The 54,480-nt window shown below is 62.5% G+C and carries 54 protein-coding genes, 6 tRNA genes and 1 pseudogene (2 of these 61 cut by a window edge); 24 read left to right on the top strand and 37 right to left on the bottom strand.

The annotated features are described in order from the left end of the window. Positions 1–1,105 carry the final stretch of an acyl-CoA dehydrogenase gene (locus ACIOVF_RS18760; RefSeq protein ID WP_401291402.1) on the top strand. 1,343 nt of this gene lie to the left of the window's left edge, so only the last 1,105 of its 2,448 coding nucleotides appear in the window; its start codon lies off the left edge, out of view; it ends in the stop codon at positions 1,103–1,105. Between the two features lie 68 nt (positions 1,106–1,173). Then, positions 1,174–1,581 carry a PA2817 family protein gene (locus ACIOVF_RS18755; RefSeq protein ID WP_045195203.1) on the top strand — a complete coding sequence of 136 codons (408 nt, stop codon included), beginning with the start codon at positions 1,174–1,176 and terminating at the stop codon, positions 1,579–1,581. Between the two features lie 103 nt (positions 1,582–1,684). Here the strand turns inward: ACIOVF_RS18755 and ACIOVF_RS18750 are convergent. From ACIOVF_RS18750 to ACIOVF_RS18730, 5 genes are all read right to left on the bottom strand, one after another. Continuing rightward, positions 1,685–1,760: transfer RNA gene (locus ACIOVF_RS18750), tRNA-Gly, on the bottom strand. A 91-nt stretch (positions 1,761–1,851) separates the two neighbouring features. Continuing rightward, a tRNA-Gly gene (locus ACIOVF_RS18745) sits at positions 1,852–1,927 on the bottom strand. Positions 1,928–1,932: 5 nt separating this feature from the next. Then, positions 1,933–2,008: transfer RNA gene (locus ACIOVF_RS18740), tRNA-Glu, on the bottom strand. Positions 2,009–2,111: 103 nt separating this feature from the next. Beyond that, a tRNA-Gly gene (locus ACIOVF_RS18735) sits at positions 2,112–2,187 on the bottom strand. 2 nt (positions 2,188–2,189) lie between these two features. Then, a tRNA-Glu gene (locus ACIOVF_RS18730) sits at positions 2,190–2,265 on the bottom strand. A gap of 335 nt (positions 2,266–2,600) precedes the next feature. Between ACIOVF_RS18730 and ACIOVF_RS18725 the strand changes: the two genes are divergently transcribed. After that, the gene (locus ACIOVF_RS18725) at positions 2,601–3,368 is read left to right on the top strand and encodes a hypothetical protein (protein WP_045195204.1); all 768 of its coding nucleotides are present in this window, start codon (positions 2,601–2,603) and stop codon (positions 3,366–3,368) included. 103 nt (positions 3,369–3,471) lie between these two features. Here the strand turns inward: ACIOVF_RS18725 and ACIOVF_RS18720 are convergent, their stop codons facing one another. Together ACIOVF_RS18720 and ACIOVF_RS18715 are read right to left on the bottom strand one after the other, a co-directional pair. Continuing rightward, complete coding sequence (locus tag ACIOVF_RS18720) at positions 3,472–3,954, bottom strand: GAF domain-containing protein (RefSeq protein ID WP_401291398.1); 483 nt, start codon at positions 3,952–3,954, stop codon at positions 3,472–3,474. After that, positions 3,951–4,841 (bottom strand): ATP-binding protein, encoded by an 891-nt coding sequence (locus tag ACIOVF_RS18715; protein WP_045195206.1) that lies wholly within the window; start codon positions 4,839–4,841, stop codon positions 3,951–3,953. The genes ACIOVF_RS18720 and ACIOVF_RS18715 overlap by 4 nt, the downstream gene beginning before the upstream one ends. A gap of 82 nt (positions 4,842–4,923) precedes the next feature. Between ACIOVF_RS18715 and ACIOVF_RS18710 the strand changes: the two genes are divergently transcribed. Beyond that, on the top strand, positions 4,924–7,284 hold the full coding sequence (locus tag ACIOVF_RS18710; RefSeq protein WP_093380552.1) for a response regulator: 2,361 nt from the start codon (positions 4,924–4,926) through the stop codon (positions 7,282–7,284). Here the strand turns inward: ACIOVF_RS18710 and ACIOVF_RS18705 are convergent. Both ACIOVF_RS18705 and msrB read right to left on the bottom strand, forming a co-directional pair. Further along, a complete protein-coding gene (locus ACIOVF_RS18705) occupies positions 7,277–7,762 on the bottom strand; it encodes a glutathione peroxidase (RefSeq protein WP_123567231.1) in 486 nt (161 codons plus the stop codon). The two genes, ACIOVF_RS18710 and ACIOVF_RS18705, sit on opposite strands and share 8 nt — an antisense overlap. Positions 7,763–7,777: 15 nt before the next feature. Further along, a complete protein-coding gene (gene msrB / locus ACIOVF_RS18700) occupies positions 7,778–8,170 on the bottom strand; it encodes a peptide-methionine (R)-S-oxide reductase MsrB (protein ID WP_045195211.1) in 393 nt (130 codons plus the stop codon). A 167-nt stretch (positions 8,171–8,337) separates the two neighbouring features. Here msrB and ACIOVF_RS18695 point away from each other — a divergent pair, with 167 nt between their 5' ends. Both ACIOVF_RS18695 and htpX read left to right on the top strand, forming a co-directional pair. Then, complete coding sequence (locus ACIOVF_RS18695; protein WP_123567230.1) at positions 8,338–9,549, top strand: pyridoxal phosphate-dependent aminotransferase; 1,212 nt, start codon at positions 8,338–8,340, stop codon at positions 9,547–9,549. Between the two features lie 225 nt (positions 9,550–9,774). Next, positions 9,775–10,662 carry a protease HtpX gene (gene htpX, locus ACIOVF_RS18690; protein WP_045195215.1) on the top strand — a complete coding sequence of 296 codons (888 nt, stop codon included), beginning with the start codon at positions 9,775–9,777 and terminating at the stop codon, positions 10,660–10,662. A gap of 47 nt (positions 10,663–10,709) precedes the next feature. On the opposite strand, the gene ACIOVF_RS18685 is transcribed toward htpX, so the two are convergent. Next, positions 10,710–11,360, bottom strand: a complete 651-nt coding sequence (locus ACIOVF_RS18685; protein WP_401291391.1) for a thiopurine S-methyltransferase — start codon at positions 11,358–11,360, stop codon at positions 10,710–10,712. A gap of 104 nt (positions 11,361–11,464) precedes the next feature. On the opposite strand from ACIOVF_RS18685, the gene ACIOVF_RS18680 reads away from it, so the two are divergent. Further along, positions 11,465–12,232: a DODA-type extradiol aromatic ring-opening family dioxygenase gene (locus ACIOVF_RS18680; RefSeq protein ID WP_401291388.1), complete on the top strand. Its 768-nt coding sequence runs from the start codon at positions 11,465–11,467 to the stop codon at positions 12,230–12,232. Positions 12,233–12,348: 116 nt separating this feature from the next. On the opposite strand, the pseudogene ACIOVF_RS18675 reads toward ACIOVF_RS18680, so the two are convergent. Continuing rightward, positions 12,349–14,044 (bottom strand): annotated as a pseudogene (locus ACIOVF_RS18675) (DEAD/DEAH box helicase). A 321-nt stretch (positions 14,045–14,365) separates the two neighbouring features. Next, positions 14,366–15,121 (bottom strand): spermidine synthase, encoded by a 756-nt coding sequence (locus ACIOVF_RS18670; protein ID WP_045195222.1) that lies wholly within the window; start codon positions 15,119–15,121, stop codon positions 14,366–14,368. Between the two features lie 130 nt (positions 15,122–15,251). Between ACIOVF_RS18670 and ACIOVF_RS18665 the strand changes: the two genes are divergently transcribed. Next, positions 15,252–16,598, top strand: coding sequence for a class II 3-deoxy-7-phosphoheptulonate synthase (locus ACIOVF_RS18665; RefSeq protein ID WP_045195224.1), 1,347 nt, complete (start codon positions 15,252–15,254; stop codon positions 16,596–16,598). Here the strand turns inward: ACIOVF_RS18665 and ACIOVF_RS18660 are convergent. Further along, positions 16,579–17,820: a winged helix-turn-helix domain-containing protein gene (locus ACIOVF_RS18660; protein WP_045195226.1), complete on the bottom strand. Its 1,242-nt coding sequence runs from the start codon at positions 17,818–17,820 to the stop codon at positions 16,579–16,581. The genes ACIOVF_RS18665 and ACIOVF_RS18660 overlap by 20 nt on opposite strands. A gap of 58 nt (positions 17,821–17,878) precedes the next feature. Further along, a complete protein-coding gene (locus ACIOVF_RS18655) occupies positions 17,879–18,109 on the bottom strand; it encodes a DUF1127 domain-containing protein (RefSeq protein WP_045195228.1) in 231 nt (76 codons plus the stop codon). A gap of 97 nt (positions 18,110–18,206) precedes the next feature. Between ACIOVF_RS18655 and ACIOVF_RS18650 the strand changes: the two genes are divergently transcribed. Beyond that, entirely contained in the window at positions 18,207–19,061 is an 855-nt protein-coding gene (locus tag ACIOVF_RS18650; RefSeq protein ID WP_045195230.1) for a LysR family transcriptional regulator, read from the top strand. Here the strand turns inward: ACIOVF_RS18650 and ACIOVF_RS18645 are convergent. After that, on the bottom strand, positions 19,051–19,800 hold the full coding sequence (locus ACIOVF_RS18645) for a sulfite exporter TauE/SafE family protein (protein WP_045195232.1): 750 nt from the start codon (positions 19,798–19,800) through the stop codon (positions 19,051–19,053). The genes ACIOVF_RS18650 and ACIOVF_RS18645 overlap by 11 nt on opposite strands. A gap of 111 nt (positions 19,801–19,911) precedes the next feature. Here ACIOVF_RS18645 and ACIOVF_RS18640 point away from each other — a divergent pair, with 111 nt between their 5' ends. From ACIOVF_RS18640 to ACIOVF_RS18630, 3 genes are all read left to right on the top strand, one after another. After that, positions 19,912–20,868 carry a LysR family transcriptional regulator gene (locus ACIOVF_RS18640; protein WP_045195234.1) on the top strand — a complete coding sequence of 319 codons (957 nt, stop codon included), beginning with the start codon at positions 19,912–19,914 and terminating at the stop codon, positions 20,866–20,868. Positions 20,869–20,924: 56 nt separating this feature from the next. Further along, on the top strand, positions 20,925–21,386 hold the full coding sequence (locus tag ACIOVF_RS18635) for a MarR family winged helix-turn-helix transcriptional regulator (RefSeq protein ID WP_045195236.1): 462 nt from the start codon (positions 20,925–20,927) through the stop codon (positions 21,384–21,386). Between the two features lie 127 nt (positions 21,387–21,513). After that, complete coding sequence (locus ACIOVF_RS18630; protein WP_045195238.1) at positions 21,514–21,942, top strand: organic hydroperoxide resistance protein; 429 nt, start codon at positions 21,514–21,516, stop codon at positions 21,940–21,942. A gap of 69 nt (positions 21,943–22,011) precedes the next feature. Here the strand turns inward: ACIOVF_RS18630 and ACIOVF_RS18625 are convergent, their stop codons facing one another. Both ACIOVF_RS18625 and earP read right to left on the bottom strand, forming a co-directional pair. Next, on the bottom strand, positions 22,012–22,584 hold the full coding sequence (locus ACIOVF_RS18625) for an elongation factor P (protein WP_038994110.1): 573 nt from the start codon (positions 22,582–22,584) through the stop codon (positions 22,012–22,014). A 48-nt stretch (positions 22,585–22,632) separates the two neighbouring features. After that, the gene (gene earP / locus ACIOVF_RS18620) at positions 22,633–23,763 is read right to left on the bottom strand and encodes an elongation factor P maturation arginine rhamnosyltransferase EarP (protein ID WP_401291378.1); all 1,131 of its coding nucleotides are present in this window, start codon (positions 23,761–23,763) and stop codon (positions 22,633–22,635) included. Positions 23,764–23,885: 122 nt separating this feature from the next. On the opposite strand from earP, the gene ACIOVF_RS18615 reads away from it, so the two are divergent. Continuing rightward, positions 23,886–24,272, top strand: a complete 387-nt coding sequence (locus ACIOVF_RS18615; protein WP_401291375.1) for a hypothetical protein — start codon at positions 23,886–23,888, stop codon at positions 24,270–24,272. A gap of 4 nt (positions 24,273–24,276) precedes the next feature. Beyond that, the gene (locus ACIOVF_RS18610) at positions 24,277–24,759 is read left to right on the top strand and encodes a transcription elongation factor GreAB (protein ID WP_401291372.1); all 483 of its coding nucleotides are present in this window, start codon (positions 24,277–24,279) and stop codon (positions 24,757–24,759) included. 17 nt (positions 24,760–24,776) lie between these two features. Here the strand turns inward: ACIOVF_RS18610 and ACIOVF_RS18605 are convergent, their stop codons facing one another. Next, a complete protein-coding gene (locus tag ACIOVF_RS18605) occupies positions 24,777–25,709 on the bottom strand; it encodes a LysR family transcriptional regulator (RefSeq protein ID WP_093380520.1) in 933 nt (310 codons plus the stop codon). Between the two features lie 123 nt (positions 25,710–25,832). Between ACIOVF_RS18605 and ACIOVF_RS18600 the strand changes: the two genes are divergently transcribed. Further along, positions 25,833–26,582, top strand: coding sequence for a 3-oxoacyl-ACP reductase family protein (locus ACIOVF_RS18600; protein ID WP_258594480.1), 750 nt, complete (start codon positions 25,833–25,835; stop codon positions 26,580–26,582). A 6-nt stretch (positions 26,583–26,588) separates the two neighbouring features. Here the strand turns inward: ACIOVF_RS18600 and ACIOVF_RS18595 are convergent, their stop codons facing one another. Continuing rightward, positions 26,589–27,476, bottom strand: coding sequence for a LysR family transcriptional regulator (locus tag ACIOVF_RS18595; RefSeq protein WP_258594482.1), 888 nt, complete (start codon positions 27,474–27,476; stop codon positions 26,589–26,591). Between the two features lie 106 nt (positions 27,477–27,582). On the opposite strand from ACIOVF_RS18595, the gene ACIOVF_RS18590 reads away from it, so the two are divergent. After that, positions 27,583–28,776 (top strand): MFS transporter, encoded by a 1,194-nt coding sequence (locus ACIOVF_RS18590; RefSeq protein ID WP_401291367.1) that lies wholly within the window; start codon positions 27,583–27,585, stop codon positions 28,774–28,776. Here ACIOVF_RS18590 and ACIOVF_RS18585 read toward each other — a convergent pair. Genes ACIOVF_RS18585 through ACIOVF_RS18565 form a run of 5 tightly spaced genes read right to left on the bottom strand, consistent with a single transcriptional unit; the run spans position 28,773 to position 35,108 of the window. After that, positions 28,773–30,113 (bottom strand): TolC family outer membrane protein, encoded by a 1,341-nt coding sequence (locus tag ACIOVF_RS18585; RefSeq protein WP_371128639.1) that lies wholly within the window; start codon positions 30,111–30,113, stop codon positions 28,773–28,775. The genes ACIOVF_RS18590 and ACIOVF_RS18585 overlap by 4 nt on opposite strands. Before the next feature lie 12 nt (positions 30,114–30,125). Then, positions 30,126–31,424, bottom strand: a complete 1,299-nt coding sequence (locus tag ACIOVF_RS18580; protein WP_045195256.1) for an HlyD family type I secretion periplasmic adaptor subunit — start codon at positions 31,422–31,424, stop codon at positions 30,126–30,128. Next, complete coding sequence (locus ACIOVF_RS18575; protein ID WP_045195259.1) at positions 31,421–33,163, bottom strand: type I secretion system permease/ATPase; 1,743 nt, start codon at positions 33,161–33,163, stop codon at positions 31,421–31,423. The genes ACIOVF_RS18580 and ACIOVF_RS18575 overlap by 4 nt, the downstream gene beginning before the upstream one ends. A gap of 46 nt (positions 33,164–33,209) precedes the next feature. Beyond that, the gene (locus tag ACIOVF_RS18570; RefSeq protein WP_275559164.1) at positions 33,210–33,620 is read right to left on the bottom strand and encodes an AprI/Inh family metalloprotease inhibitor; all 411 of its coding nucleotides are present in this window, start codon (positions 33,618–33,620) and stop codon (positions 33,210–33,212) included. A 24-nt stretch (positions 33,621–33,644) separates the two neighbouring features. Beyond that, positions 33,645–35,108: a serralysin family metalloprotease gene (locus ACIOVF_RS18565; protein WP_093380511.1), complete on the bottom strand. Its 1,464-nt coding sequence runs from the start codon at positions 35,106–35,108 to the stop codon at positions 33,645–33,647. A gap of 459 nt (positions 35,109–35,567) precedes the next feature. Here ACIOVF_RS18565 and ACIOVF_RS18560 point away from each other — a divergent pair, with 459 nt between their 5' ends. Both ACIOVF_RS18560 and ACIOVF_RS18555 read left to right on the top strand, forming a co-directional pair. Then, positions 35,568–35,948, top strand: coding sequence for a hypothetical protein (locus ACIOVF_RS18560; protein WP_045195746.1), 381 nt, complete (start codon positions 35,568–35,570; stop codon positions 35,946–35,948). Between the two features lie 227 nt (positions 35,949–36,175). Continuing rightward, the gene (locus ACIOVF_RS18555; RefSeq protein ID WP_401291360.1) at positions 36,176–38,305 is read left to right on the top strand and encodes a TonB-dependent siderophore receptor; all 2,130 of its coding nucleotides are present in this window, start codon (positions 36,176–36,178) and stop codon (positions 38,303–38,305) included. Positions 38,306–38,479: 174 nt separating this feature from the next. Here ACIOVF_RS18555 and ACIOVF_RS18550 read toward each other — a convergent pair whose 3' ends face one another. Then, positions 38,480–38,995 carry a hypothetical protein gene (locus ACIOVF_RS18550; RefSeq protein ID WP_143013269.1) on the bottom strand — a complete coding sequence of 172 codons (516 nt, stop codon included), beginning with the start codon at positions 38,993–38,995 and terminating at the stop codon, positions 38,480–38,482. 71 nt (positions 38,996–39,066) lie between these two features. After that, a tRNA-Ser gene (locus ACIOVF_RS18545) sits at positions 39,067–39,156 on the bottom strand. A 290-nt stretch (positions 39,157–39,446) separates the two neighbouring features. Here ACIOVF_RS18545 and ACIOVF_RS18540 point away from each other — a divergent pair. From ACIOVF_RS18540 to ACIOVF_RS18530, 3 genes are all read left to right on the top strand, one after another. Continuing rightward, entirely contained in the window at positions 39,447–40,136 is a 690-nt protein-coding gene (locus ACIOVF_RS18540; RefSeq protein ID WP_045195264.1) for a crotonase/enoyl-CoA hydratase family protein, read from the top strand. Positions 40,137–40,258: 122 nt separating this feature from the next. Then, on the top strand, positions 40,259–40,981 hold the full coding sequence (locus ACIOVF_RS18535; RefSeq protein WP_045195267.1) for a 1-acyl-sn-glycerol-3-phosphate acyltransferase: 723 nt from the start codon (positions 40,259–40,261) through the stop codon (positions 40,979–40,981). A 65-nt stretch (positions 40,982–41,046) separates the two neighbouring features. After that, positions 41,047–42,018, top strand: coding sequence for a magnesium and cobalt transport protein CorA (locus ACIOVF_RS18530; protein ID WP_010226338.1), 972 nt, complete (start codon positions 41,047–41,049; stop codon positions 42,016–42,018). Between the two features lie 9 nt (positions 42,019–42,027). Here the strand turns inward: ACIOVF_RS18530 and ACIOVF_RS18525 are convergent, their stop codons facing one another. After that, entirely contained in the window at positions 42,028–42,756 is a 729-nt protein-coding gene (locus tag ACIOVF_RS18525; protein WP_401291355.1) for an amidotransferase, read from the bottom strand. 548 nt (positions 42,757–43,304) lie between these two features. Here ACIOVF_RS18525 and ACIOVF_RS18520 point away from each other — a divergent pair. Further along, positions 43,305–44,105, top strand: a complete 801-nt coding sequence (locus ACIOVF_RS18520; RefSeq protein WP_045195274.1) for a cytochrome c — start codon at positions 43,305–43,307, stop codon at positions 44,103–44,105. A 3-nt stretch (positions 44,106–44,108) separates the two neighbouring features. On the opposite strand, the gene ACIOVF_RS18515 is transcribed toward ACIOVF_RS18520, so the two are convergent. The 7 genes from ACIOVF_RS18515 to ACIOVF_RS18485 all read right to left on the bottom strand — a co-directional run bounded on the left by ACIOVF_RS18515 (position 44,109) and on the right by ACIOVF_RS18485 (position 51,825). Beyond that, on the bottom strand, positions 44,109–44,906 hold the full coding sequence (locus ACIOVF_RS18515; RefSeq protein ID WP_045195277.1) for a transglutaminase family protein: 798 nt from the start codon (positions 44,904–44,906) through the stop codon (positions 44,109–44,111). Beyond that, positions 44,903–45,853, bottom strand: coding sequence for an alpha-E domain-containing protein (locus ACIOVF_RS18510; RefSeq protein ID WP_045195278.1), 951 nt, complete (start codon positions 45,851–45,853; stop codon positions 44,903–44,905). The genes ACIOVF_RS18515 and ACIOVF_RS18510 overlap by 4 nt, the downstream gene beginning before the upstream one ends. Positions 45,854–45,856: 3 nt before the next feature. After that, positions 45,857–47,266, bottom strand: coding sequence for a circularly permuted type 2 ATP-grasp protein (locus ACIOVF_RS18505; protein WP_045195280.1), 1,410 nt, complete (start codon positions 47,264–47,266; stop codon positions 45,857–45,859). 177 nt (positions 47,267–47,443) lie between these two features. After that, complete coding sequence (locus tag ACIOVF_RS18500) at positions 47,444–47,776, bottom strand: ribonuclease E inhibitor RraB (RefSeq protein ID WP_010226349.1); 333 nt, start codon at positions 47,774–47,776, stop codon at positions 47,444–47,446. Positions 47,777–47,966: 190 nt separating this feature from the next. Further along, positions 47,967–48,203, bottom strand: coding sequence for a hypothetical protein (locus ACIOVF_RS18495; RefSeq protein ID WP_045195283.1), 237 nt, complete (start codon positions 48,201–48,203; stop codon positions 47,967–47,969). A gap of 74 nt (positions 48,204–48,277) precedes the next feature. Beyond that, positions 48,278–49,612, bottom strand: coding sequence for a hypothetical protein (locus tag ACIOVF_RS18490; RefSeq protein WP_401291349.1), 1,335 nt, complete (start codon positions 49,610–49,612; stop codon positions 48,278–48,280). 128 nt (positions 49,613–49,740) lie between these two features. Beyond that, the gene (locus ACIOVF_RS18485; RefSeq protein ID WP_045195285.1) at positions 49,741–51,825 is read right to left on the bottom strand and encodes an LTA synthase family protein; all 2,085 of its coding nucleotides are present in this window, start codon (positions 51,823–51,825) and stop codon (positions 49,741–49,743) included. 184 nt (positions 51,826–52,009) lie between these two features. Between ACIOVF_RS18485 and ACIOVF_RS18480 the strand changes: the two genes are divergently transcribed. Next, positions 52,010–52,483 (top strand): methylated-DNA--[protein]-cysteine S-methyltransferase, encoded by a 474-nt coding sequence (locus ACIOVF_RS18480; protein WP_045195287.1) that lies wholly within the window; start codon positions 52,010–52,012, stop codon positions 52,481–52,483. 13 nt (positions 52,484–52,496) lie between these two features. Here ACIOVF_RS18480 and ACIOVF_RS18475 read toward each other — a convergent pair whose 3' ends face one another. Beyond that, positions 52,497–52,688, bottom strand: coding sequence for a PLDc N-terminal domain-containing protein (locus ACIOVF_RS18475; RefSeq protein WP_045195289.1), 192 nt, complete (start codon positions 52,686–52,688; stop codon positions 52,497–52,499). Positions 52,689–52,816: 128 nt separating this feature from the next. Between ACIOVF_RS18475 and ACIOVF_RS18470 the strand changes: the two genes are divergently transcribed. Then, entirely contained in the window at positions 52,817–53,758 is a 942-nt protein-coding gene (locus tag ACIOVF_RS18470; protein WP_045195291.1) for a ZIP family metal transporter, read from the top strand. Here the strand turns inward: ACIOVF_RS18470 and ACIOVF_RS18465 are convergent. Beyond that, positions 53,755–54,285 carry a hypothetical protein gene (locus tag ACIOVF_RS18465; protein WP_045195293.1) on the bottom strand — a complete coding sequence of 177 codons (531 nt, stop codon included), beginning with the start codon at positions 54,283–54,285 and terminating at the stop codon, positions 53,755–53,757. The genes ACIOVF_RS18470 and ACIOVF_RS18465 overlap by 4 nt on opposite strands. A gap of 60 nt (positions 54,286–54,345) precedes the next feature. Next, a protein-coding gene (locus tag ACIOVF_RS18460) for an ankyrin repeat domain-containing protein (protein ID WP_045195295.1) crosses the window boundary here: on the bottom strand, positions 54,346–54,480 show its final stretch. It continues 390 nt past the right edge of the window; only the last 135 of its 525 coding nucleotides appear in the window; its start codon lies beyond the right edge, outside the window; the stop codon is at positions 54,346–54,348.

Below are 54,480 nucleotides of genomic sequence, written 5' to 3'. Positions count from 1 at the left end.
GGTGCTGTCGGCGATTCTCAAGTACCACCTCACCGAGCGCGGGCGCGAATGCATCCAGCACGCCATGGACGTGCACGGCGGCAAGGGCATCATCATGGGCCCGAACAACTACCTGGGACGCAACTGGCAAGGCGCGCCGATCTTCATCACCGTCGAGGGCGCCAACATCCTCTCGCGCAACCTGATGATCTTCGGCCAGGGGGCGATTCGCTGCCATCCGTTCGTACTCAAGGAAATGGCCCTGGCCGGTCGCGAAGACCACGACCAGGCGCTCAAGGAGTTCGATCACCTGCTGATGCAGCATATTGGTTTTGCCGTCGGTAACGCCGCCAGTACCTTGGTGCTCGGCCTGGGCCTGGGCCATTTCGAGAAAGTCCCGGGCGACGCGTTAAGCCAAGGTTACTTCCGCGCCCTCAATCGCCAGGCGGCGGCGTTCGCCTTGCTCGCCGACCTGTGCATGATGCTCCTGGGCGGCGAACTCAAGCGTCGCGAGCGTTTGTCGGCGCGCCTGGGCGATGTGCTCAGTCATTTGTACCTCAGCTCGGCGGCGCTCAAGCGTTACCACGACCTGAATTCGCCCGAGTACCTGCAACCGCTGCTGCGTTGGGCCCTGGAGGAGAGCCTTGGCCAAGCCGAAAAAGCCCTGGACCGCTTGCTCGACAACTTCCCCAACCGCTTGCTCGGTCGCGCCCTGCGCCTGGTGGTGTTCCCCTTCGGCCGCCGGCATACCGGGCCCAGCGACGAACTGGACGCGGAGATTGCCGAACTGATCGGCCGCGCCAAGGGTGACCCGGCGCTGGAGGAGCTGCTTGCCGGTTGTTATCGGCCGCAAACGGACGGCGATCCGGTTGCCGCCCTGCAACAGGCCTGCGATTTACTCAGCGCCGGCGCGCCGCTGCGTAAAAAACTGCACCAGGCCGTCAAGAGTGGCCAGGTTGACCCTGCGCCAGGCGAGTCGATTATCGACGCGGCGCTGCACGCTGGCGTGCTGCAAGCCAGTGAAGCGCAAAGCCTGCATGCCGCTGAGTCGGCACGCCGGCGGGTGATCGATGTCGATGCCTTCGACAAGGAGCAACTGCTACCGGCCGACGGCAAGATTCGCTAAGGGCCGGGACATCGGGCGCCGAGAGCCGTATACTCCCGCGCCCGTTTTTGCTCAAGAGGACTGCCTGCATGGCTACCGATCGCCTGGAATACCATCTCGCCCTGCTCACCCACCTGCGCACCATCCTGGTTGCCCTGGGCGAAGCCGAGCAGGTGCCGGAAGAAAGCCACGCGTTGTTTCTGGAGCGCTTCGACGATCTGATGCTGCAACTGCCCGTCGACCCGGAAAGCACCTATCTTGGCCAGGACCTGATGTGCCAGGTCATCCAGCGTTATCCACAGGTCGCGCACCTGGTACCGCGCGACCTGCTGTGGTTCTTTGGCGGCGACTGCCTGCACTTCATGCCGGAGAACGAACTGGACATGTACCAGGAACTGGAAGAGCGCCGCTTCGAGGCCGAGCAGAATGATGAACCCTTCGACTGGAACCAGGAAAAACAGCTGCTGAGCATGTCGGACGACGACAGCAAGCATTAAGCGATGAAGCTGCGCAGGGCTGACAACAGCCCTGCCGCACGCAGACAGCGGATAAAATCGAGACGAAAAAAAACGCCGTTCAAACGAACGGCGTTTCTTTATTTGGAGCGGGAAACGAGACTCGAACTCGCGACCCCGACCTTGGCAAGGTCGTGCTCTACCAACTGAGCTATTCCCGCAAATTTGTAGCGACCGGCCGGACCGGCAAGAACAAGCACTGACGCCCTTGTTCCATCACTACAGCGTTATCAAACGCTGGAGCACCATATTTGGAGCGGGAAACGAGACTCGAACTCGCGACCCCGACCTTGGCAAGGTCGTGCTCTACCAACTGAGCTATTCCCGCAAAAATGGCGTCCCCTAGGGGACTCGAACCCCTGTTACCGCCGTGAAAGGGCGGTGTCCTAGGCCACTAGACGAAGGGGACGACGCCCGAAACATGCAATGCATGCTTCAGTTACCAACTCAAACCATAAAGATCTGACGCTGGGTTTTTACAAGCCCTGCCGTTAAGCAAAGCCTTTGTAAACTGGAGCGGGAAACGAGACTCGAACTCGCGACCCCGACCTTGGCAAGGTCGTGCTCTACCAACTGAGCTATTCCCGCATTGGCGTCCCCTAGGGGACTCGAACCCCTGTTACCGCCGTGAAAGGGCGGTGTCCTAGGCCACTAGACGAAGGGGACACGCTACAACATTCACTCCCTGCCGCGTTCCGCTGTGTGCTTTACGCTGCAAGTGGCGCGCATTCTAGGGATGCTTTGATAAGCCGTCAACCCCTCTGTATAAATTTATTTAAATCAATGACTTCCCGGCGCTTTGCAGCCTTGCGCCAGGGCAACGCGCGCCTGAGGCTTGACGATTATTTTCTGACGCCCTACCCGCCTTCGGCCCAGCAGCCACGGTGATCTACCAGCAAAAGGCCATCAATCGCCCCCGGGCAACCGCCAAACAGCTCTATCCGGCTAAAAGCTTAGCCACTACACTCAAACAGTAAATCATCCTGTATGAGGCGTTAACGGTGACACCACTTCTGATCACCCTGCTTATAGTAGCGGGGATCGCGTTATTGATCGTGATCGGCTACCTGAACAACGTGGTCGAGAACAACAAGCTCGAGCGTGCCCGGCTGAAGATCGAGCTGGCCGAACGTTTGCGCCGTTGTGGCGAAATCACCGAAACCTTTCCTGGCCAGTTGATGACCCCGGCCCTCAAGTTGCTGTTGACCCGCCTGGAACTCAACCTCAACCAGCGCCAGTTGGCCCTGGACAAGCACAGCCGCGATATTCGCGCACGGATCGCCGAACTCGAAGGGCTGATTGCCAAAGGTGAAGCACTGCCGGTGAACAACCCGCCGATGCCGATCCAGACCGAAGCCCGGGCCAAGGATGTGCGTTTTTTGCTGGAAGGCATGCACAACCAGATCACCCGCGCCGCCCAGGAAGGCTTCCTGCCGACCAACGAGGCCAAGTACTGGGTCAAGGAAATTCGCCACATCCTGGTGCTGCTGCACATCGAGTTCTTCAACAACCTCGGCCAGCAGGCGCTGCAACAGAACCAGCCGGGGCACGCGCGCCTGGCCTTCGAGCGTGGCGTGCAATACCTGCGCAAGCAGCCTGACCCGGTGATTTACCGCGAACAACTGGAATACATGGAGAAGCTGCTGGCCCGCGCCAATGCCCAGGTGTTGAGCCAGCTGGAACCGGCCGAGGACGAAACCAACGCCCTGACCGAAGGCCTGAAGACCGACACCACCGAAGACTGGAAGAAAAAGGTCATCTACGACTGAGTTCTAATTGACCCAATCGCCGGCAAGGCCGGCTCCCACAAGGTTCGCTACATACAAGACCTGTGAGAGCTGGCCTTGCCAGCGATCGAGTGCAAAGCGCTCGTCAGCAATCGGTCAGTCGCAGGAAAATCCCTGCCAAACGCTCCAGCCCCGCCTGATCCCCTTCACTGAAACGTGCAAGCTTAGGGCTGTCGAGGTCCAGCACGCCAATCAACCGGCCATCCTTTACCAGCGGAATCACCAGCTCGCTGTTCGATGCACTGTCGCAGGCAATGTGCCCGGGAAACGCGTGCACATCTTCCACCCGCTGGGTTTCCCGGCTGGCCGCAGCCGCGCCGCACACACCACGCCCGAACGGGATGCGCACGCAGGCCACCTGCCCCTGGAATGGCCCCAGCAGCAGTTGCTCGTTGCGATTGAGGTAGAAGCCGGCCCAGTTCAGGTCTTCGACCTGACTGTAGAGAAACGCCGAAAACTGCGCGGCGTTGGCGATGAAGTCACGCTCATCGGCCAGCAGGGCTTCCAGTTGTGCCGCCAGCAGACCGTAGCCTTCGAGGCCGGCGCCGGTAGCGTTGAGGTCGATCATGATTTTTGCTCCAACAGTTTCAGTCCCACCCAGTAACGGGCGAACTGGTAGGCACAACGGCCGTTACGGTTGCCGCGACCGGTTGCCCAGCGCACGGCGAGAATGTCCAGCTCCTCGTCGCGGCGCCAGGCCAGGCCAGCGCTCTGCGCCAGCTGGGTAATCCAGTGCTCGACCACATTGAGGAAATGCTCCTGGGTGAAGGGGTAGAACGACAGCCACAGGCCGAAGCGGTCAGACAGGGCAATTTTGTCCTCCACCGCTTCGTTGGGATGCAGCTCGCCGTCGACCATCTTCCAGTTTTCGTTGTCGCTCTGTTTTTCCGGCACCAGGTGGCGGCGGTTCGAGGTGGCATACAGCAGCACGTTATCCGGCGCCTGTTCGAGCGAGCCGTCGAGTACGCTCTTGAGCACCCGGTAGTCGCCCTCCCCGGCTTCGAACGAGAGGTCATCGCAAAACAACACGAAGCGTTGCGGCAGTTTCTGCAGTTGCTCGACCACCCGCGGCAGGTCGGCCAGGTGATCGCGCTCGATTTCGATCAGGCGCAGGCCGGCTTCGGCATGCTCGGCCAGCAGTGCGCGCACCAGCGACGACTTGCCGGTACCGCGCGAGCCCCACAGCAATGCGTGGTTGGCCGGCATGCCATCGAGAAACTGGCGGGTGTTGCGCCCCAGTTGCTCGCGCTGCTGGTCGACGCCGATCAGGTCGGACAGGCGCATGTCGAGGCTGACCTGCAGCGGCAGCAGGTAGCCGCTGCGACCATCGCGCTGCCAGCGCGCAGCCAGGCATTGCGACCAGTCGATGCTCGGGCGTGGCGCCGGCAACAGGGGCTCAAGGCGCGCAAGTACGGTTTCGGCGCGCTCCAGAAAAGCATTCAAACGTGAGTCCACAAGAATTCCTCAAGACAGATGCAAGGACAAAAGCACAGCTGAATGTGTGACAGGGCGTGCCAGCAGCCGGGACTGATCGGCTATGCTTGCGCAGCGCACGGAACGTGAAACTGGCTCGGGACTCATGGATATCAAGTTCACCAATCGCCTGTCCTACAAGCAAGCCCGGCTGACGGTCCTGGTCGGCTTCATCCTGGGTACATTGCTCAGTCTCATCCAGATCGGTATCGATTATGCCAGTGAAGACGCCTCCATCAACCGCGAGATGCAGGCGCTGCTGCAAATCAGCCATAACCCGGCTTCGCGCATCGCCTATAACATCGATGCCGAACTGGCCCAGGAACTGACCCGCGGGCTGCTGCAATCGCCGGCGATCACCCGCGCCTGGCTGATCGACAACAACGACACCGTCCTCGCCGATGTTCAGCGCCCACGCCAGGAAAGCAGCTACCGGCTGATCAGCGATTTCCTCTTCGGCGAATCGCGCCAGTTTCGCGACCAGCTGTTTCTCAGCCATATGCCCGACGAATACCTCGGCACCCTGTACCTGGACGTCGATACCTTTGCCTTTGGCAGCCGCTTTCTCAAGCGCGCCGAAGTCACCCTGCTCAATGGCTTTGTGCGCAGCCTGGTCCTGACCGGGATTCTTCTCGGCCTGTTCTACATCATGCTGACCCAGCCGCTAGTGCGGGTGATCAGCGCCCTGAGCAACAGTGATTCGCGCAACCCGGCGCAGTCCAAACTGTCGTTTCCACCCGGCCACGAGCAGGACGAAATCGGCGTGCTGGTCAAGGTCGCCAACCAGCAGTTCGTCAGCATGGCCACCGAGATCCAGCAGCGGCGCAACGCCGAAAACCGCCTGACCGACTACCTCAACGAGCTGGAGAACATCGTCTCGGCGCGCACCAACGAGCTCAAGGCCAGCAACACTCGCCTCAGCCAGTCCAACGAAGAACTCGAAGACGCCCGGCGCCGCGCCCTGGACATGGCCCAGGCACGCGCGGCCTTTCTGGCCAACATGAGCCACGAGATTCGCACCCCGCTCAATGGCCTGCTGGGGATGATCGCGCTGTCACTGGACAGCCCGCTCAATGCCGAGCAGCGCCAGCAGCTGTCGATTGCCCACGACTCGGGCAAGGTTCTGGTCGAGCTGCTCAACGATATTCTCGACCTGTCCAAGTTCGATGCCGGGCAACTGGAGCTTGAACGCATTCCCTTCGACCTCGGCGCGCTGGTCGAAGACACCGCCAACCTGCTGTCGCAGAACGCCGCGCCCAGTGTCGAGCTGACCTGCCTGATCGACCCGCAGTTTCCCTCGATGGTGCTCGGCGACCCGACACGGGTACGGCAGATTGTCAGCAACCTGCTGTCCAACGCCTTGAAGTTCACTCGCTTTGGCCGTGTCGATGTGCGCCTTTGCAGCTACGCCGGCGGCGTTCGCCTGGATGTCTGCGACACCGGCATCGGCATCCCCAGCGAAGCCCAGGTAAGGATCTTTCAGCCCTTCACCCAGGCCGGCGCCGGTATCACCCGCCAATACGGCGGTACCGGCCTGGGCCTGGCGCTGACCAATAACCTCTGCGAAGCCATGCAAGGGCGCCTGAGCATCAGTTCCGAAGCCGGCTTCGGCAGCCAGTTCAGCGCCGAGCTGCCATTGCCCAGCCATACCGCGGCGGTGCCCGCGCAACCTTTGCATGGCAGCGTTGCGGCCATCAGCAATGCCAGCAGCGGCCTGGCCGAACTGCTGCAGACACTGCTGCCCGGCTGGGGCCTGGACTACCAGCGCTACGACACGCCAGAGCAACTCAAGGACGCGACCCCGGACCTGCTGATCACCGACGACCTGGATTGCCTGTTCAGTTTGCGTCCGCAGATCAGTGCGCCAATCCTGCTGGTTACCGCCTATGGCAATTTCCTGCCCGGCGAACAGGCCGCGCACCTGGCGCCCTTGCAGCAGCAGGCCCGACCGCTGGCCCGCAACGCCCTGTATCAGACACTGCGGCGCACCCTGCACGGCGCCGACCACATCAACCAGTCACCGCTTGGCGGCGCCTCGCACAGCGAACGCCGTGCACGCATCCTGCTGGTCGAGGACAACCCGGTGAACCAGTTGGTGGCCAAGGGTATGCTGGCCAAGCTCGGCTGTGAGGTCAGCGTCGCCGCCCATGGCGCCGACGCCCTCGAACAGCTGGAGCAGTCACCCTTCGACCTGGTGCTGATGGACTGCAACATGCCGGTGATGGACGGCTATGAGGCCAGCCGGCGGATCCGCCAGAGCGGGCGCTGGCCGGACCTGCCGATCGTCGCCCTGACCGCCAACGCCATGCCCGAAGAGCGCGAACGCTGCCGGGCTGCGGGGATGAGCGACTACCTGGCCAAGCCGTTTCGCCGCGAGGAATTGCTGGCGCTGATCGATCACTGGGTGCCGTTGACGGCTACCTGAGCAGTTTCTCGATCGAACCGGCCAAGGCGTCTGGCTTGGTGCTTGGAGCATAGCGGGTGACCTTGCCGGTGGCCGGGTCGAGCAGGAACTTGGTGAAGTTCCACTTGATGCCTTCGGAGCCGAACAGCCCTGGGGCGCGCTTTTTCAGCTCGACGAACAGCGGATGGGCTCCGGCGCCGTTGACTTCGATTTTGCGAAACAACGGGAAGCTGACCCCAAACTTGAGCTCGCAGAACTGCGCAATCTCGCTCGCATCGCCCGGCTCCTGCTTGCCGAACTGGTTGCAGGGAAAGCCCAGCACCACCAACCCCTGCTCGCGGTAACGTTGCCAGAGCTGCTCCAGGCCCTTGTATTGCGGGGTAAATCCGCACTGGCTGGCGGTGTTGACCACCAGTACTGCCTTGGCCGGGTAATCGGCCAGGGCTTTTTGCTCACCGGTCAGGGTAATGCAGGGAATCTTCAGCATTGCGTCGGCCATGACCTTGCTCCTTTGTCAGCGTGGCACCAGGTCCAGGCAGACCGAGTTGATGCAGTAGCGTAGCCCGGTCGGCGGCGGACCGTCGGGAAATACGTGGCCCAGGTGGGCGTCGCACTTGGCGCAGGTGACTTCGGTACGAATCATGCCGTGGGAGGTATCGCGAATTTCGATCATCGCGCTGTCGGCAATCGGCTCATAGAAGCTAGGCCAGCCGCACCCGGAATCAAATTTGCTGCTCGAATCGAACAGCGGCTCGTTGCAGCAGATGCAATGGTAGACGCCGTCGGTCTTGGTGCCGTTGTATTTGCCGCTGAACGGCCGCTCGGTGCCCTTCAGGCGGCACACGTTGTACTGCTCGGGGTCGAGCATGGCGCGCCATTCTTCAAGGGTTTTCGCGAGTTTTTCCATCATCAGGCCTCATCTGTCCAAAAACCCCGCGCCATGGCTTTTCCACAGGGCGGGCGGCACGTATATTATTGCGCCTCATCAGACATCAGTCTGGCACCCGCGTCATACGCATTTCAAACGTTTTCACAGCGCAATGCGCGGCGATCTTTTCTAATCGGGATCACATCATGCAGGTCAGCAAATCGAACAAGCTCGCCAATGTCTGCTATGACATTCGCGGCCCGGTGCTCAAGCACGCCAAACGCCTGGAAGAGGAAGGCCATCGCATCCTCAAGCTGAACATCGGCAACCCGGCGCCCTTTGGTTTCGAGGCGCCGGACGAGATCCTCCAGGATGTGATCCGCAACCTGCCGACCGCCCAGGGTTACAGCGACTCCAAGGGCCTGTTCAGCGCGCGCAAGGCGGTGATGCAGTACTACCAGCAAAAACAGGTAGAAGGTGTCGGTATCGAAGACATCTACCTGGGCAACGGCGTCTCCGAGCTGATCGTGATGTCGATGCAGGCGCTGCTCAACAATGGCGACGAAGTGCTGATCCCGGCCCCGGACTACCCGCTGTGGACCGCCGCGGTGAGCCTGGCCGGCGGCAACCCGGTGCACTACCTGTGCGACGAGCAGGCCGACTGGTTCCCGGACCTGGACGACATCAAGGCCAAGATCACCTCCAACACCAAGGCCCTGGTGATCATCAACCCGAACAACCCGACCGGCGCGGTGTACTCGCGCGAACTGCTGCTGGGCATGCTCGAGCTGGCCCGCCAGCACAACCTGGTGGTGTTCTCCGACGAGATCTACGACAAGATCCTCTATGACGAAGCCGTGCACATCAGCACCGCCTCGCTGGCCCCGGACCTGCTCTGCCTGACCTTCAACGGCCTGTCCAAGTCCTACCGGGTGGCGGGCTTCCGCTCCGGCTGGCTGGCCATCTCCGGGCCCAAGCATCACGCCATGAGCTACATCGAAGGCATCGACATGCTGGCCAACATGCGCCTGTGTGCCAACGTGCCGAGCCAGCACGCGATCCAGACCGCCCTGGGCGGCTACCAGAGCATCAACGACCTGGTACTGCCACAAGGCCGCCTGCTTGAGCAGCGCAACCGCACCTGGGAGCTGCTCAACAGCATCCCCGGGGTCAGCTGCGTCAAGCCGATGGGCGCGCTGTATGCGTTCCCGCGCATCGACCCGAAAGTCTGCCCGATCCACAACGACGAGAAGTTCGTCCTCGACCTGCTGCTGTCGGAAAAGCTGCTGATCGTCCAGGGCACTGCCTTCAACTGGCCGTGGCCGGATCACTTCCGCGTCGTGACCCTGCCACGGGTCGACGACCTCGAGCAGGCCATTGGCCGCATCGGAAACTTCCTGAAGACATATCAGCAGTAACCTACTGCGCATATGGAAACGTCTGCGCCGCCCTCGGCGCAGACCTTTCAGACCCAGCATTCAGCCCTTACATCACCCGCCGCTCTGGCGTGCGGGTTGCTGGAATTCGTCTGTAATAAAGGCAAGTACACAGTTTGAAATAGTCGCCCGGTTGAATCACTGCAGCGCGCACCTTATATACCCCGCATACGTGACACTTTTATCCGTCAGGAGAACGTAACAACCATGATGCGCATCTTACTGTTTGTGGCCACCAACCTCGCGGTTGTGCTGATTGCCAGCATTACCCTGAGCCTGTTTGGCTTCAACGGGTTCATGGCGGCCAACGGGGTTGACCTCAAACTCGACCAGCTGCTGATTTTCTGCGCGGTGTTCGGTTTTGCCGGCTCGCTGATCTCGCTGTTCATCTCCAAGTGGATGGCGAAGATGAGCACCGGCACCCAGATCATCAGCCAACCGCGCACCCGCCACGAACAATGGCTGCTGCAGACCGTCGAGGAACTGTCCCGCGAAGCCGGCATCAAGATGCCCGAAGTGGGTATCTTTCCGGCCTACGAGGCCAACGCCTTCGCCACCGGCTGGAACCGCAACGACGCCCTGGTAGCGGTCAGCCAGGGCCTGCTCGAGCGCTTCTCGCCCGATGAAGTGCGCGCCGTACTGGCTCACGAGATCGGCCACGTGGCCAACGGCGACATGGTCACCCTTGCCCTGGTGCAAGGCGTGGTCAACACCTTCGTGATGTTCTTTGCCCGCATCATCGGCAACTTCGTCGACAAGGTGATCTTCAAGAACGAAGAAGGCCAGGGTATCGCCTACTACATCGCGACCATCGTCGCCGAACTGGTACTGGGCATCCTGGCCAGCATCATCGTCATGTGGTTCTCGCGCAAACGCGAGTTCCGCGCCGACGAAGCCGGCGCCCGCCTGGCCGGCACCAACGCGATGATCGGCGCCCTGCAGCGCCTGCGCTCGGAACAAGGTGTGCCGGTGCACATGCCCGACACCCTCAACGCCTTCGGCATCAACGGCGGCCTCAAGCAGGGCCTGGCCGGCCTGCTAATGAGCCACCCGCCGCTGGAAGAGCGCATCGAAGCCCTGCGCCGTCGCGGCTGATCGGTAGCAGCAATAAAAAAGGGCGACTTCGGTCGCCCTTTTGCATTTCAGCGCTGCAGGCGGTACACCCGCTCAAATAGCATCGGCACCCCGGCCTGAACGAACTTCGGGCTCTCGGCGAGAATATCCCGCGCCTCAAGCTCATGCGGCTGCCAGTCAGCGAACAGTTGCCGCACCTGGGCATCAACCACCGCAAAGGGCGGGCCCGGCAGCAGGGCCTGGTCGTAATCCAGGGTGATCACCAGCCCCCGACACCCGGACCCCAGATAGCCACTGAGCAGCGCGGCATAGCGCTGGCGCAACGCAGGCGGCAAGGCAATCACTGCGGCCCGGTCATACAGCGCGGTGCAGTCGGCGATATCCTCGGCGCTCAGGGCGAAGAAATCACCACACCACAGCTGCAGGTTGCCACTGCGATAGGTCTTGAACGCGCCCCGCTGGCCGACTTCGGGCGTCAACCGCTGTTCGTTGAAGAAATCCTCCACCGCCCGCTGGGACAGCTCGATGCCGAGCACCTGATGGCCCTGCCCGGCCAGCCAGGCCAGGTCGAGGCTTTTGCCACACAACGGCACCAGCACCTTGCTGCCAGGCGCCAGGCCCAGGCTGGGCCAGTACTGTTGCAGGTCGCCGTTGACCTGGCGCTGGTGAAAGCCGATCTGGTTATCTGCCCAACGCTTGTGCCAGAACTCTGCCTGCATGGCATACCTCGAATTATTCGATCAGATTATGCGAAAACTTATATTGGAATCAGATCAATGATCTGCCGGAAGATGGGCCCATCTTAACCGCCAGGACCCTTTCCATGCTGCCCAGCCTGTTTATTTCTCACGGCTCGCCCATGCTCGCCCTCGAGCCCGGTGCCAGCGGCCCGGCCCTGACGCGCCTGGCCGCAGAGCTACCGCGGCCCAAAGCCATCGTGGTGGTCTCGGCGCACTGGGAGAGCCGCGAGCTGTGGGTCAGCAGCCACCCGCAACCAGAAACCTGGCATGACTTCGGTGGCTTTCCTGCCGCCCTGTATGCCGTGCAGTACCCCGCTCCTGGCGAGCCGGCACTGGCCGAGCGCTTGATCGGCCTGCTGGGCGATGCCGGGCTAGCCGCGCGCCTCGACCCCAAGCGCCCGCTTGATCATGGCGTGTGGGTGCCGCTGTCGCTGATGTACCCGGCAGCCGACATCCCCGTAGTACAGGTGTCTCTGCCAAGTCAGATGGGCCCGCAGTTGCAGGAGCAGGTGGGCAAGGCGCTGGCGCAATTGCGCGAGGACAACATCCTGCTGATTGGCTCGGGGAGCATTACCCACAACCTGCGCGAGCTCGACTGGCAGGCTGGGCCGGAAAGCGTCGAGCCCTGGGCCCTGGCGTTTCGCGACTGGATAATCGACAAGCTGGTAGCCGATGACACCCCCGCCTTGCACGACTACCGCCAGCAGGCGCCGTTTGCCGTGCGCAATCATCCCAGTGATGAGCACCTGTTGCCGCTGTATTTCGCCCGGGGTGCGGGCGGACGATTCGGGATTGCCCATCAGGGGTTTACGCTGGGGGCGCTGGGGATGGATATTTACCGGTTCGACTGATCAGCATTGCGACCGCTTCGCGCTCGATCGCCGGCAAGCCCGGCTCCCACAGGGCCAGTGTGCATAGGCCAAAAAAAATCCCCGAACCAGTCGGGGATTTTTTTATCGCTCGCGGATCAGTCTTCGCGGTAGCGGCGCAGCTTCAGCTGCTTGCCGGCAACACGAGTGTCCTTGAGCTTGGTCAGCAGACGCTCCAGACCTTCCTCCGGCAGCTCGACCAGGCTGAAGCTGTCGCGCACCTGGATGCGGCCGATCGCTTCGCGGGCCAGGCCGCCTTCGTTGAGGATCGCGCCCAGCAGGTTCTTGGCAGCGATACCGTCACGCGCGCCCAGCGCGGTACGGCAACGCGCACGACCTTCGCCCAGCGGCATGGGTGCACGACGCTCACGCTCGCCACGCTCTGGACGATCGCCAGTGCGCTCACGCGGGGTGTAGGTCGGAACCAGCGGCTGCTCTTTCTCGACCGCTTCCAGGGTCAGGGCCTGACCGTTGGTAGCCTTGCGCAGCAGGGCAGCGGCCAGGGCACGCGGGCTGCAACCGATGTCGGCGGTCAGGCGATCAAGCAGATCACCGTGGGTCGACTCAGCGTCAGCAACCAGCGGCGCCAGGCTGTTGGTCAGCTTCTTGATGCGCGCATCGAGAACGGCCTGGGCGTTCGGCAGGCGAACTTCAGCAACCTTCTGACCGGTAACACGCTCGATCACCTGCAGCATGCGACGCTCGCGCGGGGTAACCAGCAGCAGCGCACGGCCTTCGCGACCGGCACGGCCGGTACGGCCGATACGGTGAACGTAGGACTCCGGGTCGTACGGCATGTCGACGTTGAACACGTGAGTGATGCGCGGTACGTCCAGACCACGGGCAGCGACGTCGGTAGCGACGACGATGTCCAGGCGGCCATCTTTGAGCGAGTCGATGACGCGCTCACGCTGGTTCTGGGCAATGTCACCGTTCAGCGCAGCGGCTTTGTAGCCTTTGGCTTCGAGGGCGCTGGCCAGGTCCAGGGTGGCTTGCTTGGTACGCACGAAGGCGATCAGCGCGTCGAACTCTTCCACTTCCAGCAAACGCAGGACAGCAGAAACCTTCTGGTCGGCGTGGACCATCAGGTGGGCTTGTTCGATAGCGGTAACGGTCTGGGTCTTGCTCTGGATCTTGACGTGCTTCGGCTCGCGCAGGTGGCGCTCGGCGATGGCACGGATGGATGCAGGCAGGGTGGCCGAGAACAGTACGGTCTGACGGCTTTCCGGCATGGCCTTGAAGATCACTTCGAGGTCATCCATGAAGCCCAGCTTGAGCATTTCGTCGGCTTCGTCGAGCACCAGGTGGTTGACGGTTGCCAGGACTTTCTCGTCGCGACGCAGGTGGTCGCACAGACGGCCCGGGGTAGCAACGACGATTTGCGCGCCGTTACGGATAGCTTTCAGTTGTGGGCCCATCGGGGCACCACCGTATACGGCCACCACGGTTACGCCCGGCATTTGCTTGGCGTAGGTTTCAAAAGCGGTGGCTACTTGCAGCGCCAACTCACGGGTTGGCGCCAGGATCAGGGCTTGCGGCTCGCGCTTGCTCGGGTCGATGCGGTGCAGGATTGGCAGAGCGAAGGCAGCGGTTTTACCGGTGCCGGTCTGCGCCTGACCGATCATGTCGTGACCAGCGAGAATAATCGGGATCGATTGCTGCTGAATGGCGGACGGCTCTTCGTAGCCGGTAGCCAGCACTGCAGCAACAATGCTCGGATGAAGTTCGAGAGCGGCGAAGCCGCCGGTTTCCTGGGTCATGGGTCTGCCTCTAAGTGCATCCGCAAAGACCCATGCTCCAAAGCTGCACATGCCTTGTAAGACCCGAAGGTCACCCTGGCAGCTTTGTCGGCGGGGATTTGCGAAAACGATTGAAGAAAAAAAGGAACGTCAAGGAGAGTCCGCAGTGCGGACGCGCAGCCGAAGCTGGCTTCGGGGAATTGCACACCTTAAACGAGGTCCGGTGAAAGACCGGCGCGTACTATACCTGAATTCGCCATTCACGGGAGATTTTTTTCATGAAACACGCCAGCGCCAGGCCACGTAACGGCGGGCCCGGAAAGTGGACGACACTGGCGGCTGAATCGATTTTCCGCCAGTGACACAGTGACGCGCCTCAGGACGCCGGGCGAATCGCACCGATCAGCGGTTGCAACGAGTAGCCCAGTTGCGGCGCCAGCGCCTCGGCCCGCGCGGTCAGGCCCGGCAGATCGAGCTGCTGGTCGAGGTCAGCCGGGACCATGAGGATCACATTGCCCTCCTTGACCGGCAATTCCCAATAGTGGCGATGATAAAGGCCGCGCAGCAGCGCCGCACCCAACGGCTTGCCGTCGTCGCTGGCCCACTGGTTGATCACCAGCCAGCCACCAGGGTTCAGGCGCTTCTGGCAGTTTTCCAGAAAACTCCAGGCCAGGTGCGCGACCCCCGGGCCGTGGTCGGTGTAGAGGTCGACGAAGATCAGGTCGGCGGATTCGGCCGTCTCCAGCAGCTCCATGGCATCGCCGATACGAATGTACAGGCGCGGGTCGTCATCCAGGCCCATGTACTCGATGGCCAGGCGCGGTACATCCGGGCGCAACTCGATGGCTTCGACGTCTTCCAGCGGCAGGAACTTCAGGCAGGCCTGGGTCAGGGTGCCGGCACCGAGCCCCAGGAACAACGCGCTCTCGGGCTCGGCGTGAGCCAGCGCGCCGATCAGCATGGCACGGGTGTAGTCGTACTCCAGCCAGCTCGGGTCGGCGGTGAACACGCAACTCTGCTCGATCGCCTCGCCAAATTCGAGAAAGCGATAGTCGTCGACTTCCAGCACGCTGATGGTGCCGTACTGGTCCTGCACCTGGGCCAGCAGTCGCTCTACCCGTTCCACTGTCATGCTGTCTCCCGGCAGACGCCGCCGTATCGCGCAAAAAACCGCCATTGTCTGTCAATAGCGCCAGTGCAACAAGGCATGCGCCACCTGTTAACATGGCAGACAGCCCCTTTCCGACCAGATCGAGCCCGCAATGAACCACCCCTGGAGTCCTGACAGCTGGCGCGCCCTGCCGATCCAGCAGCAACCAAGCTACCCCGATGCCGCCCATCTGCTCAAGGTCGAGCAGACCCTGGCCAGCTATCCGCCGCTGGTGTTCGCCGGTGAAGCGCGGGAGCTGCGCCGCCAGTTTGCCGAAGTCACCCAGGGCCGGGCCTTCCTGCTCCAGGGCGGTGATTGCGCCGAAAGCTTCGCCGAGTTTTCCGCAGCCAAGATTCGCGACACCTTCAAGGTCCTGTTGCAAATGGCCATTGTCATGACCTTCGCCGCCGGCTGCCCGGTGGTCAAGATCGGGCGCATGGCCGGGCAATTCGCCAAGCCGCGCTCGGCGGGCGACGAGACCATTGGCGGCGTCACCCTGCCGGCCTACCGTGGCGACATCGTCAACGGCATCGGTTTCGACGAAAAAAGCCGGATCCCCGACCCGGAGCGCCTGCTGCAGGCCTACCACCAGTCCACCGCCAGCCTCAACCTGCTGCGCGCCTTTGCCCAGGGCGGCTTTGCCGACCTGCACCAGGTGCACAAGTGGAACCTGGACTTCATCGCCAACTCGGCGCTGGCAGAAAAATACAGCCAGCTGGCCGACCGCATCGACGAAACCCTGGCATTCATGCGCGCCTGCGGCCTGGACAGCTCGCCACAGCTGCGAGAAACCAGCTTCTTCACCGCCCACGAAGCGCTGCTGCTGAACTACGAAGAGGCCTTTGTACGCCGCGACAGCCTGACCAACGACTACTATGACTGCTCGGCGCACATGCTCTGGATCGGCGATCGCACCCGTCAGCTCGATGGCGCCCACGTCGAGTTCCTGCGCGGGGTGAACAACCCGATCGGGGTCAAGGTCGGGCCAAGCATGAACACCGAAGAGCTGATCCGCCTGATCGACGTGCTCAACCCCAGCAACGACCCCGGCCGCCTCAACCTGATCGTGCGCATGGGCGCCGACAAGGTCGGCGAACACCTGCCGGCGCTGATCCGCAGCGTCGAGCGCGAAGGCCGCCAGGTGCTGTGGAGTTCCGACCCGATGCACGGCAACACCATCAAGGCCAGCAGCGGCTACAAGACCCGCGATTTCGCCCAGATCCTCAGCGAGGTCAAGCAGTTCTTCCAGGTGCACCAGGCCGAAGGCAGCCATGCCGGTGGTATCCATATCGAGATGACCGGGCAGAACGTCACCGAATGCATCGGCGGCGCACGCCCCATCACCGAAGACGCCCTCTGCGACCGCTACCACACCCATTGCGACCCGCGAATGAATGCCGATCAGTCGCTGGAGCTGGCGTTCCTGATCGCCGAAACCCTCAAGCAAGTGCGTCGCTAACGCGGCCAGCGGCCAGCGCCACGCGCAAGCGTGCGGCGCTGGCGCGCGGGCAGTGCAACTGCACCTCGGCCAGGCCCAGCCAACTGGCCATGCGCTGCAGGTTGTCGGCCAGGGCCTGCATGCCCGCGTCATCCAGCCCCGGCTGCTCTTCGTGCACCGCGTGGATTGCCAGGCAGTCATTGGCACGCTCGGCGCGCAGGTCGACCCGCGCGGCAATGCGTTCGTTGTGCAAAAACGGCAACACGTAATAGCCGTACACGCGCTTGGGCGCCGGCGTGTAGATCTCCAGGCGGTAACGAAAGTCAAACAGCCGCTCGGTGCGCTCACGCGCCCAGACCAGCGAGTCAAAGGGTGAAAGCAAGGCGCTGCTGCTCACTTTGCGCGGCACCTTTGGCGCCTCCAGGCAATACGCCGCTTGCGTCCAGCCCTGTACCGCACAGGCTTGCAATTGCCCCTCCTCGACCAGTTCGGCCAGGCGTGCGCGGCTGTCGCCGGGGGCCAGGCGAAAGTAGTCGCGCAGGTCCTTCTCGGTGGCCACGCCCAGCGCCTGTGCGGCATGCAATAAAAGCCCACGCTGAGCGTCGGCCTCCGGCAGTGGTGGTTGCTCAAGCAATGCAGCCGGCAGTACCCGCTCGGGCAGATCGTAGAGGCGCTCGAAACCGCGGCGTCCAGCGACATTGACCAACCCCGCGGCAAACAGCCATTCCAGCGCGTGCTTCTCCGCGCTCCAGTCCCACCAGGGCCCGGCGCGCTCCTGGCGGGTCGACAGGCTGCCAGCGCCGAGGGCGCCCTGCTCGGTCACCGCCGCCAGCACCCGGGCAATGGTCGCTTGCTGTTCACGGCCAAAACGCGCCAGCTGTTGATAGATACCCAGGCCCTGACGTGCACGCTCCATGCGCCAGCGCAGCAGTGGATACAGCTGCAGCGGCAACAGCGAGGCCTCATGCCCCCAGTATTCGAAGAGTTTGCGTTGACGGTTGCGCCCCCAGGCCAGCTGATCAAGCAGCGCCTGTGGATAACTGCCAAGACGGGAAAACAGCGGAAGGTAGTGCGAACGCACCAGGGCATTGACCGAATCGATCTGCACCACACCCAGGCGCTCGATCATCCGGCTAAGTTGCGCGGCACCGAGCGACGGGCTCGCCTGCCGATTGTTGAAGCCTTGAGCCGACAACGCCAGGCGGCGCGCCTGGGCCAGGGTAAGGGACTGTGTGGTGGGCATGCCCGGCTCCTTGTGAACAAGCCCACTTACACTAGTCGTGGCACCTCCATGACGCGACTCATTTTTTCAGCGGATCATCCCAGAACGGGCGCTCCACCTCGCGCAGGATATCCGCGCGGCTCAGGCCGATATCATCCAGCGCCGCATCGCTCAGGCGCGCCAGTTCACGGCGCTGGCGATGCAGTTGGCGCCAGCGCAGCAGTTGCTGACTGAAGCCTTGGCCAAGGTAGTAAAACCAACTGTGCCGGGACGCTGAGTACTGCAGAACAAGCGACTTCTGACCTTTCATCGTCTTACCCTCCTGTTGGGATGACGACAGTGTCAGGTCGGGCATAAGATCAATCCAACGAATGTTTCTTATGTAATACATCTAGGAGATTGATGCCTTGTCCCAGTACCAGAGTATCGATTCCGACGTACTGCGCACCTTTGTCGCCATCGCCGAACACGGCGGCTTCACCCGCGCCGGCGAAGTGGTCAACCGTACCCAGTCGGCGGTAAGCATGCAGATGAAGCGCCTGGAAGAGGACATCATCCAGCGCCAGCTGTTCGAGCGCGATGGCCGCCAGGTGCGCCTGACCGCCGAGGGCCAGGTGCTGCTGGGCTATGCCCGGCGGATCCTCAAACTGCACGGCGAGGTGTTCAATACCCTGCGCATGCCGCACATGGTCGGGGTGGTGCGCATCGGCACCCCGGACGACTACGCCATGCGTTTTTTGCCGGGCATCCTCTCAAGTTTTGCCCTGGCCTATCCGCTGGTTCAGGTCGAGGTGCACTGCGAAAGTTCACGGCAGTTGATGCAACGCCAGGATCTGGACCTGACCATCGTCACTCGCGAGCCTGGCAACGAAATCGGCCAGTTGCTGCGCCGCGAGCGCGCAGTGTGGGTGCAGGCCCAGGGCTTCTGCCCGCATGAGCACAACCCGCTGCCGCTGGCGATGTTCAACTGCGATTGTTACTGCCGGACCTGGGCCTGCAACGCCCTGGACGCCATTGAGAAGGAGTACCGGATCGCCTATACCAGCGCCAGCACCGCGGCGATCATGGCCGTGGTCAGCGCCGGCCTGGCCGTCACCGCGCAATTGCAGAGCCTGATCACCAGCGACTTGCAGATCATCGGCGAGGCCGAAGGCCTGCCGCCACTGCCCACCGCCAGCATCATGCTGCTGCGCAATCGCACCACGCAGTCGGAAATGACCGACTGCCTGGCCGACTACATCATCGAGGGCTTCAGATCTTGAACGCGAGCATTACCGCGCACAGCACCAGAAAGCCGCAGAACAGTGAACGCAGGACTTTTTCCGGCAGGGCGTGAGCCAGTTTCACACCCCAACTGATGCTCAGCAGGCCACCGACCGCCAGCGGGATGCCCATGCTCCACTGCACATGTTGATGCAGGCCGTAAGTCAGCAAGGTAACGGCCGTGCTCGGGGCCGCCAACGCCAGCGACAAACCCTGGGCAACCACCTGGGTGGTGCCGAACACGCTGGTCAGCACCGGCGTTGCCACCACCGCCCCGCCGACCCCGAACAAACCGCCCAGCACCCCGGCGCCGCTGCCCAGCACACCCAGCCACGGCCAGGGTTGGCGCAGTTCGCTGGACGGTTGCGCCGTGCGCATGAACATCCGCGCCAGGTTCCAGGCCGCCAGCGCCACCAGAAACAGCACGAAGCCAAAGCGCATCGCCTGGGCATCGACGCCCACCGCCCAGATCGAACCCAGCCAGGCAAACACAAAACTGCTCGCCGCAAGAGGCAGCGCATGCCTGAGTTCAATGCGATTGCGCTGGTGATACCGCCACAGTGCCAGCAGCACGTTGGGCACCACCATCACCAACGCCGTGCCCTGGGCCAGTTGCTGGTCGAGGCCGAACAGCACCCCCAACGCCGGAATCGCGATCAGCCCGCCACCAATGCCGAACAACCCGCCTACGGTGCCCAGTGCCGCGCCTAGCGCTATGTATATCGCCCACTCGATCATTGCTGTCTCTCTTAAGTGCCAAGCGCTGCATGCTACCGAGCTGGCGCTAGCGGGGAAACGCACAGCAACGCACAATGGCTGTGCCATTTACGCAAAAGCAGATCTGCCGCCATGAACCCCGACGCCCTGACCGAACAACTCAGCCTGTTTCTCGATGTGCTGGAAACCGGCAGCTTCTCCGCTACTGCCAGGCGTCATCCATTGACGCCCTCGGCGGTGGCACGGCGTATCGACAACCTGGAAAGCGCAGTCGGCAGCCGCCTGTTCGTGCGCAGTACCCATGCGGTAAGGCCGACGCCGGCGGGCAATGCCTTTGCCGAGCGCGCCCGGCGAATTGTCGAAGAACTGCGCCTGGCCCGGGCTGAAGCGGTGTCGCTGAGCAATGCCCCGGAAGGCCTGATTCGCATCGACGCCCCGGCCGCCTTCGGCCGCCGCCACCTGGCCCCGGCCATCGCCGATTTCCTCGTTGCCTATCCCGGCCTGGACGTACAACTGCGCCTGATCGACAGCTTCGTCGACCTGCACGGCGCGCACCTGGGCGAAGTCGACCTGGTACTGCGCGCTGGCCCGCTGGCCGACACTCGCCTGGTGGCCACGCCGCTGGCTTATATGGTGCGCATTGCCTGCGCCAGCCCCGGCTATCTGGCCCAGCGCGGCATTCCCGCCAGCCCGGCTGAACTGCCTGAACACGATGGCCTGGACTGGGACGGCCTGGCCCCGCCCTTCGCCTGGCGCTTCGCAGTCGAGGGGCAGGTGCGCCTGTACCGCCCGACGCGCATGCGCATGAGTGCCAACAATGCCGAAACCCTGCTGTTCGGCGCCCTCGCCGGCCTGGGCATCGCCCACCTGCCCACCTGGCTGATCAGCGAGTACCTGCTGCGCGGCGAATTGCTGCCGCTATTCTGTGACAACGGATTGCCCAGCGCCGAAAGCAGCGGCATCTATGCCCTGCGCCTGGAACATGAAACGAACTCTCGCAGCCGTTTGCTGCTCGAATTCCTCAAGAGCCGCTTCAGCCCGATCCCGCCATGGGACCTAGCGCTGCAAAGCGAGCTGCGCTGGCAGTAAGTGCGCTAATGACTTGCGTGCTAAATTTAAAGGACTCAACCCATGAAAGGATGTGCATGAACGCCGACCCGAAAGCGCCCGCTCCCTGCGACGAACTGCGCCTGGATAACCAGGTGTGCTTTGCTCTGCATTCGACTTCGCTGCTGATGACCAAGGTCTACAAGCCGCTGCTGCACAAGCTTGGGCTGACGTACCCACAATACCTGGCGATGTTGGTGCTGTGGGAACAGGACGGCCTGACCGTCGGCGAGATAAGCCAGCGCCTGCTCACCGATCCAGGCTCGCTCACTCCCTTGCTCAAGCGCCTGGAAGCCGAAGGCCTGCTCAAGCGTACCCGCAGCCGTGAAGATGAACGGGTCGTGCTGGTGCAGTTGAGCGACCAGGGCCGCGCCTTGCAAGCCCGGGCCAAGGATGTGCCGCACTGCATCCTCGCCGCCAGTGGCGAGAACCTCGAACGCCTGCAAAAGCTGCAGGCCGACTTGCTGGAACTGCGCGCCAACCTGCAAAAAAGCCTCTGAGGGCTATGCTGGGAAATGACCGTTCGTAGGTCAGCCGAAAAATTATCTTGCGCACTAAATAATTGCGCGCTAATTTAATTTCCGTACCCACTCAGCGCCGCGGCGCCACTCACACGCGAGGCTCATCATGCAAAAAGTCACTCCGCTGTACATTGCCCAAGCCACATCCACCGGTGGCCGCGACGGTAAATCGAGCTCCAGCGACGGCAAGCTGGAAGTCAAACTGAGCACCCCCAAGGAACTGGGCGGCGCCGGTGGTGACGGCACCAACCCCGAACAGCTGTTTGCCGCCGGCTATTCGGCCTGCTTTATCGGCGCCCTGAAGTTTGTCGCCGGCCAGCAGAAAAAGGCCCTGCCTGCTGACAGCTCGATCACTGCCAAGGTCGGCATCGGCCAGATTCCGGGTGGCTTCGGTCTGGATATCGACCTGAACATCAACCTGCCGGGCCTGGACCAGGCTGAGGCGCAAGCACTGGTCGACGCCGCTCACCAGGTCTGCCCGTACTCCAATGCCACCCGTGGCAACGTTGATGTACGCTTGCATGTCACTGTCTGAGTGATAAAACCCCAGGCATAAAAAAACCCGGCCAAGGCCGGGTTTTTCGATTGCGCAGGAATGCCAGGCTTAGACCTTGGCACGACCCTTGTAGGAGCCGCCTTCGCGAGTGTCGATCTCGATCCAGTCGCCGATTTCGATGAAGTCAGCAACGCTCAGCTCGGTGCCGTTCTTCAGCTTGGCAGGCTTCATGACCTTGCCCGAAGTGTCGCCGCGAGCGGAACCTTCGGTGTAGTCAACCTGACGCACGATGGTGGTCGGCAGGTCAACCGAAACCAGGCGCTCTTCGAAGAACACGGCTTCGCAGACGTCTTCCATGCCTTCTTCGATGAACGGCAGAACGGCCTCGATGTCTTCGGCGTTCAGCTCGTACATGGTGTAGTCAGTGGTGTCCATGAAGGTGTAGGTGTCGCCGTTGATGAACGACAGGGTCGCTTCTTTGCGATCCAGGATTACGTCGTCCAGCTTGTCGTCGGCCGAGTAGACGGTTTCAGTCTTGTAGCCGGTCAGCAGGTTCTTCAGCTTGGTTTTCATGATCGCGCTGTTACGGCCCGACTTGGTGAACTCAGCCTTCTGAACCAGCCATGGATCGTTGTCGATACGGATCACGGTACCGGGTTTCAGTTCTTTACCAGTTTTCATTGCGATATATCCGAATTTGGATGGATTTACAAAAATCGAGGCCGCATATCATAGCCAATTTCGGTAAAACTGTACCAGCGCCGTGGCAAGGTCCGGCTGAGCGGCCTGCGCGGCGCTCCAGCGGCGGGCGTGCTGGTCGAGTTCGTCCCAGTGCAGCAGCACCTGCTGCCAGGCCTGGCCCATGTCGCAGTCCATGTTCCAGGCGCGCCACAGTTGTACCAGCGCGTCGCCTGCCGCAGCGCTCAGGCCCTGAATGTACAGATCCAGAAACGCTTCGAGTTTTTCCCAGTGGGCATACTCTTCCTGCACATAAATATGCCAAAGCAGCGGCCGTGCCGCCCATTGCGCGCGAACGAAAGAGTCTTCACCGCGCACTGCATTGAAATCGCAGCTCCACAGCAGCCGGTCGTAATCGTCCTGGCTGACGAACGGCAGGATCTGCACGGTCAGCGCGCCGCGCCGGGCAACACTGCCGACGCACAGCGGCTCGCCGAGCCAGGCCTGAACATCGCCCAGCACCCGGCCTTCAGGCACCAGTAGATGATTGGCGCGGCTGTCGCCAGCCAGGGCCTCGAGCCAGCTGGCCACGCCGGGGTTTTCATAGGCGAACAGCGAAATCAGGCGGGCGTTTGCCGCTGGTGTCACGCCCAGGCTCTGCAGAAACGCGGTGCGTGCGGCAGGGTCCGGCTGCAGCACGTCGCGTTGTGCCAACAGGTTCGCCTCACGCAGCAAGCCGCCGGTTTTGCGGGTGAAGCCTGGAAAGAAAAACACCTTGCGCAAGCCATTGGCCTGGGGCGACGGCAAACCATGGCAGCCTTCGACCCAGTCTTCGGCGCTGAGATAATCCAGGTTCAGCCACAATGGCGCACGTGGCTGATCGAGCATCGCCTGCACATAAGCGGGCGGCAACTGACAAGCGAACGCGCCAATCACCACCTGCGCTACCGCCGTGTCCTGCCACTCGCCAGGCCATTGGCGCACATCAACGCCCTGTTGCCATTGCTGGGCGGCATCGGCCCGGGCCCCGGGGCAGATGCGCACGAATGCCTTCAAGTCATCCACCCACAGGCGCACCGCCTGGCCCTGCTCGGCCACCAATTGCCGGGCCAGGCGCCAGGTCACGCCGATGTCGCCGTAGTTGTCGACGACACAACAGAAGATGTCCCAGTGCGCTTTCATCGCGGGCCCCTTGGAAAAAGCGCCGATTGTCCGGGTAAATCATCGCAGACAAAAGCGTGGCAGGTAAAAAACCTGCTGCACCATGCGACAATGGCCACCCGTGTCCTGGCCAGGAGGCCATCATGCCCCGCCCTCGCGAACTGAAGATCACCCTCAAGCCGCTGCAACTGATCCTGTGCATTGCCCTGGGCCTGTGGCTTGGCGCCGTGGCCATCGCCCTGAGCCTGTGGCTGGCCGGGCGCCTGCTGCCTGCGACGGTGCCGCCGATCGGCCAGGTGCTTGCGCCGCCCGCCATTGCCCCGGCGCCCCCAGCGGCGGCAGACCCGCAACAGCAGATGTTCGAGCAGTACCAGCAGATCCTGCGCAACCAGCAGGTACAGCAGGCCGAAGAACAGGCACAAGGCAGCATGCGCAACCTGTCCAACCCCAAGTGCCAGTTCTGGCTGCAGCAAAACCGCAACCTGCCCACGGAAAAAAGTCGCGCCCATGTCCTGGAATTTTGCAACTGACACCATGAACAAAGCCGACCTGTTGCAACGCATCATCGATACCCTGACCTTCGACCTGGACGTCGCCCAGCGCGCGGCGCAAACCGCCTATGAAGCGGCCACCGCCGAAGAGAACATCGCCGAGAACAAGTACGACACCCTGGGCCTTGAGGCTTCGTACCTGGCCACCGGGCAAGCCCGGCGCATGGAAGAGATCCGCCAGGCGCGGGCGGCGTACCAGCAGTTGCTGCTGCGCGACTATGACCCGCAACGCGGCATCCAGGTCAGCAACCTGGTGACCCTCGAGGCCGAGAACGGCAGTTGCCAGCAGTTATTCCTCGGCCCCGAAGGCGCGGGCCTGAAGATTGGCCAGGGCGAGCACCTGGTCACGGTGATCACCCCGCGCTCGCCACTGGGTCAGGGACTGCTCGGCAAGGTCGAAGAGGATGAGGTCAGCCTGGTGCTTGGCGGCGTGCCCCAGCGTTACTGCATCCTCAAGGTTCTGTGATCAGGAAGGCTGCGCCTTCACAAAGATCCCAAGGCATCAAAGCGCTGCGCCAACCCCTGGCTGGCAAACTGCTCGATGATAAAATCGACAAAGGCCCGGGTCTTGCCCGGCAACAGTTTGTGTTCGGCGTAGTACAGCGAGATGTTGCCGTCGTCCACATACCAGTCCGGCAACACTCGCAGCAGCCGCCCGGCCTGCAGGTATGGCACGGCAAATGGCATGCTCACCAGCGCTACGCCCAGGCCCTGCTCCGCTGCCGCGCAGGCGGCTTCCGAATCGCTCATGGTCATGCGCAGGCGCAGGCTCAACGGACTTTGTTCCCGCTCGCGGCTGGTCAGCGGCCAGGAGCGCACGCGCCCGGTTTGCGGCGAACGGATGAGGATGCCATCGAGTGCGTGCAAGTCGCCAGGCTGGGTGATCGGCGGATGCTGCTGCAGGTAGGCCGGCGCCGCTACCAGAATCCGGTGCGCCGGAGTCAGCTTGCGCGCCACCACGCCTTGCGGCAGATCGAAGCCGCCGCCAATGGCCGCATCGAAACCCTGGCCAATCAGGTCGACCTGGCGGTTATCAAAATGCCAATCGGGGCTGATGGCCGGGTAGCGCCGCAGGAACTCAGCCAGCAACGGCACAATGTACAGACGGCCGAACACCGTGCCCATGCTCACTTTCAGGGTACCGGCCGGCTGCCCTTCGGCACTGGCAAGGTTAGCCACGGCGTACTGGATGGTCTGGAAACTCGCCGCTACCTCACCGAGAAAACGCTGGCCGGCCTCGGTCAGGGTCAGGCGCCGAGTACTGCGCTGGAACAAGCGCACACCCAGACGTGCCTCCAGGCGGGCGACGTTCTTGCCCACTGCCGCCGGGGTCAGGCTCAGGCGCCGCGCGGCTTCGGCAAAGCTGCCGACCTCGGCGCTGCGGACAAAACACTCGATACTGCTGAACGACTCCATCGCGGCGATTCCATACTTTTGGTTTACACAGACTATAGCGATTACTGGCTACCGGCAGGGTAATCAGCGGCCGATACTGAGCACCATCCAAGGCATCCGGCCTTGTTCTTTCGGGAGCACAGCATGTCGACCCAATCCAGCCTCAACGGTAAAGTAGCCCTGATCCAGGGTGGCTCGCGCGGTATCGGCGCTGCCATCGTCAAACGCCTGGCCGCCGAAGGCGCCAGTGTCGCCTTCACCTACGCCAATGCCACGGCCCAGGCCGATGCCTTGCAGCAGAGCATCATCGCCGCCGGCGGCAAGGCCCTGGCAATCAAGGCCGACAGCGCCGATGCCAGCGCCGTGCAGCAGGCTGTGGCAAGCACCGTCGAGGCCTTCGGTGGCCTGGATATCCTGGTCAACAACGCCGGGGTACTGGCCGTCGGGCCACTGGCGGATTTCAGCCTGGAAGACTTCGACCGTACCCTGGCGGTGAATGTGCGCAGCGTTTTCGTCGCCACCCAGGCCGCTGCCCGGCACATGGGCCAGGGCGGGCGGATCATCAACATCGGCAGCACCAATGCCGAGCGCATGCCCTTCGCCGGTGGCGGCCCCTATGCCATGAGCAAGTCGGCGCTGGTCGGCCTGACCCGCGGTCTGGCCCGTGACCTCGGCCCCCTGGGCATCACCATCAACAACGTCCAGCCGGGGCCGGTGGACACCGACATGAACCCGGCCCAGGGCGAGTTCGCTGAAAGCCTGATGGGCTTGATGGCGGTGGGTCGCTACGGCCACGTCGATGAGATCGCCAGCTTCGTCGCCTACCTGGTCGGCCCGGAGGCGGCGTACATCACTGGCGCAAGCCTGAGCATTGATGGCGGCTTCGCGGCCTGAGGCCAGTCAATGACCGTCCCTGTCGGCCAGGCGCTGTTCAATCAACTGGACAAAGGCCCTGGCGGCCGGGGTCGGGTGCGTCGACCAGATCGCATAAACGTGACGCACCGGCGCATCCTCAACCGCTACCGACGCCACGCCATTGAAGCCGTTGGCAATTCGCGCCGGCACCAGGCCGATCGCCAGGCCGCGCTTGGCGAATTTCTCCACCAGGCGGATGTTGGTCATTTCGAACTGCACCCGATGGCGCACTCCGGCGGCAGCAAAGGCTTCGTCAGTTTGCCGGCGCGCGCCGCTACCGGCGGGAAAATCCACCAGCGGCTGGGCTTCAAGATCGGCCAGAGACAAGCGAGTCTTGCCTGCCAAAGGGTGCTCGACAGCCATCACCGCCACCAATTCTTCTTCGGCCAGCAGGCGGTACTCGACGCCTTCCAGCCGCTCGCCCGGCCAGATTCCGATAAAACCCACGTCCAGGCGTCGCTCGCGCACGTCGGCGATCAGCAACTCGCTCTTGGCCATCAGCCAGCGGATGTCCACCCGTGGATGTTGGGCATGAAAATCAGCCAGCAGATCGACCAGGTCCAGCTCGGTCAGCGAGGTGATCTCGCCGATCGACAATTGCCCGCGCACTTCACCGCAGGCGGCGGCAACATCCTCGGCAATCCTTCGGGTCGCCTCCAGTGCTGGCCGCGCGCTTTGCACAAAAGCTTCCCCCGCAGGCGTCAGGCGCACGCGCCGCGAGCTACGCTCGAACAGGCTGACGCCGAGGGTTTCTTCCAGCCGGGCAATCTGATGGCTCAAGGCCGACTGCACCACATGGCAGCGCTCGGCGGCGCGGGTGAAGCTGCCGGTGTCGACTACCGCCAGGGCATATTCAATCTGCTTGAGATTCATGGATCGATCTATTTTCAAGATGGATAGAATGAAAACGATACATTGGCGTCATGCTAGCGCATTTCCCATACTGTCACCTCCAACTGCCACTGATTAGAGACGGTCCATGACCTCTGCCACCCACCCCCTGAGCCGCGGCCTGATTTTGCTGATGGCCACTGCCACAGGCCTCGCGGTCGCCAGCAACTACTACGCACAACCCTTGCTGCACAGCATCGCCGAGCATTTCGGCCTGACCACCGCCAGCGCCGGGGCCATCGTCATGGCCGCACAACTGAGCTACGGCGCCGGCCTGTTGCTGCTGGCACCGCTGGGCGACCTGTTCGAACAACGCAAGCTGATCGTCAGCATGATTGCCATCAGCACCCTGGGCCTGCTGATCAGCGCCTTTTCGCCAAGCCTGATATGGCTGCTGATCGGCACCACCCTCACCGGCCTGTTTTCGGTGGTCGCCCAAGTGCTGGTGCCGATGGCGGCGGGCCTGAGTGATCCGGCGCAACGCGGGCGGGTAGTCGGCACGCTGATGAGCGGGCTGCTGCTGGGCATCCTGCTAGCGCGCACGGCTGCCGGCTTCATGGCTGAACTGGGTAGCTGGCGCAGCATCTACCTGTTGGCGGCAGGATTGATGGGGCTGTCGGCGATCGCCCTGCTCCGCGCCCTGCCCGAGCGTCACCAGCACGCTGGGCTCAGTTATCCGGCGCTGCTCGGCTCGGTGTTCCGCCTGTTCGTCGACGAGCCGATCCTGCGCTTGCGCTCGCTGCTGGGGCTGTTGTCGTTCAGCCTGTTCGCCTTGTTCTGGACGCCGCTGGCCTTTCTGCTGTCGGCCGAGCCTTACCACTATTCCGACGCAGTGATCGGCCTGTTTGGCCTGGCCGGTGCCGCCGGGGCCCTGTCGGCCAACTGGGCCGGGCGCCTGGCCGACCGCGGCAAAGGCCCGCTGGGCACCACGGTGGGCTTGCTGGTACTGCTGCTTTCGTGGGTACCGCTGGCCTTTGCGCAGTCGTCGCTGGCGGCATTGCTGGTTGGCGTGCTGTTGCTCGACCTGGCGGTGCAACTGGTGCACGTGAGCAACCAGAACGCGGTGATTGTCCTGCGTCCGCAAGCGCGCAACCGCCTGAATGCCGGCTACATCACCTGCTACTTCATCGGCGGCGCCCTCGGCTCGCTGCTCGGCACGCAGCTGTTCCAGCGCTATGGCTGGGACGGCATCGTCATCGCCGGCCTGAGCATCGGCGCCCTGGCCCTGCTGGTCTGGGGCCTGGCTGAGCGCCAGCGCGCCGTGCGCCCGGGTATCGCCTAACGGCGCACAAAGGCTTCATCGACCCTCGCCAGGTGCTCCTCGCGCAGGGTCCCGGCGTAGTAGTGCAGCTTGATCCAGGCCAGCAAATAGTCGTAGCGGGCCTGGGCCAGGTCGCGGCGGGTGGTCGCCAGTTGCTGCTCGGCATTGAGCACATCGAGGTTGACCCGCTCGCCACCCAGCACACTCTGGCGGGTCGATTGCACCAGCGCCTCGGCCGAAGTCAGCGCGCGCTGATAGGCACGCAGGCGGCTGACGCCGGACTGGCAGGCGTTGTACTGGCGGCGCAGCTCGATCAGGGTGGTACGGGTATTGCCGTCCAGTTCATATTCGGCCTGCTCCAGGTTGCGGCTGGCCTGACGGGTGGCCGCCGACACCCCGCCCCCGGCAAACAACGGCAGGCTGACTTCGATGCCGATGGTGTTGGTGTCATAGCGCTGGTTATAGGTGTTGCCACTGTCGGACTGCATTTGCCGAGAAGTCGCGTAAGCCGTGACCTTGGGCAGGTGCCCGGCCCGGTTGCGCTCCACCTCGAATCCAGCCACTTGCAGGGCCTGGCGCTGGGACGCCAGTTGCGGGTTGTTGGCCAGGGCCAGCTCATGCCAGGCCTCGTAGGTCGCTGGCTGCAGCGCCAGCAGGGCAAAGCCGTCGTTGAGCGGCGCCAGCTCGTCGATGCGCGCCGAAGGCTCGCCAATCAGCGCCCCCAGCTCGCGCAGGGCGGCGTCCTGGTCGTTACGGGCCTGGATCTCCTCGGCGTCGGCCAGCTCATAGCGGGCCTGGGCTTCGAGGATGTCGGTACGGGTGCCCTCGCCCTGCTGGAACAGTTGCTGGTTCTGCTGGAACTGCTGTTGATAGGCCTGCTTGCTGGCGACACTGATACTGATCTGGTCGTCGGCAAACAGCGCCTGGGTATAACTGGTCATCACCCGCACCAGCAGCTCCTGGCTCTTGTCGCGAAATGCTTCATCGGCGAACAGCGCCTGGGCCACGCCCTTGCGGTAACTGGCGTAGGCCTCGTAGTCGAGCAACGGCTGCTGAAGGATGAAGGTCGAGCCGTAGCTGTTGTAGTGGCGGTCTTCATCTTCGCGCCGCGAATCGCCCAGGTAGCGGGCCTTGGAATCGTTGCGACCCTTGTTGTAGTTGTACGACAGGTTTGGCAGCAAACCGGCGCGGCCGATGGCGCGGTTTTCCTGCCCGGCGTCGCGGGCCTTGAGCGCGCCGAGGAACACCGGGTCCTTGCGCAGCGCCTGTTCATACACCTGAAACGGCCCCATGGCCTGCGCGCCCGCCCCTGTTGTCAGGGCGAACGCCGCCAGCAGCCCGGTCATCAAGCTTCTCATCCACGGGCTTCCTTATTGTTCGGTCAACGCGGTGCCTGCCCGGTCGAGCAGGGGTTTGAACAGGTAATTGAGCATCGAGCGCTCGCCGGTACGCACGAACAATTCGGCCGGCATGCCCGGCTTGATCACCAGCCCGTCCAGGCGTGCCAGGGCCTGCTCGCTGACGGTGCTGCGCAGCACGTAATACGGCTGGCCGGTCTTGTCGTCGAGCAACTGGTCGGCGGAAATCAGCGCCACCTCGCCCGACACCCGCGGCGTGCTGCTCTGATTGAAGGCGGTGAAGAGGATATCCACAGGCAGCTGCATCGCGACTTTATCCACAAGGTTGACCGGCAAGCGCCCTTCCACTTCCAGGGCGGTGCCCTGGGGCACCACCTCCAGTAAGGTTTCGCCGGCGCGCACCACCGCGCCCTCGGTATGCACGCCAAGGTTGACCGCAATGCCGTCGGCCGGGGCGAGGATCTCGCTGTGCTGCAGGTCGAAACCGGCCGAGGTCAGTTGCTGCTCAAGGGTCAGGCTTTTCAGTTGCGCTTCGGCCAACTGGCTGCGCACCTCTTTCTGATATTCCTCGCGCCGCTGCTGCAGGTTCAGCCGCGACTCGACAATGCCCTGCTCCAGCCGCGCGCTGTCGCCGCTGTTTTGCGCCAGGTCGCGCTGGACCTGGGACAACTGGCGCTGATACTCGAGCAAGCGGTTGCGCGGAATGTAGCCCTGAATTGCCAGCGGCTTGAGGTTCTCCAACTGCTCACGCAGCGAATCGGCCTGGGCCTGCAGGTCGCCCCGGGCGCGGCGCATGCCGGCCAACTGGGCCACGGCGCCATCGATACTGGCGGTCAGCCCGGCCTGCTCGCGGGCCTGGGCATCACGGCGGCTGCTGAACAGCTGGCGCTGGCTCTCGAGCACCAGGCTCAGCTGCGGGTCGGGGTTGCTGGCAAGCTGCGGTGGAAAGATGATTGCGCCGAGGTTGTCGCGCTCGCTCTGCCAGCGCGCCAGGCTGGCCCAGGCCAAGCGGTACTGGGCCTGCAGCGATTGCACATCGGCCTGGACCTGGGTCTGGTCGAGGCGAAACAACGGCTGACCCTGTTTAACCAACTGGCCTTCGCTGACCAGGATGCGGCTGACCACGCCACCGGCCAGGGATTGCACCGCCTTGCGCTTGCCCGAGACCACCACGGTGCCCTGCACGGCAATGCCTTGATCGAGCGGCGCCAGGGTTGCCCAGGCAATGAACCCGCCAAAACCGACCAGGGTCAGCAGCCAGCCCAGGCGCACGTAAAACCGGGCACTGCGGCTTTTATCGACCTGGCTCATGCGCCACCTCCGGTTGCCAGTGCGGCATTTGCGGGCTGGCGCTGGGCCTGCTCCTGAGCCCGGCTCAGGGCCTGCATGACTTCATGGGTCGGGCCAAAGGCCTGCATCCGGCCCTCGCTGAGCACCAGCAGTTTATCCGCCTGGGCGAGGGCGGCCGAGCGGTGCGTAACCAGCACCACGGTGCGGCCCTGGGCTTTCATCTGGGCGATGGCAGTGGCCAGCGCCGCTTCGCCGCTGGTGTCGAGGTTGGAATTGGGTTCATCGAGCACGATCAGGCTCGGCCCGCCGTACAGGGCCCGGGCCAGGGCGATGCGTTGCTTCTGCCCGCCTGACAGGTCGCCACCGTCTTCGCCCAGGCGTGTGTCATAGCCTTGCGGCAGGCGCAGAATCAGTTCGTGCACGCCGGCCTGGCGCGCGGCTTCGACCACCTTGAGGCCGTCGAGCTCGGCAAAGCGGGCAATGTTCTCGGCAATGCTGCCGCGCAGCAGTTCGATGTTCTGCGGCAGGTAGCCGATATGCGGGCCGAGGGCCTCGCGGTCCCAGCGGTGCAGGTCGGCGCCGTCCAGGCGCACGGTACCGGCCAGGGTCGGCCAGACGCCGACCAGCACCTTGGCCAGGGTCGACTTGCCCGAGCCGGAGGTGCCGAGCACGCCAAGTACCTCACCGGCCCCCAGATTGAAACTGATCTGCTGCAAGGTGGCCACGCGCTTGCCTGGCGGCCCGGCACTGACCTGCTCGAAACTGAGGCGCCCGCTTGGCGCTGGCAAGGCCATCGGCGCCGGTGGCTCGGGAAACGCGCGCAGCAGGCCATCCAGGCGCTGATAGGCCATGTGCGCGCCACTCCACTGCTTCCACACGGCAATCAGCTGATCGATAGGGCTGAGCACCCGGCCCATGAGGATGGAACCGGCAATCATCATCCCCGGGGTCATCTGCCCCTCGATCACCAGCAGGGCACCCAGCCCTAGCACCAGCGACTGCAGGCACAGGCGCAGCGACTTGCTCACCGCGGTGATCACCGCCGAGGTATCGCTGGCCTGGTTTTGCAGGTTCAGAAAGCGCGAATGCAAGGCAAACCAGCGCTGGCGCAAAGCGCCAAGCATGCCCATGGCCTGGATGCTCTCGGCATTGTGCAACTGGCTGCTGGCCAGGTGCGTGGACTGCTGCTGGAAACCGCTGGCCTCAACCAGCGGCTTGTGAGTCAGGCGTTCGTTGAGCACCGCCAGGGCAATCAGCAGCAGCGCCCCGGCACAGGCCATGACACCCAGCCAGACGTTGAAGAGGAAAATCACTACCAGATAAATCGGAAACCAGGGTGCATCAAAGAAGGCAAACAGTGCAGGACCGGTGACAAATTGCCTCACTTGCGTGAGGTCGTTAAGTGCTTGCCCGGCCTGCCCGTCGCCCTGGCGCAAGTTGCGCTCAAAGGCTGCACGGTAGACGTGGAGGTTAAAGCCCTGCTCCAGCTGGTTGCCAACCCTGATAACAATAAAACTGCGGATCGCTTCCAGCGCGCCGATAAATACGAAGAAGCCGACTACCATCAACGTCAACATCCACAGGGTTGTTTCGTTTTGCGAAGACAGTACCCGATCATACACTTGCAGCATATAAATCGAGGGCACCAACATAAGCAGGTTAATCAACGCGGTAAAACAACCCACACTCAATAGCGTGGACTTGTGATCGGCCAGTGCTGCCCACAGGGGCGCCCCGGCTTTATGAGTCGGCTTGTTCATTGTCCGCCTTTCTATCCCTGAAAAATCGGCAATCGCCTACAAGGCTTTATTCTTTATTCTTACGTTCCAGCAAGAGTATCTTTCCGGATATGGAAGTCCATTTGAAGATACCTGGTTTATAACGATTGAAATGCACCAGTGCGCTGCCGCTGCCACCTAACAAAGCCAGGGTGTCGGGTGTCGGCAACCAACCGCTGGGACGTTGGCGCTTGCCAATCAGCTTCTGCGCGCACTTCAAGTCGCCGCGCAAGGTTTGCGCTGCATCCAGGTGCAATTCACAACCCGCGGCCCGATCGTTTTCAGGGTAAAGCGTCCAGTCACCGGCCAGTTGCGCGGGCGTGGGGAGTAGCAGGCTGCTTGCCATACCGACCTCGGTCATCAACATCAGGGGAATCGCGCCAAGCGCGATCATTCGCTTCAAAGCCATTATCTGCCCGCCTCGGAAAGAGCGGCGCATGTGCGCCGCCCTTTCAGGTTGCTATCAGACCACGATATCCGTGGCGACCGCCTGACCTACAGTGGTCACCAGGAAATCAGACAGGCTGTTGCCGGTGAAGTCGATCGACAGGCTACCGAGGTTGCTTGCCTGATCGAAGCTCAGCACCGCTTCGCCGGCATGGCCGGTGAAGGCATCAACGAACTGCAGCGGCAGCTTGTTGACAGCAAAGGCCGACATTGCCGACAGATCGATCTTGTCCTGACCGCTGACGAAATCCATGATCCGGTCTGGATTGCTCGGGGTCGAATCGCTGCTGGCAGCGAAGATGAAGGTGTCGGAACCGGCACCACCCCAGAGTTTGTCGGCACCGCCGCCGCCGTAGATGATGTCGTTGCCGGCACCACCCTTGAGCTCGTTGGCCACGGCGTTGCCGATCAGCAGGTCGTTGCCCGAGCCGCCGATGGCGTTCTCGACAATGGCACCCTTGGCAATGGAAATATTGCCGATCATGCCGCCGACGTCGGAGAACGACGCGTCATTGAGGTTGATCTTCTGGTTCTGGGTAAAACCGGAGAAGTCCAGGGTGTCGTTGCCGCCACCGTCCCACACCGAGAAGACGATTTTCGACGAGGCCGAGGTGGCCGAGTAGAAGTCGCGGTCAGCGGTGGAGTTGAAGCCGTACACGGTGTCGCCGGAGCGGGTCGCGTAGTTGGCGCCATAGAGCTTCTGGATGGCGGCAATGTCATCCATCAGCGGTGCCGAGGAGTACACCTGCACACCGCCCTTGGTGAAGTTCTGGCTGGTGTTGCTCTCGCCCCAGTAACTCATGACGCTGTAGCCACGGGTGTCCTGGCCGTAGCTAGCATCGGCATAGGTCGGGTAGCCTTCGCCGGCGTTGTAGTCGCCGGGGTGGGACAGGCCCAGGACGTGGCCGATTTCGTGGGTCAGGGTCTGACGGCCGTAGTTGCCGTTTTCCGGGTTGACGTTGGCCTGGTACTGATTGTTGATCAGGTACCAGGATTCGCCCTTGTGCGAACCCGGGCCATCGAACGGCAGGTAGGCGAATGCCGCGCCGCCGGTGCTGCCATCGCTGTAGTTGCCGAAGGTCATGTGACCGTCGCCGCCCGAGGCGCCTTCCTTGAAGGTGACCTTGGCCACGTCCGCCCACGACTGCATGGACAGTTTGGCCTGGGCTTTCTGCTGCGCGGAAAAGGCGCTGAACGAGCCCAGCCCCTGACCGTAGAAGTCAGAAGGTGCCTTGGTCAGGAAGGTATAGGTCAGGCTGATGGTGCCGTCCTTGTTCAGGTCTTTCCAGGCAGCGCCGTCGCGCAGCAACTGGGTAGCGGCCTGGTCGACCGAGAACGAAGGTTTGCCATTGACTGTCGCACTGCCGCCGCGATCATATTGATGGCCGAAACTATTGATCAGACTGTAAGCGGAACTTGCACCGTGCGGTTGCAATACAGAGCCAGCTGAAACAATAGCGCTTTCTTTGACTTTCGACATACAGACACTTCCTTGTTTACAAAAAAGCAGTTGTTGTCCGATAGGACGCTCCTGCGGCGAGATCGTCCTATCACTCGCCTGAATGAGGCGGGGAAAAACTGACACAGGTGGAATTGAACTGTCCAGCTTTTTTTGACGTCAATTTTCAATAAGACTAATTGTTTATTGTCCTACACGCGCAAACCCTTGATTTAGCCAATGCGTATACATTTGCGCAAACGACGATATATCGAGACTGACAAAAACCCCGGCCCTAGACGAAAACTGACCCGACAGTTTTAGTTGCATAATCGAAGTTTAATTATAAGAATGCGACATACCGTTATAACCCGGTGATTCTGAGCCTTTACTTTTTTGTGACAACTAGCGGGTGACCCTCCGTCGGCTGGCCATTGACTTGTGACGGGCCCGGGCGCTGAGTAGGGATTGGTCAACAGCCCTTTCAACCTGGATGCCACTATGACAAGACTCACGGTTCAATCCGGCGATTTCTTGCAAGGTGAAGGCGAGTACCGCAATGGATCGCTCACACTCAAGACCGCCCGCAGCCCCTCACCTGGCGAGAAAATCGCCCTGACCCGCATTACCGACCTGATCGTCGCCAATCAGGAATCCAGCCGCAGCCTGAGCAGTGCGCTGGGCTGGGGCGTTGCCGGCGCCCTGGTGGCCGGCCCGGTCGGCCTGATCGCCGGCCTTTGGCTAGGCGGCAAGGAAGAAGAAGTGACCTTCCTGGCGACCTTCAAGGATGGTCGCAAGCTGATGGCAATCACCGACAAGAAGACCTGGTCGAAAATCGACGGCAATTGGCGACGCCACAGCCAGGCGGCAGCGAACGGCTGAATCCGCACAGCCCTCGTACGTTCATGGTCATGACAATCGATTGAAAACAGGGGCGCCGCCAACCGGTCGCCCCTGCTAAGATTGCGCCCCCGCCTGCCCGGCGCAATACCCGGCAGGCTTTCGCCACCCGGGCTCGCGCCCCTCATCGCCTATCGGGCAAATACGCCCTGCCGGACAGCAGCCGATCGATAACGGCGCGTTCGCGTTCGTTTTCAAGGAGCTCCTGCATGACCCTGCCTCGCCCTCGCCTGCCCTTGCGCCTGCTCGGCCTGAGCCTGGCCCTGCCGGCTACACACAGCCTGGCCGAGGACAGCATCACCCTGGCCCCGCTGCAGGTGTCGCAGGTCTATAGCGAGGGGTACCAGGCCCGCGAAGCCGCGGTCGGCGGTTTCCAGCCGGCGCCACTGCTCGATACCCCGGCCTCGATTGCAGTGTTCAACGAGCAACTGCTGGCCGACCGCCAGGTGCGCAAGCTCAGTGAAGTGCTGCAAAGCGATGCCTCGGTGGGTGAAAGCTATGCGCCGATCGGATACTACGAAAACTTCAACGTGCGCGGCTTCGAGCTCAACGCCGCCAGCAGCTACAAGATCAACGGCCAGACCATCGCCGGCGAGCAGAACGTGGCGCTGGAGAACAAGCAACAGGTCGAGTTGCTCAAGGGCCTGTCGGGCTTGCAAAGCGGCGTGTCGGAACCCGGTGGCCTGATCAACTACGTGACCAAGCGCCCGGAGGATGTGCGCTCGGTGACGGTTTCAAGCAACGAACAAGGCGAACGCTACCTGGCCACCGACCTCGGCGGCTGGTTCGGCAGCGAGCGTCAGTTCGGCCTGCGCGCCAACCTGGCGCATGAGGACATCCGCAGCTACGTCGACCACGCCGACGGCAAGCGCGACTTCGCCTCGCTGGCCTTCGACTGGCAGATCAACCCCGACGCCGTGCTGCAGCTGGATGCCGAATACCAGCAGCGCGAGCAGCGTTCGGTGCCGGGCTACCAGTTGCTCGGCGGCAACAGCCTGCCCCACGGCATCGACCCGCATGACCGCCTGGCCTATCAGCACTGGGCCAACCCGGTGAGCATCGACTCGCTGAACTTTGGCGGGCGCTTCGAATATCGCTTCAGTGACAACTGGACCGGCAGCGTCAGCGCCTCGCGCAGCAAGGTGGTGATCGATGACTACAGTTCGTTTGCCTGGGGGTCGAGTGAAGGCGCCTACTTCAGCGAGGCAGGCGACTATGACATTTATGACTACCGCAGCCCCGACGACACCCGACGCACCGATGAGGCTCAAGTGGCGCTCAATGGCCGCTTCGACAGCCTGGGCGTTGGCCACGAGCTGACCATCGGTAGCAGCGCTCAGCGTCGAACCCTCGATCAGCGCCCCTATTTCAACGAGTGGATCGGCAGCGGCAACATCTATCAACAAACGCCGGCGCTGGAGCCGTCTGAAAAAAAACCTGGCCACAGCACCCGCAGACTCGACAGCCGCCAATACGGAATATTCGCCAGCGACCGCATCAGTTTCAATGAGCACTGGCAGACCGTGCTGGGCGCACGCCTGGTGCGCCTGGATGAAAAAACCTTCGGCGAAGATGGCAACTCAGGCCGCCACACCCGCGACTATCAACTGTTGCCCAATGCCGCGCTGATCTACAAGCCGCGCCCGGACATAGCCCTGTACACCAGCTATAGCAAGGGCCTGTCTTCCGGCGGTACTGCGCCGTGGTTCGCTAGTAACGGTGCCGAGATTCTTGCGCCGACCCTGTCCCATCAACTGGAAGTCGGCATCAAGCGCGACTGGCAACGCCTGAGCCTGAGCGCCGCGCTGTTCCAGCTGCGCCAGGCCTATCAGTATTCACAACCTGACGGTGCCGGTGGTTTCACCTATCTGCAGCAAGGCCAGCAAAAAAACATCGGCCTGGAGCTGGGCGCCAGCGGCTGGCTGACCTCCAACCTGCAGATCAACGCCAGTGCTGCGGCAATTCGCGCGCGGGTCAAAAACAGCGGCACAGCTGACTACGAAGACCATCAGGCGCTCAACGTACCGAACTTGCGCGCTGCGGTGCAGGCCGACTACAGCCTGCCGATCCCGGGCCTGGCCCTGCTCGGCGGTGCGCGCTACAGCGCCAGCAAGTACGCCAATCAGGCTGGAACGGTTGAGGTTGGCAGCTATGCGGTGTTTGACCTGGGCAGCCGTTACAGCACCAGGATTGGTGGTTACGACACGGTGCTGCGGCTGATGGTGGATAACGTCTTCGACAAACGCTACTGGCGCGATGCCGGGGAGTACCTGGGGGATGGTTATCTGTTTCAGGGGGCGCCGCGCACCGCACGGGTTTCGGCGTCTGTGAGCTTCTGAGGGGCTCATCGCGGGTCAAGCCAGCTCCCACTATGAATCTGCGTGCGCCGCCGGACCTGTGGGAGCTGCACTTGCCAGCGATCGAGCGCGAAGCGGTCGTAATCCAGGCAGCGCCTGATGTGCTGACTGCACTGGCCTCATCGCTGGCAAGCCAGCTCCCACCAAGCACCACTATCAGAACGGCTCGCTACCCTCGCGGATTTCTACTTCCAGCACTTTGCCCAACGCCACCAGCTGCGTCGCCACGTCCCTGGTGGTAATGAAACCGCTGTAGCAGTCACCGTCGGTAGACCAGTTCCACAGCACCAGGCCCTGCTTGTGCAGCTCGTCGTGGGCGGTGACCATCAGTTCGGGCACCGTGGTGCCTTCGAGGAAGTCTTCATCTTCCGCGTCCTCAACGCCGAACGTAACGTCGGCATCCCGTGCCTCGGCCAGCTGCTGCACGCTCTGCACAAAAGACTCGGTGTCTTTCCAGTCGACAAAGAACACCGACTCCCAGTCCGCCACGTCCTTGACGATGTACATCAGTTGCTGCGGATCGTCCTCGAATTCCTCGATGTCGTCTTCATCCAGCTCGACCTCGCGCAGGGCCTGGACATGCTGGCTGGCCATTGCCGCCGACGGGCTGACCAAGGTCAGCAATTGTTCGGCGGCGAGGATCTGCGCCTTGGTGAAACATTCTTTGAGCATCTGAAACATCCTTTTTCATGGGCAAAACAAAAAGCCCCCGGCCTTGTTCAGGTCGGGGGCTCTTCTAGATATGGCGGTGAAGAAGGGATTCGAACCCTTGATACAGTTTCCTGTATACACACTTTCCAGGCGTGCTCCTTCAGCCACTCGGACACTTCACCGTTTCTCGTCAAGCAGTTCAGCCTGTCGAGGCGCGCTAATGTAGTCGAAAGAGGTTCTGATGGCAAAGGTTTTTTTCAGAATATTCATGCGCTTAAGCCATTCAAGCAAAAAACCACGGTACACAGGGCAAAGCCGCCATTCTCTGGCGTGCTTTGACAGCGCCGATTCACCTACTCCCGTCAGCACGAGCGAACGGGCCGTCAAGCTGACCGGTCAGTCAGTCACAGCGCTTTACCTCGGGCACTTGCCTGAGTAACGTCTGCCCCACTCCCCTTTAAGGAACTCTGTCATGAGTGAGCTGATTACCTACCACCTCGAAGACGGCATTGCCACCCTGACCCTGAACAACGGCAAGGTCAACGCCATCTCGCCTGACGTCATCAAGGCCTTCAATGCCGCCCTCGACCAGGCCGTGCAGGACCGCGCGGTGGTAATCATCACCGGCCAGCCCGGCATTCTGTCCGGTGGCTATGACCTCAAAGTCATGACCGCAGGCCCTAAAGAAGCCGTCAGCCTGGTCACCGCAGGCTCAACCCTGGCCCGGCGCATGCTTTCGCACCCGTTCCCGATCATCGTCGCCTGCCCGGGCCACGCGGTGGCCAAGGGCGCTTTCCTGCTGCTCTCGGCCGACTACCGCATCGGTGTCGAAGGCCCGTTCAGCATTGGCCTTAATGAAGTGCAGATCGGCATGACCATGCACCACGCCGGTATTGAACTGGCCCGCGATCGCCTGCGCCGTGCAGCATTCCACCGCTCGGTGATCAATGCCGAGATGTTCGACCCGGTCAGCGCCGTGGACGCCGGTTTCCTCGACAAGGTCGTGCCGGTCGAGCAACTTCAGGAAGCTGCGCTGACTGCCGCCCGGCAGTTGAAGAAGATCAACATGAACGCCCACAAGCACACCAAGCTCAAGGTGCGCAAAGCTCTGCTGGAGCTGCTCGACGACGCGATCATCCGCGACCAGGAACACCTCGGCTGACCCCCTACCAAGGCCTGATTGCAACTAATTGTGTAATCAGGCCTGTCCCGCCCAATGAGCGTTTGCCGATAGAAGTGCACACCCGTACACTGCGCCGCGTTTGCCTGGTGTGAGTCGTACGAATGCTTTTTATAATCCGCATGTTCCTGTTGGGACTGCATTTTCTCCTGGCCGGTGTTCTTGGTGTGCTGGTCGGCCTGTGCCGACCGTTCAACCCGGACAACAGCCGAATTTGTGCACGCCTTTACGGCCTGCCCGCCACCTGGCTGATGCGCCTTGAGATCAAGGCCGAGGTCGGCCCGCTGTTCGACCAGCCGCCGGGCTGCGTGATCATCGCCAACCACCAGTCCAACTACGACTTGTTCGTGCTCGGCCATGTGGTGCCGCCGCGCACCGTGTGCATCGGCAAGAAGAGCCTGAAATGGATCCCGCTGTTCGGCCAGTTGTTCTGGCTGGGCGGCAACGTCCTGGTCGATCGCGGCAATGCCTACCAGGCGCGCCGGGCCATGCAGACCACCACCCGTACCCTGAGCGAAGACGACACCTCGATCTGGGTGTTCCCCGAAGGCACGCGCAATGCCGGCGAGCATCTGATCACCTTCAAAAAGGGTGCCTTCCACATGGCCGTGGAAGCCGGTGTGCCGATCGTGCCGGTGTGCGTCAGCCGCTATGCCAGCCGCCTGAAGCTCAACGGCTGGCGGCGCAGCAAGGTCATCATCCGTTCGCTGGCGCCGATCGCCACCAGCGGCCTGACCCAGCAGGATGTGCCGGCCCTGGCCGAACAGTGCCGCCTGCAGATGCAACACTGCATCGATCGCATGGAAAGTGAACTGACCCAGGCGTGAACGGTTGCCGAATCGTGCCGGTCATACCAAGCTACTGGCACGGTTAACAGAAGAAGCGGACAACCATGGGTCGAGTCGTTGCGGCGGCGGTGTACAGCGCCGGCAGAAAAGTCACCAATATCAGCCTCGATGAAGGCAGCCAGTGGGCAAGCAAACCCGGGCATTTTGTCTGGATCGGCCTGGAAGAGCCCGACGCCCAGGAACTGGCCAACCTGCAACGCCAGTTCAACCTGCATGAGCTGGCCATCGAGGACGCGCTGGAAAAGCACAGCCGGCCCAAGCTCGAGACCTTCGGCGATGCGCTGTTCATCGTCACTTATTCGCCAGTGCGCCATGAAGGCAAGCTGGAGTTCATCGAAACCCACATCTTTGCCGGCAACGGCTACATCATCACCGCCCGCAACGGCCACTCGAAATCCTACGCCCTGGTGCGCCAGCGCTGCGAGGCCCGGCCGCTGCTGCTCGAGCACGGCGAAGACTTCGTGCTCTACGCCCTGCTCGACTTCGTCACCGAGAACTACCAGCCGGTCAGCGAAGCCATTCATGGCGAGATCGAGGAGCTTGAGCGCAGCGTGCTCAGCGGCTCGCTCAAGGAAGAAGACATCCAGCGCATCCACAGCCTGCGCCGCGACATCCTGCGCCTGCGCCGCTATGTGGCGCCGATGGTCGAGGTCAGCGAAGAACTGCAGCGTCTGACCTTCCCGTTCATCGACAAGAACATGCGCCCGTACTTTCGTGACGTGCAGATCCACGTCACCCGGCAGATGGAGGACCTGGCAGGGATTCGCGACATCGCCAGCCAGACCATCGAGATCGGCATGCTGCTGGAGTCGTCACGCCAGAGCATCGTGCAGCGCAAGTTCGCCGCCTGGGCGGCGATCCTGGCCTTCCCCACCGCCGTGGCGGGGATCTACGGGATGAACTTTCAGAACATGCCGGAGCTAAGCTGGCACTACGGCTATTTTGCCGTACTGGGCGGGATCGCCGTGGGCTGCACGGCGCTGTACGCGAGCTTCAAGCGCTCCGGCTGGCTGTAACAACAGGCCTCAGGCCGAACTGCCCTGGGGCTTGTGCGCGACGAAGCGCATCATCCATTCGGCCACCGTGCTGCCCTGGTGCTCATGCGCCAGGCTATCGATGCCCTTGCGGTAGACTTCCTGGCCGAGGCTGTCCTGGCGCAGCTCGAGCAGCGCCCGCGAGTAGTCGTGGATGAATTCGGGGTGGCCCTGGAAGCACAGCACCTGGTCGCCGATGTGGTAGGCGGCGTTGGGGCAGAAATCGCTTGAGGCGATCACCGTGGCGTTTTCCGGCAGGCGGGTGACCTGGTCCTGATGGCTGATCAGCAAGGTCAGCTCTTCAACCTGCGGGCTCATCCACGGTGCCTTGGCGTTCATCACATAGCGGTGGGTACCCCCCCCCCAGCCCTGGTGCGCGCGCTCGCTCTTGCCGCCCAGCAGCAGCGCCAGCAGTTGATGACCAAAACACACGCCAAGCAGTTTGTCGCCACGCTGATAGCGCTCCAGCAGGAACGCCTTGAGCTTGTGAATCCACGGATCATCACCGAACGAGTCGGCCTTGCTGCCTGTAACCAGGTAGGCATCGAACACTTGGTCATCATCGGGGTATTCGTCGTTCAACACGTTGTAGACGCGAAACTCGGCGGCGATTGGCTGGCGGGTAAACAGCTGCTCGAACATCCGTCCGTAGCCCTGATACTGCTCGACCAGCTCCGGTCGCAGGACGTCGGTTTCCAGGATGCAGATGCGTAGCGACATAGAGATAGTCCTGAACGACAAAGGCGGGATTGCCCCGTAAAGCCTGCCCCGAATAAGGCGCGCAGGCAAGTATGATGCTCGGACGAACGGTCATAAGGTTGGGATCCACTTGCCGATGTGACGCAGGCGTCTAGCAAGGGGAATGCTGGTGGATGGCCAAAGGCCTCATAGCGAAAAACATCTGAAGCGCAATAAGTACAGATTAAAGCGTTCTAAAACACGGGTGACGTTGACCCTAAGGTTAGCTGTATACCCATTAGCAACGGTTCGCGACTTAATGTTTCACCACGTTAAATGATGTTCGCCAGATCGACGACAAGGAAGCCTCTGGGCACTCAGGAATAACAACAAAAAGGCGGTCAGCCATGTTCAAACAACACAAAGTACGTCAAGCCGGGCTCATTCTCTTCGCCACTACGCTGCTGTTGATCCTGCCGAACCTTTCACGCCTGTTCGGCTGAGCGGCATGCCCTCTTCCCGCGGTTTGTGCCTGGCACAAGCCGGTTGTGTGCAGGTAATCTGCCGACCCTGATGGTTGGAGACTGCCCATGCGCCACTGTTTCAGCTTGTTGCTCGCCCTGCTGTGCCTGCCCCTGCAGGCGGCGCAGTTGACCCTCGACCTGGGCAACGGCAGCCGCCACTGGCAGAGCGCCGAGTTGCTGGCGCATCCGCTGGCGCAGGATATCCAGATTGACAACGACGTTTCCTACAAGCGAACCATGCATTACCGCGCGGTACCACTGGCTGTGCTCCTACAGGGAGTGCAGGCCGATGATCACCTGCAAGCCATTGCCCTGGACGGTTTCGCCGCCGAGATGCCCGCCGCGCCTTTGCTCAAGGACGGCCCTGCGCGGGCCTGGCTGGCCATTGAAGACCCGGCCAGACCCTGGCCGGCACTGGCCAAGGGCAAGCCCGGTGCCGGGCCGTTTTACCTGGTCTGGACCGACCCGCAAGCCGGGCGCATCAGCCCTGAGCAATGGCCTTTCCAGGTCGCCAGCATTCGCCGCCTGGCGGCAGTGGCCGAACGCTTCCCGGCCATGCGCCCGGCGCCAGGCATTAGCGCCGACAACCCGGTCAACCAGGGCTTTGCCGTGTTCCAGAAGAACTGCCTGGCCTGCCATCGCCTCAACGGCGCCGGGGACGCCCAGTTCGGTCCGGACCTGAACCTGCCGCACAACCCGACCGAGTACTTCCAGGCCGATTTCCTCCGGCGTTACATCCGTGACCCGCAAAGCCTGCGCCAGTGGCCCCAGGCAAAAATGCCCGGGTTTGCCGCAGCGGTCATCAGCGATAGCGAGCTGGATGCGCTGCTGGCGTACCTGGCCCACATGGCCACGCGCAAACCCTGAGGCTCACTGCTGCTGGGCGTTGAGGGTCGGGGTCACCAGCACCTTGGCGTGCATCTGCTCGAAACCACCACCGCGGCGCATGCCGCGCACCGGGCAGGCATCCAGGTAGTCCAGGCCCACCGCCAGTTTCAGGTGGCGTTCAGGCCGGGCCAGTTGGTTGGTGACATCGAAGCTGTACCAGGCATCCTCCAGCCAGGCTTCGGCCCAGGCGTGGCTGGCCATCTGCTGGCTGTCGCTGTCGAACAGGTAACCGGACACATAGCGCGCCGGGATGCCCAGGCTGCGCGCGCAGGCCAGGAAGGCATGGGTGTGGTCCTGACACACCCCGGCGCCGCCGGCAAACGCCTGGGCGGCGCTGGTATCCACGGCGGTGCTGCCGGGCCTGTAGGCCATACGCTGGTTCAGGGCATTCATCAGTTCGATCAACGTCGAGCGGTCACGGCGCTTGCGGCATTGCTGGCTGGCGAAGGCACGCAAGGCTTCGTCAGCTTCGGTCAGGCGGGTGAAGCGCAGGAACGGCAGCGGCGATTGCAGCTCGTGCTCGGCCTCGCGGCTTTCATCAATGTCGACCAGGCCACGGGCGCCGATGACCAGGTCCGAATGTGGCTCTTCCAGGCTCAGCACATGCAGGATGTTGCCGAACGGGTCCAGTTGCGCGCGCACCGGCCGCGGCAGGTCCAGTTGCCAACTGAGCACCTGTTGACGCTCGCTGTCGTGCGGAGTCAGACGCAGGTACTGGATGCTGGCACGCACCTGGTCTTCGTAGTGGTAGGCAGTTTCGTGGCTAATGGTCAGTCTCATACGGCCTCCAGGTAGGCGCTGTGAATGGCGTTGCCCAGTTCACGCACCAGCGGGATGTAATGGGTCAGCCAGGGGTGCAGCCCTTCGGCAAGGATTTCATCGATCGAGGTGTAGCGCAGGCGCGCGTCCACCTCGGCGGCCAGGCGCTGGGCCGGGCGGCCGTTGCCGCCGGGCAGGCTGGCGAGGATCAGGTCGATTTCCTCGGTGCAGGCACGCAGCGAGCGCGGCACGTCGGCGCGCAACAGCAGCAACTCGGCAACATGGCGAGCGGCCGGTGCATCACGGTAGATTTCGGTGTAAGCCTCGAATGACGACAGCGCGCGCAGCAAGGCGCTCCATTGGTAGTAACCGCGCGCCGAGCTGTCGCTGACCGCCTCGGCCTCGTCGCCAAGCATCTCGTAGCGGGCATCGAGCAAGCGCAGGGTGTTGTCGGCGCGCTCGATGAAGGTGCCCAGGCGAATGAAGCGAAAGGCGTCGTTGCGCATGATGGTGCCGTAAGTGGCGCCACGGAACAGGTGCGAGCGTTCCTTGATCCACTCACAGAAACGGCTCATGCCATAGCGGCCCAGGCCTTGCTCGGCGATGCCACGAATTTCCAGCCAGGTGGCGTTGATGTTTTCCCACATGTCGGCGGTGATCCGCCCACGTACCGCATGGGCACTGGCCCGCGCGGCACCCAGGCAGCTGTAAATGCTCGCCGGGTTTTCCGGGTCGAGGGCGAAGAAGTGCAGCAGGCGTTCGGCATGCAGCTGGCCATGGCGCTCGAGGTAGTCGTCGAGGGTACCGGTGATCAGCAGCGGCATGGCCATTTCATCCAGGCCGTCGCCGCGCCCGTCTTGCGGCATCAGCGACAGCGAATAACTGACATCGAGCATCCGCGCGAGGTTTTCCGCCCGCTCCAGGTAACGCGACATCCAGTACAAATCAGAGGCAGTTCTACTCAGCATGACTTAATCCTCGACCACCCAGGTGTCCTTGGTGCCGCCCCCCTGGGACGAGTTGACCACCAGCGAGCCCTCGCGCAGCGCGACCCGGGTCAGGCCGCCTGGCACCACCCGGGTCTCGCGCCCGGACAACACGAACGGGCGCAGGTCGATATGCCGCGGGGCGATACCGTTTTCGACAAAGGTCGGGCAGGTCGACAGCGACAGCGTCGGCTGGGCGATATAGGCCGAGGGCCGGGCCTTGATCCGGGCGGCGAACGCCTCAATCTCGGCACGGCTGGCCGCCGGCCCGACCAGCATGCCGTAGCCGCCGGAACCCTGGGTTTCCTTGACCACCAGCTCCGGCAGGTGCGCCAGCACATGGGACAGTTCTTCAGGCTTGCGGCACTGCCAGGTCGGCACGTTCTTGAGGATCGGCTCCTCGTCGAGGTAGAAGCGGATCATGTCGGTGACATAGGGGTAAATCGACTTGTCGTCGGCCACCCCGGTGCCAATGGCATTGGCCAGCACCACGTTGCCGCAGCGATAAGCCGCCAGCAGCCCGGGCACACCGAGCATCGAATCGGGGTTGAAGGCCAGCGGGTCGAGGAAGGCATCGTCCAGGCGCCGGTAGATCACATCCACCGCCTTGGGGCCGTCGGTGGTGCGCATGAATACCCGCTCGTCACGCACGAACAGGTCGGCGCCCTCGACCAGCTCGACGCCCATCTCGCGGGCGAGGAAGGCATGCTCGAAGAAGGCGCTGTTGAAACGCCCGGGCGTCAACACCACCACGCTGGGATTGTCCAGCGGGCTTGAGCTCTTGAGGGTATCGAGCAACAGGTTGGGGTAATGATCGATCGGCGCGATGCGTTGGGCAGCGAACAGCTCGGGGAACAGGCGCATCATCATCTTGCGGTCTTCAAGCATGTAGCTGACGCCGCTGGGGGTGCGCAGGTTGTCTTCGAGCACGTAGTAACTGCCATCACTGTCGCGCACCAGGTCGACCCCGGAAATGTGCGAATAGATGTCGCGGTGCAGGTCCAGGCCCTGCATCGCCAGTTGGTACTGCTCGTTGGCCAGCACCTGCTCGGCCGGAATGATCCCGGCGCGAATGATGCGCTGGTCGTGATACAGGTCGGCTAGAAACAGGTTCAGCGCCTTGACCCGCTGAATGCAGCCCCGTTCGACCACCCGCCATTCACTGGCCGGGATGCTGCGCGGGATGGTATCGAAGGGAATCAGGCGCTCGGTGCCCTGCTCGTCGCCATAGAGGGTGAAGGTGATGCCGGCGCGGTGGAACAGCAGGTCGGCTTCACGTCGACGCTGGGCCAGCAGCTCTGGCGGGGTTTCGGCCAGCCAGCGGGCGAATTCCCGGTAGTGCGGACGGACCTGGCCGTCAGCGGCGTACATTTCGTCATAAAAGGTGCGGATCATGCCGAACTCCTTGTCACCCGTGCAGCGGAGCCATCGCAAGCCCCGTGCCAGCGGCACAATTCCTTGTTATTCAGTATGTTGCGTTTTAAACGAAGAACGGTCGCACCAGATCTGTGCAACCGCTGCGCTCGCTTTGACGGCGGCGCCTCATTGCGAAGCGCCGCGCTTGCTTGCCGGTCAAGCCAGTTGACGTTCCTGCTTGACGCCCCAGCCTTCTATTTCTCCGCCCAGCGGGGCGATCACCGCTTCGAAATCCTGTTCGAATTCGCCGATACCGCCATAGGTTGCAAACATCACCTTGCTCAGCTCCAGGTGCCAGGCGCCATCATCGCGCTCGTGGACCTGGGCACTGAGTGATTCGCCGCGAAACTTACCTGCCGCTCGCCGCGCCCGTGCCTCGTCCGGAAAGACCGCATAAAACTCGATGGGATGAATCTGCGCGAAGTTGAACCCCCCTTCTTTCATCCGACGCAAGACCGTGCTGCTGATGTCCTCGTATTGGCTGCTCATGAATCGTCCTCCTCATTACCGATGGATAGACTTTCAGTGCAAAACGCACCTGCCCGCCACACAAGCCGTGCGGGGGCAATTCGAGCTGTTGCGTGACGTGGATCGGCAAGCCCGGACAATCAGAAAAAATCGCCCGACCTTGTCTGCAGCGTAGCGCCTGATTGCCCAGCGTGCCAGCCGGCATGCGGGTTCAAGGCCCTTCAGTGATGGCAGTGATCTCCACCCCGTTCTGCTCCTTCAGCCATTTGGCCGTTGGCGAGGTTTCGCGGTCCTGGAAATCATTGAGGTCCAGCTCGCCCAGGACCGGAAACAGATGGGAGCGAATCAGCCGCGCCGCCTCTTCGATACTCGGTTCCAGCTCTGCGCTGAGCGGCAGCGAGGTACGCTCGCCCTTCTGGTCAACGAAGGTAATGACCCATGCTTTCATTGGACTCTCCTCTGTACAGATGTTCAGGGTGAATCAGGCTTACCTTCCGTTGACCTCGATACAGCGGTGGTTGTTCAGTCTTCTTGCGGCTCGAAGCGATGAGCGCCTGGCAGCGCGCGTATGCTTTGCAGCGTGCGTAGAAAATCGTCCCTGGAAGGCTCGAACTGCAGCGGCGGCTCAGAGTGTTCATCGGTCACTCCCAGCACCACAGTGGGCTGGTAGCCGGAGCCCAAGGCGCCGGCGACCATCCTGAACGTTTCTGTGGCCGCCGGCTTCAAACTGTCAGGCTCATAGACGCGAAAGCGTGCACCGCCGAACCTGCCCTTGGCGGCGCCGATCCGCACGCTTGAGGGCCCGAACTTATCGACGCTGATCTGCAGCGGAAACGGGTTGGCAATCAGTCGATCCAGCAGCATCGGGACCATCTCGACGGCCTTGTCACTGTCACTGCTCATGCTCAGGCGGTGCAACAGGTTCGGGTTGTCTGCGGGGTTGAGGCCCAAGGTGATGGCATGGCGCGGCGTGCCATCATCGGCAATGAAGCCGAAGGGCACACAGAAGCCGTTGTCCTGGGGAATTTCGTATTGCTTGCGGATGCGGAACGCGGCCAGCACAGCGCGCGCCCTGGGCTCCAGCCGGGCCAGCGCCGCGGTGTCTGTCGCGGTATTGGCGCCACTGTAGAACTTGAATCGGTAGATGCGTTGATCGCGCCACAGGTAGGCAGTCAGATTGCCTTCATACCAGTTTGCAGAGGCGTCCGGCACACCCAGCTCGATAAAGCGCTCATGCTCGTACTCTACATCGGTCGGCCATTGCGCCTGCTCCTCGAAGAAGGCATCGCGCTCGACCTGCAGCTTCGCCACCGACCGCCCCTCGCCAGTAAATTGCTTGATCATGTCGTCAAGCACCACCAGTTGCGAAGTCACATAGCCTATGCGCTGGAGCTTTTCACGCAAGTCGTAGTACTGATCACTCAGGGCCCTGTAGCGCGTTTCGTCGTCACGGCTCGCAGAGATGGCGGCATCCAGCGCCTCCATCTGCGCCTTCACCACCCGCTCCTGCGCCGGGCCACGGGTGAGGCCCTGCACATAACGGATCTGTTCGTAGAGTGCACGGGTGGTCAACGGGCTGACCTCAATGTCGACCAGAAAGGGCAGCTCGCCGGTCAACCCTTCGCCGTAGGCAATCTGCTTGTCCCCAGGGGTGATCGTGGGGTCGGGGAGCTCAAAATTGTAGTACTGCCAGTAGCCACTGGAAGTGTGCCAGGCAATGTCCTTGGGCACATCGAACTGCACCCGGCCCATGCATTCGGTACGCCAGCCGGGGGGCGTCTGGTAATCCGCCGGTGCAACATCGGCCAGCGCCAACAGTGAATGGCACAGGCCGGCAAACAATACGAACACGCGCACGCAAAAATCCTTTTTTGATGGGCGCCGTTGCAGCCCCCGCTTCCTCAAGCGCGCGATTTGAGCATCCATGGCCCAGAAAGCCAAGACCCCGGCAAGCCGGGGTCCTGTTTACAGCACCCGCAACGTCGTTATTCCGGGGTGCCGTGCACTACACCCGCGGTGTTATCCAGCAGGCTCTTGGTCGCGGTCTGGATGAACGACTCAAGCTTGTGGGTCAGCTCGGTCTGGTCCGGGGCTTCGATCAGCTCGGCTTTGAAGTTGGCGCCCAGCTCGTAGCGGTACATGCGCGGCGACATGTCCTTGGACTCGATCAGGATCCGGTCGCCCTTGACCAGCCCGACGATCTGCTCGCTGCCCGATGGCTTGATCATGCCGAAGCCCTGGTCACCGGCTGGCAGGTTGAGCAGGTCACGGCCCCAGCACTGGTGACGGGTTTCGCCGCCCAGGCGGCCCATGATGGTCGGCACGATGTCGATCTGGGTACCCACGGTGTGGTTGACCGCACCGAACTTCTCCTGGATACCCGGGGCGATCAGCAGCAGCGGCACGTTGAAGCGCCCGAGGTCGAGCTCGGTGACCTGCTGGTGGTTGCCGAAGCCATGGTCGCCGACAATGACGAACAGGGTTTCCTTGAAGTAAGGCTCCTTGCGCGCTTTCTCGAAGAACTGGCCCAGGGCCCAGTCGGAGTAGCGCATGGCAGTCAGGTGCTCGTCCAAGCGGCCCTGGCCGGTAACCTTCTCGACCGGCAGATCCTTGGGCAGCGCATACGGCGTGTGGTTGGACAGGGTCTGCAGCAGCGCGTAGATCGGCTTCTTGCCATCGTGCTTGGCCAGCTCTTCGTTACCACGGTCGAACATGTCCTGGTCGGACACACCCCAGGTCGGGTCGGAGAACACCGGATTGACGAAGTCGTTACGGCCAATGAAGGTGGTCATGCCCTGGTTGCCGAAGAAACCGGACTGGTTGTCCCAGGCAAAGTCACCGTTGTAGACGTAGACGTCATCGTAGTCACGAGCACTGAGCAGCGCCGGCAGGCCGGACAGCTTGTGGCCACCTTCCGGGGTTTGCATCAGGTATTCGAAGCCCGGCAGGTTCGGGTAGCAGGCCATGGTGGCGAACATGCCCTGGTGGGTATGGGTGCCGTTGGAGAAGAAGCGGTCGAACAGCAGGCCCTCTTTCGCCAGTTTGTCGAAGTACGGGGTGATGTTGTTCGGGCTGCCCAGGGCGCCAACCGAATGACCGGCGAAGCTCTCCATGAGGATCACCACGACGTTCTTGATTGGCAGGGTGTTGTCCGCCGGCGGGGTGAAGTCACGGCGCACGGCGGCGCTGTCGGCATCGACCAGCTTGTCGTTGGCGGTCAGCAGCATGTCGCGCACGGTCTGGGTCGCCAGACCTTGCTCGATGGTCGACTTCCAGATGTTGGCGCGGTCTTCGCCGAAACGGCTCTTGGCCGCGTCGATCAGGGTCAGGGTGCCGTTCAGGCCCAGCTGGTTGACGAAGTTCGAGTCGGTGGTGAAGGCATCACCCCAACGCATCGGCGGGCCCTGGCGCAGGGTACCGCGAGCGGCGATGACCGCTACCAGCAAGACCATGAAGAACACCACGCCGCGCACGTACCAGGGCGCAACGCTGCGCGTGCCGGCTACCTGGCTTTCATACCCGCCAGCAGGCCGGGTCAGGCGGTCGATGCCCTTGAACAACAGGCTCAGCAGCCAGGTGCCAAAAGCCCAGGCCAGCAGGTAGCGCACCACCGGGAAACCGTACCAGAGCATGCTCAGCACGGTTTTCGGGTCTTCCTTGACGTACTGGAACACCAGGCCGTTGAGGCGCTGATGGAACTCGCGATAGAAGTCCATCTCCATCAGGCCGAGGAACATGACAATGCTCGAGGCGATGGTCAGCCAGGCCCGGAACAGGCCGCGGGCAGCCATGGCGCGGGCACTGAGGATCGCCAGCAGCAGCGGGATGCTCAGGTACACCACAACCCGCAAGTCGAACCGCAGGCCATTGAGGAAACCCTCGGCTACGGTCGAGGTCGGCGTGTCGCCGATCATGTCGCTGTTGTAGACCAGCAACGCGAGGCGGACCAGGCTGAGCATCAGCATGATCACCAGCCCGCACAGCAGGGTGTAGGCCAGATGCGATTTCAGCGTCGGTTGCAACGGGCGCGACGCAGCCCGCTGTTGACTCAAGGCGTCCGTGTTAGCCATGAATTGGAAGATCCTAGGGTTCAGGTTCGAGGAAGGCGGTAAAACGAATCGGCAAATGTGCCCTAAACGCGAGCGCGTTGCACGGTCATTCGGCGAACGGATAATTGCGCGCGCAAATTGTCGGCAATCGTTTGTGAAAATTTCGTAATAGAATCAGGGTTATCCGCAGGGAGATCATTACCCCATGTTTTTTCGCTACCTACCAAGCCCGCTAGGCCCGCTGCTGCTGGCAGGCGATGAACAGGGCCTGCGCCTGCTGCACATGGACGCCGCCCAGCCCTGGGAACTGGCCGCGGACTGGCTGCCGGCCAGCAACCAGCTGGACGACGTGGCGCGCCAACTGGACGAGTATTTCGCGCGCAAGCGCGAGACCTTCGAGGTGCGTGTGGCGCCCCGCGGCACACCGTTCCAGTGCGAGGTTTGGCAGGCCCTGCAGCGCATTCCCTACGGCACCACCTGCAGCTACGGCGAACTTGCCCAGGCCATCGGCAACCCCAGGTCGGTACGGGCAGTGGGCACCGCCAATGGCGCCAACCCGATTGCCATCATCATCCCCTGTCACCGGGTGATCGGCAGCAATGGCACCCTCACCGGCTTTGCCGGCGGGATCGAGCGCAAGCAGATCCTGTTGGAACTGGAGGGGACCTGGCTGATCTGAAGATTATCTCGGGCTACAGCCGCACATTGCCCCGCGGCCCGGCTATCGCCCAGATAATCAGGCCCAGCACCGGCAGCAGCAGAATCAGCAGGATCCAGAGAATCTTGGCGCCCCCGCTGGCACCGCTTTTGATCACATTGATGATCGCCCAGATGTCCAGGGCGAGGATGATCAGCCCAACCAGGCTATTGAAGGTAGAACCCATGGTATTGCTCCCTTGGTCGCGTCTGCCCTCAGGATAGCTGGCTATCAGGCCCATAGAGGCGAATCGTTCGCCGCGCCCAGGCAGCGCTGGTTACACTCGAGTGATTGAATTGCGCCAGAGAGGTTCCTATGCCACCCGCCCACAGTCACAGCAGCCCCGCTCCCGTCCCCTTGTGGAACGCCTGGATGCAACAGGCACAAAGCAGCCCGTGGCTCAGCGCAGGTTTGGGCCTGAGCTTGCTGGCGGTGCTCGGCCTGCTGATCGCCAGCGCGTGGAATGCTGTGCATGGCGACCACCAGCAAAACCTGCACATGGCCATGCTCGGCGGCCTCGCCGGATTTGCCGCCACCGCCCTTGGCGCAGTCATGGCAGTGGTGCTGCGCGAGGTCAGCGCGCGCACCCAGGACGTGATGCTCGGCTTTGCCGCCGGGATGATGCTCGCCGCCAGTTCGTTCTCGCTGATTCTGCCGGGCCTCGACGCCGCGCGGGAGATCACCGGCAACGGCCCGTACGCGGCACTGACGGTGGTGGTCGGCATGGGCCTGGGGGTCTTGCTGATGCTCGGCCTTGACCGCTTCACCCCGCATGAGCACGAAAGTACCGGCCCCTGCGGCCCACAGGCGGAGCGGATCAACCGGGTGTGGCTGTTCGTCCTGGCCATCACCCTGCACAACCTGCCCGAGGGCATGGCCATCGGCGTCAGCTTTGCCAACGGTGACCTGAATGTCGGCCTGCCACTGACCAGCGCCATCGCCATCCAGGACATTCCCGAAGGTTTGGCCGTGGCGCTGGCACTGCGCGCCACCGGTCTCTCGACCTTCAAGGCGGCGCTGGTGGCCATCGGTTCTGGTTTGATGGAGCCCATTGGCGCAGTGATCGGCCTGGGTATTTCCACCGGCTTTGCCATTGCCTACCCGGTGAGCATGGGCCTGGCAGCCGGGGCGATGATTTTCGTGGTGTCCCACGAAGTGATTCCGGAAACCCACCGCAACGGCCACCAGACCTCGGCAACCCTGGGCCTGATGGGCGGTTTTGCGGTGATGATGTTCCTCGATACCGCCCTAGGTTAAACGTGCACGGCCACCCGCAGCGCTTCCAGGGCCGGCGCTGCGGCGATGCCGACTTCGGCACACAGCTCCAGCACCCGCGGCAGGTCGTCGTTGCCGACCAGCACCATCTGCAGCTCGTCATCGAGCAACTGGCTGAAGTTCATCAGCACATAGCCGCCGGCTTCCTTGTTCATCGCCCCCATCTGCACCTGGATGCGGTTAAGCGCGGTCAGCGCCTCGACTTTGGCCAGTTGCTTGGGCTTGAGGTTGAACGGCACGCTCTTGTCGAAAGAGTCGGTGATCTGCTGGAACAGGTCCTGATAGCTATCAGCCTGGAACAACACGGTGTCGGGCAGGCTGCCGACGACAATCCACTCACCCAGCGGGATCGGGAAACTGTCGTCGTAGTTGATGTCCGGGTTGGCGGCGAGAAACGCCTGCGGGTCGGCATAGGCCTGGGCGGCTTCGTCGGCGATACGCGCGACTTCGTCCTCGCCCATGCAGCCAGCGCTGATTTTGCCGATGAGTTCGGCCAGTTGGAGTTTCATGAAGGGGCCCTGCGACGCTGAAAAAAGTCGCCAAGGATAGCCGCAAAAGGCCCCGTGGGGTTAGCCGAGCAGCTTGAGCAACTGCTCGGTGGTCTCGGGCGCGCCCATGGTTTGCGCCGCGCCCAGGGCATCGGTGCCACGGGCGTCGCGATGGCGCGGGTTGGCGCCCTGGGCCAGCAGGTAGTCGACAATCAC

This window comes from Pseudomonas sp. NPDC087612, assembly GCF_044743505.1.
Taxonomy (GTDB): Bacteria; Pseudomonadota; Gammaproteobacteria; order Pseudomonadales; family Pseudomonadaceae; genus Aquipseudomonas.
This window is presented reverse-complemented; position numbering and strand designations above follow the sequence as displayed.

Bases quoted from the DNA above. Each gene is read 5' to 3' on its own strand.
- ACIOVF_RS18755 (WP_045195203.1), top strand. From the start codon at position 1,174: ATGGCTACCGATCGCCTGGAATACCATCTCGCCCTGCTCACCCACCTG.
- ACIOVF_RS18720 (WP_401291398.1), bottom strand. From the start codon at position 3,954: ATGATCGACCTCAACGCTACCGGCGCCGGCCTCGAAGGCTACGGTCTG.
- ACIOVF_RS18710 (WP_093380552.1), top strand. From the start codon at position 4,924: ATGCTTGCGCAGCGCACGGAACGTGAAACTGGCTCGGGACTCATGGAT.
- ACIOVF_RS18705 (WP_123567231.1), bottom strand. From the start codon at position 7,762: ATGGCCGACGCAATGCTGAAGATTCCCTGCATTACCCTGACCGGTGAG.
- msrB (WP_045195211.1), bottom strand. From the start codon at position 8,170: ATGGAAAAACTCGCGAAAACCCTTGAAGAATGGCGCGCCATGCTCGAC.
- ACIOVF_RS18695 (WP_123567230.1), top strand. From the start codon at position 8,338: ATGCAGGTCAGCAAATCGAACAAGCTCGCCAATGTCTGCTATGACATT.
- htpX (WP_045195215.1), top strand. From the start codon at position 9,775: ATGATGCGCATCTTACTGTTTGTGGCCACCAACCTCGCGGTTGTGCTG.
- ACIOVF_RS18685 (WP_401291391.1), bottom strand. From the start codon at position 11,360: ATGCAGGCAGAGTTCTGGCACAAGCGTTGGGCAGATAACCAGATCGGC.
- ACIOVF_RS18680 (WP_401291388.1), top strand. From the start codon at position 11,465: ATGCTGCCCAGCCTGTTTATTTCTCACGGCTCGCCCATGCTCGCCCTC.
- ACIOVF_RS18670 (WP_045195222.1), bottom strand. From the start codon at position 15,121: ATGACAGTGGAACGGGTAGAGCGACTGCTGGCCCAGGTGCAGGACCAG.
- ACIOVF_RS18665 (WP_045195224.1), top strand. From the start codon at position 15,252: ATGAACCACCCCTGGAGTCCTGACAGCTGGCGCGCCCTGCCGATCCAG.
- ACIOVF_RS18660 (WP_045195226.1), bottom strand. From the start codon at position 17,820: ATGCCCACCACACAGTCCCTTACCCTGGCCCAGGCGCGCCGCCTGGCG.
- ACIOVF_RS18655 (WP_045195228.1), bottom strand. From the start codon at position 18,109: ATGAAAGGTCAGAAGTCGCTTGTTCTGCAGTACTCAGCGTCCCGGCAC.
- ACIOVF_RS18645 (WP_045195232.1), bottom strand. From the start codon at position 19,800: ATGATCGAGTGGGCGATATACATAGCGCTAGGCGCGGCACTGGGCACC.
- ACIOVF_RS18640 (WP_045195234.1), top strand. From the start codon at position 19,912: ATGAACCCCGACGCCCTGACCGAACAACTCAGCCTGTTTCTCGATGTG.
- ACIOVF_RS18635 (WP_045195236.1), top strand. From the start codon at position 20,925: ATGAACGCCGACCCGAAAGCGCCCGCTCCCTGCGACGAACTGCGCCTG.
- ACIOVF_RS18630 (WP_045195238.1), top strand. From the start codon at position 21,514: ATGCAAAAAGTCACTCCGCTGTACATTGCCCAAGCCACATCCACCGGT.
- ACIOVF_RS18625 (WP_038994110.1), bottom strand. From the start codon at position 22,584: ATGAAAACTGGTAAAGAACTGAAACCCGGTACCGTGATCCGTATCGAC.
- earP (WP_401291378.1), bottom strand. From the start codon at position 23,763: ATGAAAGCGCACTGGGACATCTTCTGTTGTGTCGTCGACAACTACGGC.
- ACIOVF_RS18615 (WP_401291375.1), top strand. From the start codon at position 23,886: ATGCCCCGCCCTCGCGAACTGAAGATCACCCTCAAGCCGCTGCAACTG.
- ACIOVF_RS18610 (WP_401291372.1), top strand. From the start codon at position 24,277: ATGAACAAAGCCGACCTGTTGCAACGCATCATCGATACCCTGACCTTC.
- ACIOVF_RS18605 (WP_093380520.1), bottom strand. From the start codon at position 25,709: ATGGAGTCGTTCAGCAGTATCGAGTGTTTTGTCCGCAGCGCCGAGGTC.
- ACIOVF_RS18600 (WP_258594480.1), top strand. From the start codon at position 25,833: ATGTCGACCCAATCCAGCCTCAACGGTAAAGTAGCCCTGATCCAGGGT.
- ACIOVF_RS18595 (WP_258594482.1), bottom strand. From the start codon at position 27,476: ATGAATCTCAAGCAGATTGAATATGCCCTGGCGGTAGTCGACACCGGC.
- ACIOVF_RS18590 (WP_401291367.1), top strand. From the start codon at position 27,583: ATGACCTCTGCCACCCACCCCCTGAGCCGCGGCCTGATTTTGCTGATG.
- ACIOVF_RS18585 (WP_371128639.1), bottom strand. From the start codon at position 30,113: ATGAGAAGCTTGATGACCGGGCTGCTGGCGGCGTTCGCCCTGACAACA.
- ACIOVF_RS18580 (WP_045195256.1), bottom strand. From the start codon at position 31,424: ATGAGCCAGGTCGATAAAAGCCGCAGTGCCCGGTTTTACGTGCGCCTG.
- ACIOVF_RS18575 (WP_045195259.1), bottom strand. From the start codon at position 33,163: ATGAACAAGCCGACTCATAAAGCCGGGGCGCCCCTGTGGGCAGCACTG.
- ACIOVF_RS18570 (WP_275559164.1), bottom strand. From the start codon at position 33,620: ATGCGCCGCTCTTTCCGAGGCGGGCAGATAATGGCTTTGAAGCGAATG.
- ACIOVF_RS18565 (WP_093380511.1), bottom strand. From the start codon at position 35,108: ATGTCGAAAGTCAAAGAAAGCGCTATTGTTTCAGCTGGCTCTGTATTG.
- ACIOVF_RS18560 (WP_045195746.1), top strand. From the start codon at position 35,568: ATGACAAGACTCACGGTTCAATCCGGCGATTTCTTGCAAGGTGAAGGC.
- ACIOVF_RS18555 (WP_401291360.1), top strand. From the start codon at position 36,176: ATGACCCTGCCTCGCCCTCGCCTGCCCTTGCGCCTGCTCGGCCTGAGC.
- ACIOVF_RS18550 (WP_143013269.1), bottom strand. From the start codon at position 38,995: ATGCTCAAAGAATGTTTCACCAAGGCGCAGATCCTCGCCGCCGAACAA.
- ACIOVF_RS18540 (WP_045195264.1), top strand. From the start codon at position 39,447: ATGAGTGAGCTGATTACCTACCACCTCGAAGACGGCATTGCCACCCTG.
- ACIOVF_RS18535 (WP_045195267.1), top strand. From the start codon at position 40,259: ATGCTTTTTATAATCCGCATGTTCCTGTTGGGACTGCATTTTCTCCTG.
- ACIOVF_RS18530 (WP_010226338.1), top strand. From the start codon at position 41,047: ATGGGTCGAGTCGTTGCGGCGGCGGTGTACAGCGCCGGCAGAAAAGTC.
- ACIOVF_RS18525 (WP_401291355.1), bottom strand. From the start codon at position 42,756: ATGTCGCTACGCATCTGCATCCTGGAAACCGACGTCCTGCGACCGGAG.
- ACIOVF_RS18520 (WP_045195274.1), top strand. From the start codon at position 43,305: ATGCGCCACTGTTTCAGCTTGTTGCTCGCCCTGCTGTGCCTGCCCCTG.
- ACIOVF_RS18515 (WP_045195277.1), bottom strand. From the start codon at position 44,906: ATGAGACTGACCATTAGCCACGAAACTGCCTACCACTACGAAGACCAG.
- ACIOVF_RS18510 (WP_045195278.1), bottom strand. From the start codon at position 45,853: ATGCTGAGTAGAACTGCCTCTGATTTGTACTGGATGTCGCGTTACCTG.
- ACIOVF_RS18505 (WP_045195280.1), bottom strand. From the start codon at position 47,266: ATGATCCGCACCTTTTATGACGAAATGTACGCCGCTGACGGCCAGGTC.
- ACIOVF_RS18500 (WP_010226349.1), bottom strand. From the start codon at position 47,776: ATGAGCAGCCAATACGAGGACATCAGCAGCACGGTCTTGCGTCGGATG.
- ACIOVF_RS18495 (WP_045195283.1), bottom strand. From the start codon at position 48,203: ATGAAAGCATGGGTCATTACCTTCGTTGACCAGAAGGGCGAGCGTACC.
- ACIOVF_RS18485 (WP_045195285.1), bottom strand. From the start codon at position 51,825: ATGGCTAACACGGACGCCTTGAGTCAACAGCGGGCTGCGTCGCGCCCG.
- ACIOVF_RS18480 (WP_045195287.1), top strand. From the start codon at position 52,010: ATGTTTTTTCGCTACCTACCAAGCCCGCTAGGCCCGCTGCTGCTGGCA.
- ACIOVF_RS18475 (WP_045195289.1), bottom strand. From the start codon at position 52,688: ATGGGTTCTACCTTCAATAGCCTGGTTGGGCTGATCATCCTCGCCCTG.
- ACIOVF_RS18470 (WP_045195291.1), top strand. From the start codon at position 52,817: ATGCCACCCGCCCACAGTCACAGCAGCCCCGCTCCCGTCCCCTTGTGG.
- ACIOVF_RS18465 (WP_045195293.1), bottom strand. From the start codon at position 54,285: ATGAAACTCCAACTGGCCGAACTCATCGGCAAAATCAGCGCTGGCTGC.